Source organism: Nanoarchaeota archaeon (assembly GCA_018897155.1).
In the GTDB taxonomy this organism is placed as follows: domain Archaea; phylum EX4484-52; class EX4484-52; order EX4484-52; family LFW-46; genus LFW-46.
Map to the genome: position 1 here is coordinate 1 of JAHILE010000029.1, position 57,671 is coordinate 57,671.

Annotated in this window: 59 protein-coding genes and 2 tRNA genes (1 of these 61 running past the window's edge); 34 read left to right on the plus strand and 27 right to left on the minus strand. The window is 40.6% G+C overall.

Features of this window, described 5'->3' with window-relative positions; all coding sequences use genetic code 11:
• Positions 1-172 precede the first annotated feature (172 nt).
• The 3 genes from KKB09_03420 to KKB09_03430 all read right to left on the minus strand — a co-directional run bounded on the left by KKB09_03420 (position 173) and on the right by KKB09_03430 (position 5,215).
• Positions 173-1,513, minus strand: a complete 1,341-nt coding sequence (locus KKB09_03420; protein MBU4300248.1) for an NAD(P)/FAD-dependent oxidoreductase — start codon at positions 1,511-1,513, stop codon at positions 173-175.
• A gap of 409 nt (positions 1,514-1,922) precedes the next feature.
• Positions 1,923-4,799, minus strand: coding sequence for an alanine--tRNA ligase (gene alaS, locus KKB09_03425; protein ID MBU4300249.1), 2,877 nt, complete (start codon positions 4,797-4,799; stop codon positions 1,923-1,925).
• A 44-nt stretch (positions 4,800-4,843) separates the two neighbouring features.
• Positions 4,844-5,215: a hypothetical protein gene (locus KKB09_03430; protein MBU4300250.1), complete on the minus strand. Its 372-nt coding sequence runs from the start codon at positions 5,213-5,215 to the stop codon at positions 4,844-4,846.
• A gap of 249 nt (positions 5,216-5,464) precedes the next feature.
• Between KKB09_03430 and KKB09_03435 the strand changes: the two genes are divergently transcribed.
• Positions 5,465-6,778 (plus strand): RNase J family beta-CASP ribonuclease, encoded by a 1,314-nt coding sequence (locus KKB09_03435; protein MBU4300251.1) that lies wholly within the window; start codon positions 5,465-5,467, stop codon positions 6,776-6,778.
• Between the two features lies 1 nt (position 6,779).
• Here the strand turns inward: KKB09_03435 and KKB09_03440 are convergent, their stop codons facing one another.
• Positions 6,780-7,199 carry a hypothetical protein gene (locus KKB09_03440; protein MBU4300252.1) on the minus strand — a complete coding sequence of 140 codons (420 nt, stop codon included), beginning with the start codon at positions 7,197-7,199 and terminating at the stop codon, positions 6,780-6,782.
• A 155-nt stretch (positions 7,200-7,354) separates the two neighbouring features.
• On the opposite strand from KKB09_03440, the gene KKB09_03445 reads away from it, so the two are divergent.
• On the plus strand, positions 7,355-8,275 hold the full coding sequence (locus KKB09_03445) for a magnesium transporter CorA family protein (protein ID MBU4300253.1): 921 nt from the start codon (positions 7,355-7,357) through the stop codon (positions 8,273-8,275).
• Positions 8,276-8,297: 22 nt separating this feature from the next.
• Here the strand turns inward: KKB09_03445 and KKB09_03450 are convergent, their stop codons facing one another.
• From KKB09_03450 to KKB09_03460, 3 genes are all read right to left on the minus strand, one after another.
• Positions 8,298-8,858, minus strand: a complete 561-nt coding sequence (locus KKB09_03450; protein ID MBU4300254.1) for an HD domain-containing protein — start codon at positions 8,856-8,858, stop codon at positions 8,298-8,300.
• Positions 8,859-8,948: 90 nt separating this feature from the next.
• Positions 8,949-10,034, minus strand: coding sequence for a magnesium/cobalt transporter CorA (gene corA / locus KKB09_03455; protein MBU4300255.1), 1,086 nt, complete (start codon positions 10,032-10,034; stop codon positions 8,949-8,951).
• 75 nt (positions 10,035-10,109) lie between these two features.
• Complete coding sequence (locus tag KKB09_03460; GenBank protein ID MBU4300256.1) at positions 10,110-11,312, minus strand: redox-regulated ATPase YchF; 1,203 nt, start codon at positions 11,310-11,312, stop codon at positions 10,110-10,112.
• Between the two features lie 95 nt (positions 11,313-11,407).
• Between KKB09_03460 and KKB09_03465 the strand changes: the two genes are divergently transcribed.
• The 8 genes from KKB09_03465 to KKB09_03500 all read left to right on the plus strand — a co-directional run bounded on the left by KKB09_03465 (position 11,408) and on the right by KKB09_03500 (position 22,425).
• On the plus strand, positions 11,408-12,220 hold the full coding sequence (locus KKB09_03465) for a tetratricopeptide repeat protein (protein MBU4300257.1): 813 nt from the start codon (positions 11,408-11,410) through the stop codon (positions 12,218-12,220).
• 72 nt (positions 12,221-12,292) lie between these two features.
• A complete protein-coding gene (locus KKB09_03470; GenBank protein MBU4300258.1) occupies positions 12,293-14,653 on the plus strand; it encodes a DEAD/DEAH box helicase in 2,361 nt (786 codons plus the stop codon).
• Between the two features lie 185 nt (positions 14,654-14,838).
• Positions 14,839-15,075, plus strand: coding sequence for a DUF5320 domain-containing protein (locus KKB09_03475; GenBank protein ID MBU4300259.1), 237 nt, complete (start codon positions 14,839-14,841; stop codon positions 15,073-15,075).
• Between the two features lie 62 nt (positions 15,076-15,137).
• On the plus strand, positions 15,138-15,599 hold the full coding sequence (locus tag KKB09_03480; protein ID MBU4300260.1) for a DUF134 domain-containing protein: 462 nt from the start codon (positions 15,138-15,140) through the stop codon (positions 15,597-15,599).
• Positions 15,600-15,879: 280 nt separating this feature from the next.
• Entirely contained in the window at positions 15,880-16,284 is a 405-nt protein-coding gene (locus KKB09_03485) for a translation initiation factor IF-5A (GenBank protein MBU4300261.1), read from the plus strand.
• A 107-nt stretch (positions 16,285-16,391) separates the two neighbouring features.
• Positions 16,392-16,943 (plus strand): GNAT family N-acetyltransferase, encoded by a 552-nt coding sequence (locus tag KKB09_03490; GenBank protein MBU4300262.1) that lies wholly within the window; start codon positions 16,392-16,394, stop codon positions 16,941-16,943.
• A gap of 8 nt (positions 16,944-16,951) precedes the next feature.
• Positions 16,952-19,837: a leucine--tRNA ligase gene (leuS, locus tag KKB09_03495; GenBank protein MBU4300263.1), complete on the plus strand. Its 2,886-nt coding sequence runs from the start codon at positions 16,952-16,954 to the stop codon at positions 19,835-19,837.
• Positions 19,838-19,917: 80 nt separating this feature from the next.
• Entirely contained in the window at positions 19,918-22,425 is a 2,508-nt protein-coding gene (locus tag KKB09_03500) for a hypothetical protein (protein MBU4300264.1), read from the plus strand.
• Positions 22,426-22,444: 19 nt separating this feature from the next.
• On the opposite strand, the gene KKB09_03505 is transcribed toward KKB09_03500, so the two are convergent.
• Positions 22,445-22,714, minus strand: coding sequence for a DNA-directed RNA polymerase subunit L (locus tag KKB09_03505; GenBank protein MBU4300265.1), 270 nt, complete (start codon positions 22,712-22,714; stop codon positions 22,445-22,447).
• Between the two features lie 328 nt (positions 22,715-23,042).
• Here KKB09_03505 and KKB09_03510 point away from each other — a divergent pair, with 328 nt between their 5' ends.
• The 4 genes from KKB09_03510 to KKB09_03525 are packed head-to-tail and all read left to right on the plus strand — an operon-like array spanning position 23,043 to position 26,206.
• On the plus strand, positions 23,043-23,867 hold the full coding sequence (locus tag KKB09_03510; protein ID MBU4300266.1) for a restriction endonuclease: 825 nt from the start codon (positions 23,043-23,045) through the stop codon (positions 23,865-23,867).
• A gap of 31 nt (positions 23,868-23,898) precedes the next feature.
• Positions 23,899-24,579 carry a hypothetical protein gene (locus KKB09_03515; protein MBU4300267.1) on the plus strand — a complete coding sequence of 227 codons (681 nt, stop codon included), beginning with the start codon at positions 23,899-23,901 and terminating at the stop codon, positions 24,577-24,579.
• A gap of 58 nt (positions 24,580-24,637) precedes the next feature.
• Positions 24,638-25,165 (plus strand): tetratricopeptide repeat protein, encoded by a 528-nt coding sequence (locus KKB09_03520; GenBank protein ID MBU4300268.1) that lies wholly within the window; start codon positions 24,638-24,640, stop codon positions 25,163-25,165.
• Between the two features lie 39 nt (positions 25,166-25,204).
• Complete coding sequence (locus tag KKB09_03525; protein ID MBU4300269.1) at positions 25,205-26,206, plus strand: succinylglutamate desuccinylase/aspartoacylase family protein; 1,002 nt, start codon at positions 25,205-25,207, stop codon at positions 26,204-26,206.
• A gap of 31 nt (positions 26,207-26,237) precedes the next feature.
• On the opposite strand, the gene KKB09_03530 is transcribed toward KKB09_03525, so the two are convergent.
• The 3 genes from KKB09_03530 to KKB09_03540 form a co-directional block, all read right to left on the minus strand.
• Positions 26,238-26,870: a hypothetical protein gene (locus tag KKB09_03530; protein MBU4300270.1), complete on the minus strand. Its 633-nt coding sequence runs from the start codon at positions 26,868-26,870 to the stop codon at positions 26,238-26,240.
• Positions 26,871-27,020: 150 nt separating this feature from the next.
• Positions 27,021-27,968, minus strand: coding sequence for a replication factor C small subunit (locus tag KKB09_03535; protein MBU4300271.1), 948 nt, complete (start codon positions 27,966-27,968; stop codon positions 27,021-27,023).
• 20 nt (positions 27,969-27,988) lie between these two features.
• On the minus strand, positions 27,989-28,402 hold the full coding sequence (locus tag KKB09_03540) for a hypothetical protein (GenBank protein MBU4300272.1): 414 nt from the start codon (positions 28,400-28,402) through the stop codon (positions 27,989-27,991).
• Between the two features lie 176 nt (positions 28,403-28,578).
• Between KKB09_03540 and KKB09_03545 the strand changes: the two genes are divergently transcribed.
• Positions 28,579-30,342 carry a type II/IV secretion system ATPase subunit gene (locus KKB09_03545; protein MBU4300273.1) on the plus strand — a complete coding sequence of 588 codons (1,764 nt, stop codon included), beginning with the start codon at positions 28,579-28,581 and terminating at the stop codon, positions 30,340-30,342.
• Between the two features lie 215 nt (positions 30,343-30,557).
• Here KKB09_03545 and KKB09_03550 read toward each other — a convergent pair whose 3' ends face one another.
• The gene (locus tag KKB09_03550; protein ID MBU4300274.1) at positions 30,558-30,830 is read right to left on the minus strand and encodes a non-histone chromosomal MC1 family protein; all 273 of its coding nucleotides are present in this window, start codon (positions 30,828-30,830) and stop codon (positions 30,558-30,560) included.
• A 211-nt stretch (positions 30,831-31,041) separates the two neighbouring features.
• Positions 31,042-31,226, minus strand: a tRNA-Ser gene (locus KKB09_03555).
• Between the two features lie 54 nt (positions 31,227-31,280).
• Here KKB09_03555 and KKB09_03560 point away from each other — a divergent pair.
• Together KKB09_03560 and dph5 are read left to right on the plus strand one after the other, a co-directional pair.
• Positions 31,281-32,843: a tRNA uridine(34) 5-carboxymethylaminomethyl modification radical SAM/GNAT enzyme Elp3 gene (locus KKB09_03560; GenBank protein ID MBU4300275.1), complete on the plus strand. Its 1,563-nt coding sequence runs from the start codon at positions 31,281-31,283 to the stop codon at positions 32,841-32,843.
• Positions 32,844-32,874: 31 nt separating this feature from the next.
• Positions 32,875-33,609: a diphthine synthase gene (dph5, locus tag KKB09_03565; GenBank protein ID MBU4300276.1), complete on the plus strand. Its 735-nt coding sequence runs from the start codon at positions 32,875-32,877 to the stop codon at positions 33,607-33,609.
• A 7-nt stretch (positions 33,610-33,616) separates the two neighbouring features.
• On the opposite strand, the gene psd is transcribed toward dph5, so the two are convergent.
• Positions 33,617-34,465: a phosphatidylserine decarboxylase gene (gene psd, locus KKB09_03570; GenBank protein MBU4300277.1), complete on the minus strand. Its 849-nt coding sequence runs from the start codon at positions 34,463-34,465 to the stop codon at positions 33,617-33,619.
• 333 nt (positions 34,466-34,798) lie between these two features.
• On the opposite strand from psd, the gene KKB09_03575 reads away from it, so the two are divergent.
• From KKB09_03575 to pheT, 14 genes are all read left to right on the plus strand, one after another.
• Positions 34,799-35,074 carry a YkgJ family cysteine cluster protein gene (locus tag KKB09_03575; GenBank protein MBU4300278.1) on the plus strand — a complete coding sequence of 92 codons (276 nt, stop codon included), beginning with the start codon at positions 34,799-34,801 and terminating at the stop codon, positions 35,072-35,074.
• Positions 35,075-35,806: 732 nt separating this feature from the next.
• Positions 35,807-36,031, plus strand: a complete 225-nt coding sequence (locus KKB09_03580; GenBank protein ID MBU4300279.1) for a hypothetical protein — start codon at positions 35,807-35,809, stop codon at positions 36,029-36,031.
• 35 nt (positions 36,032-36,066) lie between these two features.
• On the plus strand, positions 36,067-37,014 hold the full coding sequence (locus tag KKB09_03585) for a hypothetical protein (GenBank protein ID MBU4300280.1): 948 nt from the start codon (positions 36,067-36,069) through the stop codon (positions 37,012-37,014).
• A gap of 5 nt (positions 37,015-37,019) precedes the next feature.
• Complete coding sequence (locus KKB09_03590; GenBank protein ID MBU4300281.1) at positions 37,020-37,658, plus strand: alanyl-tRNA editing protein; 639 nt, start codon at positions 37,020-37,022, stop codon at positions 37,656-37,658.
• 19 nt (positions 37,659-37,677) lie between these two features.
• Positions 37,678-37,902 (plus strand): hypothetical protein, encoded by a 225-nt coding sequence (locus tag KKB09_03595; protein MBU4300282.1) that lies wholly within the window; start codon positions 37,678-37,680, stop codon positions 37,900-37,902.
• Between the two features lie 14 nt (positions 37,903-37,916).
• A complete protein-coding gene (locus KKB09_03600) occupies positions 37,917-38,285 on the plus strand; it encodes an MFS transporter (protein ID MBU4300283.1) in 369 nt (122 codons plus the stop codon).
• 5 nt (positions 38,286-38,290) lie between these two features.
• Positions 38,291-39,496 carry a pyridoxal phosphate-dependent aminotransferase gene (locus KKB09_03605; protein MBU4300284.1) on the plus strand — a complete coding sequence of 402 codons (1,206 nt, stop codon included), beginning with the start codon at positions 38,291-38,293 and terminating at the stop codon, positions 39,494-39,496.
• 128 nt (positions 39,497-39,624) lie between these two features.
• Positions 39,625-41,100 carry a phenylalanine--tRNA ligase subunit alpha gene (locus KKB09_03610; GenBank protein ID MBU4300285.1) on the plus strand — a complete coding sequence of 492 codons (1,476 nt, stop codon included), beginning with the start codon at positions 39,625-39,627 and terminating at the stop codon, positions 41,098-41,100.
• Between the two features lie 61 nt (positions 41,101-41,161).
• Positions 41,162-41,917, plus strand: a complete 756-nt coding sequence (locus tag KKB09_03615) for a 3-oxoacyl-ACP reductase FabG (protein ID MBU4300286.1) — start codon at positions 41,162-41,164, stop codon at positions 41,915-41,917.
• Between the two features lie 27 nt (positions 41,918-41,944).
• Complete coding sequence (locus tag KKB09_03620; GenBank protein ID MBU4300287.1) at positions 41,945-42,499, plus strand: nucleotidyltransferase domain-containing protein; 555 nt, start codon at positions 41,945-41,947, stop codon at positions 42,497-42,499.
• 136 nt (positions 42,500-42,635) lie between these two features.
• A complete protein-coding gene (locus KKB09_03625) occupies positions 42,636-43,208 on the plus strand; it encodes a UPF0175 family protein (protein ID MBU4300288.1) in 573 nt (190 codons plus the stop codon).
• Positions 43,205-43,774 carry a hypothetical protein gene (locus KKB09_03630; protein ID MBU4300289.1) on the plus strand — a complete coding sequence of 190 codons (570 nt, stop codon included), beginning with the start codon at positions 43,205-43,207 and terminating at the stop codon, positions 43,772-43,774. The genes KKB09_03625 and KKB09_03630 overlap by 4 nt, the downstream gene beginning before the upstream one ends.
• Positions 43,771-44,856 carry a hypothetical protein gene (locus KKB09_03635; protein MBU4300290.1) on the plus strand — a complete coding sequence of 362 codons (1,086 nt, stop codon included), beginning with the start codon at positions 43,771-43,773 and terminating at the stop codon, positions 44,854-44,856. The genes KKB09_03630 and KKB09_03635 overlap by 4 nt, the downstream gene beginning before the upstream one ends.
• Before the next feature lie 16 nt (positions 44,857-44,872).
• Complete coding sequence (pheT, locus tag KKB09_03640; GenBank protein ID MBU4300291.1) at positions 44,873-46,513, plus strand: phenylalanine--tRNA ligase subunit beta; 1,641 nt, start codon at positions 44,873-44,875, stop codon at positions 46,511-46,513.
• Positions 46,514-46,524: 11 nt separating this feature from the next.
• Here the strand turns inward: pheT and KKB09_03645 are convergent, their stop codons facing one another.
• Positions 46,525-46,902 (minus strand): hypothetical protein, encoded by a 378-nt coding sequence (locus KKB09_03645; GenBank protein ID MBU4300292.1) that lies wholly within the window; start codon positions 46,900-46,902, stop codon positions 46,525-46,527.
• Positions 46,903-47,080: 178 nt separating this feature from the next.
• Between KKB09_03645 and KKB09_03650 the strand changes: the two genes are divergently transcribed.
• The 3 genes from KKB09_03650 to KKB09_03660 all read left to right on the plus strand — a co-directional run bounded on the left by KKB09_03650 (position 47,081) and on the right by KKB09_03660 (position 48,900).
• Complete coding sequence (locus KKB09_03650) at positions 47,081-47,233, plus strand: hypothetical protein (GenBank protein ID MBU4300293.1); 153 nt, start codon at positions 47,081-47,083, stop codon at positions 47,231-47,233.
• A gap of 41 nt (positions 47,234-47,274) precedes the next feature.
• Positions 47,275-47,601, plus strand: coding sequence for a hypothetical protein (locus KKB09_03655; GenBank protein ID MBU4300294.1), 327 nt, complete (start codon positions 47,275-47,277; stop codon positions 47,599-47,601).
• 396 nt (positions 47,602-47,997) lie between these two features.
• Positions 47,998-48,900: a Fic family protein gene (locus KKB09_03660; GenBank protein MBU4300295.1), complete on the plus strand. Its 903-nt coding sequence runs from the start codon at positions 47,998-48,000 to the stop codon at positions 48,898-48,900.
• Between the two features lie 2 nt (positions 48,901-48,902).
• On the opposite strand, the gene KKB09_03665 is transcribed toward KKB09_03660, so the two are convergent.
• From KKB09_03665 to KKB09_03720, 12 genes are all read right to left on the minus strand, one after another.
• Complete coding sequence (locus KKB09_03665; GenBank protein ID MBU4300296.1) at positions 48,903-50,753, minus strand: hypothetical protein; 1,851 nt, start codon at positions 50,751-50,753, stop codon at positions 48,903-48,905.
• A gap of 11 nt (positions 50,754-50,764) precedes the next feature.
• The gene (locus KKB09_03670; GenBank protein MBU4300297.1) at positions 50,765-51,721 is read right to left on the minus strand and encodes a VWA domain-containing protein; all 957 of its coding nucleotides are present in this window, start codon (positions 51,719-51,721) and stop codon (positions 50,765-50,767) included.
• 31 nt (positions 51,722-51,752) lie between these two features.
• The gene (locus KKB09_03675) at positions 51,753-52,826 is read right to left on the minus strand and encodes a DUF58 domain-containing protein (GenBank protein MBU4300298.1); all 1,074 of its coding nucleotides are present in this window, start codon (positions 52,824-52,826) and stop codon (positions 51,753-51,755) included.
• Between the two features lie 39 nt (positions 52,827-52,865).
• Positions 52,866-53,855: a MoxR family ATPase gene (locus tag KKB09_03680; GenBank protein ID MBU4300299.1), complete on the minus strand. Its 990-nt coding sequence runs from the start codon at positions 53,853-53,855 to the stop codon at positions 52,866-52,868.
• Positions 53,856-53,950: 95 nt separating this feature from the next.
• Positions 53,951-54,145, minus strand: coding sequence for a 50S ribosomal protein L24e (locus KKB09_03685; protein ID MBU4300300.1), 195 nt, complete (start codon positions 54,143-54,145; stop codon positions 53,951-53,953).
• 245 nt (positions 54,146-54,390) lie between these two features.
• Positions 54,391-54,585 (minus strand): 30S ribosomal protein S28e, encoded by a 195-nt coding sequence (locus KKB09_03690; GenBank protein ID MBU4300301.1) that lies wholly within the window; start codon positions 54,583-54,585, stop codon positions 54,391-54,393.
• Between the two features lie 21 nt (positions 54,586-54,606).
• The gene (gene rpl7ae, locus KKB09_03695) at positions 54,607-54,981 is read right to left on the minus strand and encodes a 50S ribosomal protein L7Ae (protein ID MBU4300302.1); all 375 of its coding nucleotides are present in this window, start codon (positions 54,979-54,981) and stop codon (positions 54,607-54,609) included.
• A 76-nt stretch (positions 54,982-55,057) separates the two neighbouring features.
• On the minus strand, positions 55,058-55,360 hold the full coding sequence (locus KKB09_03700; GenBank protein ID MBU4300303.1) for a hypothetical protein: 303 nt from the start codon (positions 55,358-55,360) through the stop codon (positions 55,058-55,060).
• Positions 55,361-55,591: 231 nt separating this feature from the next.
• A complete protein-coding gene (locus KKB09_03705; protein MBU4300304.1) occupies positions 55,592-55,906 on the minus strand; it encodes a 50S ribosomal protein L44e in 315 nt (104 codons plus the stop codon).
• A 77-nt stretch (positions 55,907-55,983) separates the two neighbouring features.
• Positions 55,984-56,577: a hypothetical protein gene (locus KKB09_03710; GenBank protein MBU4300305.1), complete on the minus strand. Its 594-nt coding sequence runs from the start codon at positions 56,575-56,577 to the stop codon at positions 55,984-55,986.
• A gap of 76 nt (positions 56,578-56,653) precedes the next feature.
• Positions 56,654-56,737 (minus strand) — tRNA-Leu (locus KKB09_03715).
• 56 nt (positions 56,738-56,793) lie between these two features.
• Positions 56,794-57,671: the 3' portion of a prephenate dehydrogenase gene (locus KKB09_03720; protein MBU4300306.1), read on the minus strand. 382 nt of this gene lie beyond the right edge of the window; the window shows 878 of its 1,260 coding nt (coding positions 383-1,260); its start codon lies beyond the right edge, outside the window; its stop codon occupies positions 56,794-56,796.

A 57,671-nucleotide genomic window follows, 5' to 3' on the forward strand; every position in this document is an offset into this window, starting at 1 on the left:
CTGAATCCTATTGAACGGGATTTTGGATTGATACAACGATTTGTTTTGAACAACAGCGATTTTCAAACTGTAAGAGAAGGCATGAATGCTATCGGCGCATACATAGAAAAAGAGCTATCATTTAGTTGAAAGTGTACTTAAGGTGGTGGAGATTTTTGATATGTGTGAGCAGTTATTGGGGGAGATACCTCATCGCTTTCAGCATTTCAATAACAGAGTAAGAGGCGCGTGTCACACCCATGCTCCTCATATCTGTGTCAGTTCCAACCACATACATATTTTTTATCGGCGTTCTTACTTCAGGGAATTTTATATTCGTGGATATCGCCGCTTTTTCAGGGATTAGTATTTGAGTATGCCTCATTTCTACATGATCTTCTATTCCTGGAATTGCAGAATATATTGTTTCAAGAAGGTGTTTCTCATGTTTTATCGGATCCTCATCAGGGTGTAGAAATGCGCTGAATCCTATCAGCTGTTTTCCGGCCGGTGCAAGATGCGGGTCATATCCTGTTGTTGGCATTGCCCAATAGGGCGCTCCGCTGGAAAACCACAATTCTGAGCCGCGATAATTCATCGTATTAATCGGATTTTTGAGGCCCAGCCATATTGTCATTGCTTTTGATTGCTTCAGTTTTTTTGCAGATGCCGCCCATTCGTTTGGCATGTCTGTAAGCTTCGGCAGGTTTTTTACCTCTCCGGAATAGATTATTGTATCGCATGAATATTCTTCTTTTTTTGTTTCAACTCTAAAACCGTTATTTTTCTCAGTTAGTTTTACAACTTCTTCATTTGTTTTCACACCAACATTTTTCGTAAATGATTGAAGCACACAATTAGTTATTGTCTGTATTCCACCAAGGGGATAGCCTTGTTCATGGTAGCTTTTGTTTACCGCAAGCTTGAAAAAATCAGATATTTTTTCAGTTATCTTTCTGTCGCCGTCATTAACAAGCCCGCCGGCGCTTAATATGCGCCATGCTGGAGTTTCTTTCATTGAAATGCCGCTTGAGAAATACGAAAGTGCATCAATGAGCCGCAGGCTTGCATCGCTTAATCCTTCGTCTTTGACGAAATCGTAAGCAGATATGTCGCTTTTTTCAACTACGCTTAGGTGTGTTATTGCCTTAAGAACTGTTTTTGTAAGCTTTGCTCGATCTGATTTTGAAATGGCTTTGAAGTTCATGAATCCTTTTATGGTGTTTGGGAAACGCACGAAACCTTCAGGATAACGCACATAATAATCACCATGAGGCACAAATTTTGGGGCGGAATTAAAGTATGCATCCATTAGTTTTACGAGCGGGCCGCCATCCAGCCCGGTTATCGCATGCACGCCGGTGTCGACAAAAAAACCCGTGTCCTGGACTTCATAAGTCCTGCAGTTTCCGCCAACAACACCGGATTTTTCAAGCAGAAGAACTTTTTTTCCTTCTTTTCCGAGAGCAAGCGCTGACAGAAGGCCGGAAATTCCCGCGCCGACAACAATTATATCATATGATTTTTCTGACATGTGTTTGCACCATTAATCACTGATTTTATTTAAAGATTTTGCGAGTGAAAAAAAATACTGGGCGAGGTCCGTTTCCGAGCACAATCGTTCTGATTCCTCAGTTAGTATGGTCTCTATTTTCTGTTCTTCGGGCGTTATTTGCTGCGTAGGCGTTTGATTGATGTATATTTTTGAATGAATGTGCATAGTTCATGTAATGCAATGATCTGTTTCATTTCCGGGCATTTTGAGTTTATGTACATACTAAATAGTTCTGTATGTCCATTTATGGGAACCAAGCGCCCAAGAGCATTCATGTGGCACTGATAAATATTATTTATATTTTCCCGAAGTATGCGTTCTACGTCATTCTTTTCCATCGGATTATTTCGTAAATACTCATTCAGAGTCTCCGGCGTGTGCACCGTATTCACCTATGAAATAGTTCTTTTAAATTATCAAACAGTTTTACGTCAAACTTTCCTTGCTTCACTTCGGCGCCACCGCCTTTTGCGCCAAGGCTTTTCAGCTTTTCGAATTCTGCATCGTTTCCCTTAAAAACAAAAATTCCTGATTTGTTCACAAGCAGGACCTTGTCAAGCCGTTCTGCAATATTGCGCATTGTTTGGGCGTCAAAATCAACAAGCTTCACATCGCCTGATTTTATCAGCTTTGCTTTTACTTCCGCAATTTTTTGCGCCAGATATTCAATGTCTTTGCGTTCTTCTTTCCAGCGCGCAAATAACTCGCGCGAGAAGTCTTCAGGATTTTTGCGTTTGATGCCTTTTGCAAATTCCTGGAGATCCACATATTTTTTTCCCGCTTCATATTTTATGTTTTCTTTTGAAAGATTTTCGCGAAGCTCATTTATTTTTGATTTTTGGATTGCGTATTCTTCCGCAAAGCGCATAAGCGTTTCAAGGACTTTCTCCCTTGGCACAGAAAATATTTGCGCGATTTTCTCAATATCTTTTTCATTCACTTTAATCTGCGGGGAGAGGCTTTCAAAGAATGCATTTAATTCCTGCAATTCTTTTTGCGCGCCTATTTCGTATTTTTTTGCGGCATTTCCTGCCGCGAATTCGATGCGCACAACGCCGTCCTGTATCTTGCTTGAGCCGATTATTTTTATGATTTCGGCTTCTTTTGTGTTTTTCAGATGCGTTCCTCCGCAGGCTTCGACATCAACGCCTTCGATTATTATCGCGCGCAGGCGCTTTCCCGGAACTGCGCCGCCCTGATACAATCTAAAACCGTATTTCTTTTCCGCATCGGTTCTTGGAAGCAGCATGCTTTGGACCGGAATCGCGTCTTTTACAATCTTGTTTGCAATCGCCTCAATTTTTTTGATTTCATTGCTGTCAAGAGAATCATAATGAGTTATGTCCAGCCTTCCTTTATCAAGAGTTTTTTCCGCACCCGCCTGCCAGATGTGGCTGCCAAGTATAATTCTAGCCGCGCCGTTTATGATGTGTGCGGATGTGTGGTGCTGAGCAAGCTGCAGTCTTCTTGATTTTTCAATATCGCACTTTACTGTTTCGCCTTCTTTAAACGAACTTGCCGGAGCTTTTAGTTCATGGATTATGACATTTCCTTGCTTAAAAACATCTGCGATTTCAATTCCATTTATTTTCCCCATGTCGTGCATCTGCCCGCCAGATGTCGGATAGAACGCGGTTTTGTCAAGGACAATATATTTGCCTTCAATTATTTTCAGTACTTTTGCATCGAAATTCAGCAGCGCGTAATTGTCAAAGTACAGAATATTTGTTTCAGGAATGCTGCTTAGGTTAAATGTTTTTGCCTTTTTTGTTTCCGCCTTTGCTGCAACCTTCTCATGCCTTTCCGCGACTTTTTTGTAGAAATCGTCAGGAATAGTTATTTTCAGGCCTGCAGATTTCAGCATTTCCGGGCTGATGCCGTTTGAGTCGTAAAGCTCGATCAGCTTGCTTTCGGTTGCGTCTTTTTCAGAAAGCCCTGAAACTATTTTTCGCGATTTTTCCTTTGTCTCGGCGTATTTTCTTTTTTCGACTTCAATTATCTTTTTTACTTCTTCAAGGTTTTCCAGAAGCTCGGGATATTGCGCTTTCAGGTATTTTGCATGCCATTCGCAGACATCGTTTAAGTCTACATTCCAGCCATACTTGTTTGAGATGTCAAGCGATCTTCTAAGAAGCACGCGCAGATTGTATCCGCCTCCGACATTAGATGGCAGAACTCCATCAGAAAGCGCGACAAGCAGCGATCTTGTATGGTCGCCGATTGAATAAATTCCTGCAAGAGGCATGATGTGCTCTTTTAATTGCTTTGCGTCAATGCCGATTTTCTTTGCGATTTGCGCCCATGTTTTTTCAATGTCTGCGACCTCATCGATATTCAGAAGGCCTGATAGCGGAAGGAATTTTTTGAATATCTCTTTATTCGGCGCGATTCCTGTCAGTTTGTAAAGCTTTTCTGAAACTGTCGGAAAAACAGTTTCATAGCTTGTGCTTGCGCCGTTTGTGAACCATGAGTATCTTTCCTGCCCGGTGCCCATGTCAAGTACTTTGATATTAAGGTCTTTCACAGCGCCGGATTTTACATCGTACTGCATATATACTTGATTTCCGAGTTCAAGCCCTCCTGAAAAAAATTCAATTGAAGGCCCCATATTCCCTCCGCCGGCCCAAGCATCCTCATGGAATTGCAAATGCTCTTTCGGAATTTTAACGCCTTCAGTCAGCCACGTGTATATGTGGCGCAGATAATCATGCGGCGCGTAATCCTTTGGCTTCATGAACGCATGTTGCCCAATCATGACAAATCCGGAATAATGCCTTCCGGTAATGCCTACATTATCAATATCGTTAAATCGCAGGCAGAATTGCGGCACAACAAGCGGGTTTGCAGGAGGGTCTACTTCGCCTGACACTACATACGGCTGAAAATCATAAATCGATGCCTGAACAAAATCCGTGTCGTCCCGCCATCTTGCGGCAACCGGATATCGCGCAATCGGGGTGTAGCCGAACTTTTTGAATGTTGATGCGAATTTCTGCCATGTTTCGACATAGTCCATTTTGGCTTTTGCAGGCGTGTTTCCGATAAATGTGTAGCCGCCGGAGCAATCAGGCTCGCCGCACACTGTTCTTTCGGAGTCTGTCGACCAGAAGAATGTTCCGCATTTCGCGCATTTTTTTCTCCGGAAGCCTTCTGCTTTGAGCACAGCTACGGGATAGTATTTTTCAGGCTCTGCCTGGGCTTTTAGCTTGAAGGCGCGCTTCATTTCTAATTCCAGCGCTTTCTGCGGCGCGATTGGGACCGGCATGCGATATGATTGGCGGGAAATTTTAATAAGCGTTGGTTTAATCACTACCGCCAATCTTCAATCCAGAAATCAAGATATTCTTCACCTACGCCGTTTTTGGCACCATATTCTTTAACTTCTTGAAATTCCTTTGATGACCATTTTTTCTCTTGCGGAATTTTGAATACTTTATTTACGAAAGAAACATAAACGAATTTACCATTCCAAAAATGAGCATACCGCCCATATTTTAGTTCTTTAGAGATTTTTTTAGCTACTTCTTCAATGTTTTTATCATCTGTTTCGATTTTAAATAAGTGCCAAAAGCGAGCGTTTTTTGATTCCGGACGGTCTTCAACTTTAACGTAAATTTTTCTAAATTCATTAAGTAGGGTTGGAGTATTCAATGACTCTGATAAGATAAATCCCTTAAACATACTGAAGAATTGTGGCTTGGAACTTAAAAACGTTCATTAGTTACTGAGTTATCTTTTTCAAGTATTTAGCAATATATAAACTTTCCCGCGAAAATCAAGATATGCAGAAAAATCAATCTGTACGAAAGAATAAATATAGTTCTTGTTCGAATATTATTGATGCTCTTTGGTGAATTTATGAAATCATGGAAATTTTTTAACGGAAATGCAATTTCCAAGCTTTCATTTCCAAAGTAAAAGGTGAATGAAATGAAATTTTACTCAGTAAGCGGCTATAATGAAGTCGGAAAAAACATGTCTGCTATTGAAGTGGGCGATGAAGTGATAATTCTTGACATGGGAATACACCTTGACAAGATTGTGACACTGACAGAGGAGGAGCGCAAAGTTCCGACAAAAGAGCTGATTGATATTGGCGCACTTCCAAATGATGAATGCCTCAAAGGAAAAAATGTCGTTGCGATAGTGCTTTCCCACGGGCATTTGGATCACTGCGCAGCTGTTCCGAGGATGGCTGAGCGCTACGGGTGCCCGATTGTTGGAACGCCGTTTACTCTTGCGATTATAAAAGGCCTTCTTGCAGATGATGGAAAAAGCGGCCTTGTGAAGAATTTGTGCCAGATAAACCACGGCGAAACAATGCGGATTTCAAAGAATTTTGCTGTTGAGATGGTACACATAACGCACAGCATCCCGCAGGCGTCAATGATAGCACTGCATACAAAAGAAGGAATAATAACATATGCCTGCGACTATAAGCTTGACAACAACCCCACATTTGGGCCCAAGCCGGATTATAAGCGCATAAAACAACTTGGCGCAGAAGGCGTGAAACTGCACATAAGCGAATGCCTGCGCGTGGCAGAAGAAGCTCGCACCCCTCCGGAATATGTTGCCAAAATAATGGTTAATGATGCAATAGATCGTGCTTATGAGGACAATACCGCGGTTATCATAACGAGTTTTGCATCACACATAACACGGCTGCGCAATATAATCGAAGCAAATAACGGGCGTAGGGAAGTAATTATGCTTGGACGTTCGCTCGATTCGTACGTCAATGCCGCGAAAGAATGCAAGCTTATTGAGGCAGACGACATCAAGATTTATGGACGAAGAAAAACTATTGCAGCGGCGCTTGAAAAAGTGAAGAGTCATCCGGAAGACTTTCTACTTATTGCGACAGGAAATCAAGGAGAGCCGAATTCCGCGCTTTCAAGGCTTGCGAGAAAAGAGTTTCCATTTGCCTTGCGAAAGCAGGATCAGGTGATATTTTCTTCAGAAGCGATTCCGAATCCGATAAATGAGGCGAACCGTTATATTCTAAAGCGCAATTTGTATGAGCAGGGCGCGCGGATAATGGAGCACGTTCACGTTTCAGGGCATGCGCGCAGGGAAGACCACCGCGATATGTTGAAGATGCTTCAACCTCAGTATGTCATTCCGAACCACGGAGAAACAGAGCGGCTTGCGTCATTCGCATCCCTTGCAATGGAGGAGGGCTGGAAACTCGGCGACACTGTAAAGATAATGTCGAACGGGCAGAGCGTCGGGATAAAGTAGCCTAGAGATTGCCAAATTTCCAATTTTCAGGCAATTCGAAAGCCTCGTTTCCTGCGCCATAGAATTCAACAGCTTGTTTTATGTGGGGGACTAACGCATTTATAAAGCATTCTGACTTGATTGAAATGTATTTTTTATACAGCTCTTCCGGAATTTCTAGAAGTTTATAGGGAGTTTTTTGCGATGGGAATACGTTTAGCAAAACCGGTTTTTTCATATCAACTTTTAGAAATAACTCACTTTGATTATTGACTGCTACAATGCCGTTTGGATTAATGCCGTTTTGATATGCATAATTTGGCATGAAATCAAGTATACTGAGGTATGCCTTTTTATCGCGTGTTATTGGCACTGCTAAAAGCTCAAAAGGACGGCTTTTTCCGATAGTGAAGCGGGAAGTTATGTTGGAATATCCTGTCATATATTCACAATTCCTACTAAGTGATGAAAGTTTATATATGGAGTTTATTGAATGATTGGAAGGTTAATTTTTCAAATCATTATTTGCGCAGTTGTGCAATATTTTCAAATTTGGTTCTCATTAAATATATAATGTATGGACACTCATAGTATTTCATGATTTCAGTTTTCAAAAAAACCATTCGTGATAAAGAGCTCCAGCAGATTGATGAGCCGAAAGTGGGCTCGTGGATTTCTCTTGTTGATCCTACTGAAGAAGAAATAAACAAGATTGTTGATGAGCTGGAGCTTGACCGCAAGAATCTTACTGATGCGCTTGACGAATACGAGCTTCCAAGAATAGAAAAAGAAGAAGGCGTAATGTATGTTCTTATAAAAACACCGATTGAAGAGCAAGATGCAATATACACAATTCCAATAGGCATTGTCGTGACCAAAGATTACATCATAACAATAACAAAGAAAACGAATAGCGTTATAGAAAGCGTATTGTCAAAAAATAAGAACATCTGCACAACACAAAAAATCAATTTTATGATACATTTATTTCTTCTTGTGAGTGATAAGTACGATCAATATCTGAAAAAAATATCCAAGGATATCAAGCGCAGAAAAACAAAGATGGCGGATCTTTCAAATGAAGACATAATTAATATTATTAAGCAAGAGGAAGTGCTTAACGATTTCATTTCATCTTTTTTGCCAACTGTAAATATTTTCGAAAAGCTTTTGGGCGGAAAATATATTCCGCTTTATCAGAATGACAAAGACATTATAGAAGACGTCCTCATAAATTCCAGGCAGACGCTTGACCTTTGCAGGAGCAACATAAAGACAGCAACAAACATACGTGAGGCGTATTCTACAGTGCTTTCAAACAACCTGAACAAGACAATAAAGCTCCTCACTGTTTTTACAATAATCCTTGCCATTCCGACAACAATCGCGAGCCTGTTCGGCATGAATGTATTGCTGCCGATGAAGGATAATCCGCACATGTTTTTGTACATCCTGTCTTTTGTGTTTGGAATAACGTTGCTATTGGTATATATTTTTTTCAGGAAAAAGTGGATATGATTGGCGGATATGTTTTTCGGATTCAGAAAGCATTTTCAAGATGCTTCATCGCGCTTTCAAGAAACTTATTTGCGATTTTTATTCCTTCATCGGTCTTGATTTTACCCATCATCGCGCGCGTCTTTTCAATGCTTCTTGCCTTTGCTTCTGTTGGCGCAAGATTCTTTTTCTGCTCGTCAAAATATGATTTGTAGGTATCCTCAATGAAAATTATCCCGTCGGCATCCTGCAATATTCTCTGCTCCATTCCTTCAACAGGAGTGCCAAGAGGATGCGCTTTTATGGCTCCGAATATTTTGTCGCGCGTCCTTTTATCAAGCTTGAACTCTTCAAGAAATTGCTTAGCTATTTTCACGCTTTCTTTTGCGTGTTTTTCATCGCCTGCATCGGCGCCGATATCGTGCAGAAGCGCAGCCATGATAACCGTGAAAATATCCGCATGATATATTTCCGCAAGGTGGCGCGCGTAATTCCTTGCGCCGAATACGTGCCTGAGGTATGCTTCTTCGGGCTGCCTTGTTTTCGGCACGCTGCACCTAACAAAAGCTTCAGTTTCTCTGACTATTTTCTCCCTGTTTTCCATAGACATTAATGCGCGCGAAGTATGATAAAGGTATCTGCGTGTGTGTTGCATATGTGATTTTTTGTACTCAATCCGAAACAAAACCAGAGCTTATAGCCATTTTCTCTTTCGAAAGTATGCCAGCATGGAAATTGTTATTGCAATCATTACAACCCAAACCGCAGCATAGCCCCAATACCAGTTGAGTTCAGGCATATTGAATGGCGATGCGCCTGTGTTGAAATTCATCCCATAAACGCCTACAATGAATGTCAGCGGGATGAATATCGTCGCAATTATTGTGAGGATTTTCATAACTTCGTTCATCTTGTTGCTCATGGTTGAAAGGTATAGATCTATCATGCCGGAAAGCATGTCGCGGTAAGTTTCCACAGTATCGATTATGCGCACAGTATGATCGTAAAGGTCTCTCAAATAAATTCTTGTGGACGCGCTTATCAAGCGCGATTCACCTCTCAGAAGAATGCCGACCATATCCCTCAGCGGCCAGACTGACTTGCGCATAAAAAGCATTTCCCTTTTCAGCCGATGAATGTTATATAATGTTTCATGCTTTGGCTCTTTCATGAGCCGTTCTTCAAACACCTCGGTTTCATCACCCATCTTTTCCAATACTATAAAATAGTTATCAATAACGGCATCCATAAGGCTGTATGCCAGATAATCCGCCCCTGCTTTTCTTATATGCCCCGTTCCCGCACGAATCCGTTCGCGAAGCGAATCAAAAACATCCCCTTCCAGACCTTCCTGAAATGATATGACAAAATTCTTTCCCAATATGATGCTGACCTGCTCAGAAGTTATCTTTTTTTCAGAATCGGTATACGACAGCATATTAAGCACAATGAAAATATGGCTGTCAAAGATCTCTGCTTTTGGCCGCTGCATTGCGCTCATTATATCTTCAAGAATTGTTGGGTGTATCTTGTAATGCTTGCCTATGGACTCGACGATATCCGGCCGGTGAATGCCGTCTATATTTATCCAGGTGATTGTGGTCTTCTCTTTGTACTTGAAGCAATCTTCTACATTTCTTACTTCCCTTTCCTGGAACTTTTTTTCATTGTAATAGAATACGGTGATTTTTACAGGAGCGTTGCTTTTGTCTCCAAGATATATGAGACTTCCCGGCATAAGGCCTGCTTTTTTTGACATTTTTTTTAGGATGCGCGACAAACAAACACCATAAATACTTGCTGATAGTTATTTTGTGTTCTGAGTATATATAATTCGAACGTTCCGCGGATGATTTTATTTCGATGCGTGTATAATTTCAACAACATCTCGGTGCTTAAGTTCTGCATCCCCTGCTATGCGCTTTTTTGTCCTGACATCGATTGCGTAAAGAAAGTGCTTTCCAAAATCAGTATGAAGCGCGTATGCGAAGTCGCGCGCATTCGCTCCCGGCGGAAGAAGAAAGCAGTCCGGCAAAACATTGCCTTTACTATCTGTTAGCTTGTTTACACCCCCCGGAAAAATCGCGATGTATTTCAGGAAATCAAACACTGCGGCGTCAAGAACATTCTGCACACCGGTCGTTCCCCATTTTTTTAGGAACTTCGACATCATCTCAAGCCCTACTTTCTGCTTGTCGTTCAGCGCATCCGGCGTAAGAATCTTAAAGTCATCATTTCCGGGCACATAATCTATCATGCCTTTGCGCGCAGCTTCCCTTAGCGCAAGCTCCATCTCTGACGAGCACGGAACAAAAAGAATGTCCGGGAACTCTTTTTTAAGCGACTCAATGTTTTTTTCTGCTGTTGAAATATCCATTTTGTTTGCGGCAACAAGTATTTTTTTTGTGTCGCGCCGAATATGTCTTGCAAGAGCCTTTCGATGTTCCGGAGTCCAAGCCTCCGGGTTTGCCGGAAGAGCGAGAGCTACAATGCCTTCGGTTATTGTTTTGTCAGTTACTTTGAAGCTTGAAAGCAATTCTGATAACTGCCCCTCAATATTTTTTTTCTGCATGTTTGCCGCGCGCGATATCTTAAACCAGTGGCGTTCAATGATTGAGGCATACCACAAGTCTATTTCATCCTCAAGGAATTTTACATCTATTGCAGGATTGTGTGTTCCAGCAACTACATTTTCGCCTTTTTCATTTGTCGAGCCGGAGGCATCGATTACATGTATCAGGACATCAGCATTTGAGAGGTCGCTCAAGAACTGGTTGCCGAGGCCTTTTCCCTCATGCGCGCCAGGAACAAGCCCTGCCACATCAATCATTTCAACAGGCACAAATCGCATGTGGTCTTTGCACATACCGAATCGCGGGTTGCATTGCACGCCAAAATCTTTGTCCGCGCATGCGACTCTCACATAGCCGGTGCCAAAATTCGGCTTTATTGTTGTAAATGGATATGCCGCTATTGCAATATCCGCAAGCGTTGCCGCTTTAAAGAATGTCGATTTTCCTGCCGATGGTTTTCCTACAAGGCCTATGGTAAAACTCATGATTATCTGTAATTAAGTGTCTGGGAAATTATAAAAAGCAATATAGGAAAATTTGCATCCGTCAAATTAATTAATCTGCGTTGTTAATTGCTTTTATGGCTGACGAAAATTCCAAAGCTGCTGCAGAAGATGCTGCTAATGCGGTCGGCAGAAAACCGGAAAGTCCGCGAGTCAGGCCGGTTTATTTTGTAATTGCTGTCGTTGTTTTTGGATTAGTAATTGGTATGATTTCTATCGGGGAAAAATCCGATATGCCCACAGGTAAAGTTCTTGAGCCTGTTGCGCCGAGCATTTTCCCTGAACAGATTGCTGAATTTAATACTGTCGTCGCAGAATGCAACCAATATATTGCAGAAAGGGACAACAATAATACAATAGATTGTTTGAGGAAGGCAGATGCGATTAAAACCGACCTGAAAGTTGTTTCTGCGCTTGCAGATCTTTATTATTTTACAGGGAATGATGGCGAGGCAATAGCATATTATTCGCGCGCAATAGAAATTGAGCCCAGTGATACGCGACTGAGGTATAATTACGCGCTTTCTCTTGAGCGAATGAACCGGACTGAAGATGCTCTTGCGCAATACGCAAAAGCCGCTGGCTTGGAGTCTAATTACACTGCTGCGATTAACAACCGGGGCATTCTTTTGCAGAAGCTCAAAAGATTCAATGAATCAAAGCAGGAATTTGAGAACGCGCTTGCGATTGAGCCTAACAACACCATAATTCTTGTTAACTATGCGAACGTGCTTGCTGAAATGAATTTTAAAACAGAGGCTGAGCAGAAGTACCGAAAGGCCATTCAGCTAAGCCCTAATAATACGGGAATTTATAAAAATTTCGGGCAGTTTCTTTTCATGAACGGCAGATATGCCGAGGCAAAGGATATGTTTGATAAATCGGTTTGATGAATCATTTGTTGGTTAAAAAGCATTTAGTCGGGTGTAAACGTATTATAACTTGCACTGCAAATTCAATGCATGAATGTTTCTGAACTTACACAACTTCCGGAAAATGCGCGCAACACTCTAATCTCCGAAGGCATCACAATACTCAATCCGCCGCAGGAGCTTGCGGTGAATGCAGGCCTGCTAGATGGCAAAAACATGATTGTTTTCGCGCCCACGGCATCAGGAAAAACATTTGTGGCAGAGCTTGCAATGCTTAACATAATTCTTAATCTGCGCAAAAAAGCAGTTTACATAGTTCCATTAAAGGCACTTGGCTCCGAGAAATACGAGGAGTTTAAGGCGCGATACGCTCCTCTTGGCATAAAAGTCGGGGTCTCAATGGGCGACTATGATTCAGAGGATTTGTGGCTTTCGTCGCAGGATCTTATAATTGTCACAAGCGAAAAATTGGATTCTCTTATGCGCCACTACATTCCATGGATTCATGACGTGGGGCTTGTTGTTGTTGACGAAATACATCTGCTGAATGACATTTCGCGCGGCCCGACTCTTGAAATTACAATCACCCGCATGCGCGATACAATCAGTCGGAAAGCAAATGCGCGTGAAAACGCGGCAATCGGCCAAAAAACAAATGCGCTTCAAACGGCAATAAGCGGCCAAAAAACATTATTTCAGATGCTCGGATTATCTGCAACAATTTCGAATGCAGAAGAGCTTGCAGGATGGCTTGGCGCTGAACTAGTTCAATCAGATTATCGTCCGATACCGCTTAAGAAAGGCGTTTATTTCGGCGGATGCATAAGTTATGGCAGCGAAAACGAACAAGTAAACCAAAAGCATGACGACGACGTTTCTGATATGATTGAACACGCGCTTGCTAAAGACAGACAGGTGCTTGTTTTTGTGAACTCCAGAAAATCAGCAGAGGCGCAGGCTGAAAAACTGGGTGATGTTGCAAAAAAATATGCTGATATCAGCATTTCAAAAACAATGGCGCGTGACGCAATTGGTGCGCTTTCAACGCCAACAAAGCAATGCAAGCGACTCGGTTTATGCCTTGCTCAAGGAACTGCGTTTCATCATGCGGGCCTTGTGCCTAAGCAGAGAAAGCTGATTGAGGATTCGTTTAAATCAAAAAGCCTCAAGGTCATTTGCGCAACACCCACGCTTGCAATGGGCGTGAATCTTCCGTCATCGGTTGTCATAATAAAAGACATGCTGCGCTATGCCGAAGGCTACGGCATGCGGCCGATTCCGGTTCTTGAATACCAGCAGATGGCGGGCCGCGCAGGAAGGCCGAAATACGACAAAGAAGGCTTTGCAATTGCAGTCGCGCGAACAGAAAACGACATAGAGCATATTTTTGACAATTACATAAACGCCGACACTGAAAAGATTTTTTCAAAACTCGCGCTTGAGCCGGTTCTGCGCATGCATCTGCTTTCCCTCATTGCAACAGGCCATATCCATACAGAGGGCCAGCTTACAAGGTTTATGGAAAAAACATTTTACGCGCATCAGTACAGCGATTTGACAGAGCTTAAGGCAAAAATGAAGCGCATGCTCCAGCTGCTTTCTGATTACGGGCTGATTGAAATTGATGGTGCTGGCGGGCTGAATAATGGCGCTAATGGGTCGCAAAATCAGAAGCCTAATCAAAAAAATACTCTAAATGCTCTTTTTATGACTGCCGATAATTTTGTAAAGAGTTCAACTTTAAATTCAATTTCAAGTTCAAATTCGGGTGATAAGCCAAAAGAGCTAAAAGCAACGCCTCTTGGAATACGGGTTGCAGAGATGTATATTGACCCGGAAACCGCAAACCTGATAGTTGAGTCGCTGAAAAACGCGCACTCAAAAAAACTTAACGAGCTTTCGTTTCTGCATTTGATTTCAAACGCGCTTGAGCTTTATCCGCAGCTGCGCGTCCTTAAAAAAGACGAAGATTTAATAGACGGCGCGCTTACCGATTTTCAAGATTGCTTTATTGTTCCTGAAAAGCTTTTTGATTATGAATCGCAGGCATCAACAGTCAAAACCGCGCTTATGTTTAATGCATGGATGAACGAGAAAGGGGAAGATGCTTTGCTTGAAGAGTACAATATTGCGCCGGGAGAACTGCACGTAAAGCGCGACACAGCCGACTGGCTTTTGTACGCGGTTGACGAAATCGCGCGAATCGTCGGCATAGCAGGCATGCACAAAGAGATATCTGATTTGCGCATCCGCCTGAAGCACGGAGTAAAGCGCGAGCTTCTGCCGCTGGTTGCGCTGAAAGGGATTGGAAGGATGCGCGCGAGAAAATTATTCAACGCAGGGCTCAAAAGCGCAAAGGATGTCAGGGAATGTGAAGCAGGCGCGCTTGAAAAAATTGTGGGAAAGAAAACTGCGGAATCGTTGAAAGCAAATTTGTGTGAAAGTCTGTAATTGCATCCTTATTTTATCCGCTGTTATGCGTTCCTGATAGGGAAAAAAACAAAGTCGCGAAGGCGCCCGAAAATTCGTTGCCACCGCAGTTCTTAAGGGGTTGCCGTCTATTTTTGAATTTTGACCGAAAGCTTTATATAGTATTATGAATATATATTCATAATTAAACTATGGAGGTAGAAAAAATGTCAGGACAAGATGGAACAGGGCCTTTAGGGTTAGGACCTCTTACAGGAAGAGGGCTTGGACCTTGTGGTTGCGGAATGCGAAGAGGATTTGGCGGATGTTACGGAAGAGGTTTTTGGTCTAGAAGACAGGTAACTCTAACAAAAGAAGAAGAAAAGAAAATCCTTGAAGCAGAACTTAAAGAAATTGATTTGGAAAAGCAAGAGATAGAGAAAAGACTAAAAGAAATGAAGTAAATCCTTTCTCTTGCTTTTTTCTTTTCGTAAAATTTAAATAAGAATCTGAATAAGTATTCAGTATGGCACGCCCAAGATTGTGCAGAAGAGTCGAATTTAACCCAGATGTTACTTATTTCAAACCGCAAGGAATTCCTTTAAGAGAATTAGAAGAAGTTATTTTGCATGTTGACGAATACGAAGCAGTCAGGCTTAAAGAATTAGAAGGATTAGAGCAGGAAGAATGCGCTAAAAAAATGAATATCTCACAGCCGACTTTTCATAGATTAATTTTATCTGCAAGAAAGAAAATAGCCGATGCTATTGTTAATGGTAAAGCAATCAAAATAGAAGGAGGTGTTTATAAAATGGCCGGAATGCCAAAAAGAAAATTCAGGTGCTATGATTGTGGGTTTGAGTGGGAACTTGATTACGGAACTGGAAGACCGGCAGAATGCCCAAAATGTAAATCAAAAAATATTCATAGGCATCCTGAAGACAGGGGACCTCAACGAGGAAGGGGTTTAAGAGTAGGAAGAATATAGTGACGGCAACCTTCTTAAAAAGAAAGTCACGTTTGGTGACTCTTACTATGAGCTGCTTACATCAAACAGATTTATGCGTGACTATCCCAGTTCGCAAATATCCGGGTTTTATAGTTTATGTGCCCCGAAAAATCCGAGGAAATCAAGCGCCTTATTGCGATATTTCTTAAAACTAAAAGTATGTTTTGATGATTGGTGCGGAGAGAAATTTCGAAAATGCATCCAAAACATTAAAAAGCTTGTGAATTAACTTATGCGTATAAGTTTATGAGATGATCTTATGGGTGACGAACCAATAGAAGGACAGCAAATTGAAGCAAAAGACTGCAAAAAAGGCGTTTTCATAATGGTTGAAGGCATACCGTGCAGAGTTACGAATCTGCAGATTGCAAAAACCGGAAAGCACGGTCACTCAAAGGCGCGTGTCGATTGCGAGGGCCTTTTTGACGGCAAAAAGCGCGTGTTTATTCAGCCAGGCGGCGCAAAGGTCCTTTCTCCAAATGTCGACAAGCGCGTAGGACAGATTCTTTCTATAGAAGGTGAAAACGCGCAGATAATGGATTCCAAGACATACGAAACATTTTACGCAAAAATTCTGGACGAAATAAAAAGCACAGTAAAAGACGGCCAGGAATGCGACTACTGGGTTGTTGCCGGTCAGAATGTTGTAATGGCTGTGCGTTAGATGATTTTGGTATTTGGGTGTTTTGTGCGCTTAGAGATTCTATCGTAGCCGATGCGTTTTAAAAACTACTTATTCAATAGGGTGCAATAGTAGTATGCGGTGTTTTATTGATAATAAAGCAGTTTACAGCAAAAAACGGAACTATATTTGTTTTGCGCACATTTGAACGAAAGGATTTATCACGCGTAAACGAATTTATGAATTTTGTAAATGATATTGTCGAAGAAGACGATTATATACACACCAATAAAAAACAAACGTTGAAAGAAACCAAAAAAGATCTTACCGATATGTTAAAAGCGAGTTTGAAAAAAGAATCATTTGCGGTTGTTGCTGAAATTGACCAAAAAATAGCCGGATTTGCAGACATTACATCAAAAAAATTTAGAGAGAATCATGTTGCAGTTATTGGAATAATTATTGGGCGAACATATCGCGGAATTGGTTTGGGCTCTCAAATTTTGTCAGCTTTGATGGCTGAAGGCAATTTAAAACTTAAGGAAAAACCAAAAATTATCGAATTAGAAGTCTTTGAAACAAATAAAAATGCTCGAATAGTTTATCAAAAACTGGGTTTTAAGAAAATTGCGGAATTGCCAAATAGAGTGCAAAGACGCGGAAACTTAGTATTTAAAATAATGATGGAAAAATATGTTTGATGGTTCTTATGTTTGAAAAAAAAGAAAGTTTGGTTAGTGAATCCAAACCGCGCGACGATATCGTTTATTTTCATTCTATCGAAAAGAAGTGGCAGAAGAAATGGGCTGAGGCAAAAATCTTTGAATCAGAAGCCGCGCCGGGAAAGCCGAAATTTTTTGCTAATTTTCCTTATCCGTATATGAATGGCAAGCTTCACATAGGGCATCTTTATACTTTTTTGCGCGCGGAAATTTTCTCCCGCTACAAGCGCATGCGCGGATATAATGTTCTTTTTCCTTTCGCATTCCACTGCACAGGCACGCCTATTGTGGCTGCTGCAAGGCGAATAAAAGACAAGGAAGAAAAGCAGGTTAAGATTCTAAAGGACATGAATATTCCTGATTCTGAACTCAAAAAGTTTGAGAATCCGCTTTATTGGATTGAATATTTTCCAAAAGCCGCCAAATCAGATCTTCAATCTCTTGGCGCAGCAATAGATTGGCGCAGGTCTTTTCGAACCACTGAAGTAAATCCGCCGTATTCGAAGTTTATCGAATGGCAATTCAACAAACTTAAGGAAAAAAATTATGTTGTACGCGGCGAGCATCCGGTTGCATGGTGCCCAAAGGATAAAATGGCAACAGGCGACCATGATCGGATTCAGGGTGAAGGCGTTGTTCCGGAAGAAATGACGCTTGTGAAATTTGAAATCGACGGGAAAATACTTCCTGCTGCAACATACCGGCCTGAGACAACTTTTGGCGTAACCAATATGTGGCTGAATCCGGATGCAGTTTATGTCGAGGTAAGGGTGGATAAAGAGACATGGATTGTCACAAAAGAGACTTTGGAAAAACTCAAAGACCAGAATCACGCGGTTTCAGTAATCAAAGAAATAAAAGGAAAGGAATTTGTCGGAAAATTTTGTATAAATATCGCAACCTGCGTCAGCGTGCCGATTCTTCCTGCTGTTTTTGTCGATCCGAAAATTGGTACGGGTGTTGTGATGTCAGTGCCAGGGCATGCGCCTTATGATTATATTGCGCTTCGCGATATTCAACGCGCGCCTGAAAAATACGGAATGAAAGTGGAGCAGGTTTCACAGATAAAGCCGATATCACTCATAAAGGTTGAAGGATTTGGGGATTTTCCAGCTGTTGAAATTGCGGGAAGCATGAAAATCGAGGGCCAAAGCGATGAAAAGCTTGAAGAGGCGACAAAAACAATTTACAAGAAAGAGTTTCATGGCGGTATACTTAAGGATATCACCGGCAAGTACAAGGGAATGACTGTTGCAAAAGCAAAGGATATTATCATATCTGATTTCAAAAAAGTTGGTGCAGCCGTCTCATTTTATGAGCTCCCGGAAGCCGTGGTCTGCAGGTGCCTCTCGCCATGCCATGTGAAAATAATTGATGATCAGTGGTTCATGAAATATTCTGATGCCGGATGGAAGGCAAAAACGCACAAGGCACTCGACAACATGAATCTTTGTCCGGATGAATCACGCGCCCAGTTCAACTATGTCATTGATTGGCTTAATGATTGGGCTTGCTCGCGAGAATTCGGGCTTGGCACGCGCATTCCTTGGGACAAAAAATGGCTGATAGAATCGCTGTCGGATTCAACAATTTATATGGCGTATTATACAATCGCGCATATAATACAAAGCGAGAAAATCGACGCTTCAAAAAGCTACGATATTTTATTTGATTATGTTTTCCTTGGAAAAGGAACCGCAGCATCGGCTGAAAAAGATTCCGGCATAAATGTGGAAAAAATCGAGAAGATGCGATGTGAATTCCTTTACTGGTATCCATTTGATTTCAGGAATTCCGCAAAAGACCTTGTTGGAAATCATCTTACATTTTCACTTTTCAACCATACCGCAATATTTGATGAAAAATTCTGGCCAAAAGGCTTCGGCGTCAACGGCTATGTGACTGTTGAAGGAGAAAAAATGAGCAAGAGCAAAGGCAATTTTTACACTATGGAAGAAATACTTGTAAAATACGGCGCAGATGTTTCAAGAATCACAGATATGATGGGTGGCGAGGGGCTGGATGACGCAAACTGGGATTCCCGCCTTGCAGATACTTTTTCAAAAAAGCTTTTTTCAATCAAGGAAATGGCTTTGAGCATTGCAGATAGAAAGAAAAAGAAAGGCAAAGGGGCGGAAAACTCCGGCCATATCGACAGATGGCTTGTTTCACAAGTTCATCGCCAGATAAAGCTTGCAACAGTTGTAATGGATGAAACAAAATTCAGAAGCGCGCTTATGGCGTCATATTATGACATGCAGGCGGCGCTTAAGTGGTATGAACGAAGGGCAGAGAATACAAATACTGATGCGGCTGCATTTTTTATCGATGCGCAATTGAAGATGCTTGCGCCGTTCACTCCGCACATATGCGAGGAGCTGTGGAGCGAACTCGGAAAAAAAGGCTTTATTTCGGCTGCCGAGTGGCCTGAATTTGATGCAAAGAAAATTGATGAGAACGCCGAGAAAATGGAGGCCTTGATAAAACAGACACTTGAAGATGTGAACGCGATAAAGAAAATCGTCAAAAAAGATGCGAAGCAAATAAATATATATGTTCCAGAGATATGGAAATACGATATGTACGCGCTTGCACTGACAAAGCCGAAAAATCTGATTGCAGAGGCAATGAAAAACACAGAGATAAAAAAACAGAGCGAGGCTGCGGTAAAATTCGCGCAGCAGCTCGCGAAAAATATGAATGTTCTTGAAAAAACGCTGTCTAAAGAAGATGAGATTATCGCGCTAAAGAGCGCGGAAAAGTTCTTTGCAAAAGAATTTGGATGCGCGGTTTCTGTAATTGATGCAGACGGCGCAAAGTCAGACAAGGCGCAAAAAGCCGTGCCCGGAAAGCCGGGAATTGAGATTGTTTGACGTAGAACTTCTCGTACCTACTTATGAAAAGTGAATATTTACGTATTTTTAAATATTCGCGATAAAATAATTTTGATAGTATGACCGTTTCTAATGGTTTGGACAAAAATGCAGAGCCTCCATCGCCTCAAAAATATCGGCTCGGCATATTGCTGTGCGTAAAAAACGGCATTTTTGAACCAGGGGTTATAGCAAACGTTTTACAGCTGGGGCCGCATTATACGGCAAATCTGATGCTTAGATATCAGGGATTACTTTCTAAAGACGGGGGATTAAAAACAGACGGCATAAGTGTGCTTGAAACTCTAGAAAAAGAGTATGCTGAGCAAACTCATTTTTACAGAAAAAGAATGGCGGGGTTGTCTGAAAATGGCGAAATAAGCAAGAATGTGCTTGCGACAAAAGAACCATATAATTCAACAGGGCGCGATACGTTTACACCATCAAATCCTAAAGCTAATGATCCGAATATGGCTGCAACTATTGACAAACAGGCAATTCAAGAAGAATTATTCGGAAGCCAATACATGAAAGATGAAAAAGAAAAAACGATGAGATGTTTTGATCGTAAGGATTACCATAAAGCCCGTTTATTATATCAGGTGAACCAAGGAAATAATAACAATGCCGAGATAGCAAAAATTTTGGGAATTTCTACACCTTATGTTTATCTTCTTTTGGCAGAACTTGAAAGAGATTCATTGTTTGTTGGCACTCGAAAATCGAAAAAGCTTAATGAAAAAGGCGCTGCAACACTTTCGCGCCTGACAGAAAAATATGGCGCCTTAGACGATTCTCAAAAAGACGCACCACATACGGAATATAAACAAATAAAAGAATTGATAAAAAAACCATCAGAACCCGATACACGTCTTTCTCAAAACCTCGTGCAGAATCAAGTAAAAGAAGAAATTAAGCCGGCGAAAGTTGATACTAAAATCAGCGATATTATCGGCGTTAATGATGGGCTGCCTGCAAATGAACTTTCCGATGAGCCCGAATATGTTAGAAATGATCTGCTTGTTCTTAAGCTTTTGATGGGGGTCGAAAGCGGGCTTAAAGCAGATGAATTATTGGATTTATTATCCGATGATGGCGGTTTGTATACTCTTGAGTCGCGGCTTAGGAAAGAGAAGCTATTTTCAAAAAAACTTGATGTTTATAGGCTAGAGGGTTCCGGCCGCAAAAAGTTGGATTCTTTGAAACAGGAATGCAGCACAGTAGTTCCTGAATATGCGGATATTATCGATTATCTGCGCGTAAACAAAATGATGCCGCCACAAAAAAAGAATGCATATATCACTGCTCCGGCCGGAAACGCCCCAATAGCAAAAGACGAAAAATTACAGGAGATTTCTAAATCAGAGCATGAAAAGCCGAAGTATGAAAAGGAAGAAACGCCTTATGTTTCAAAGGAAACTGTTGTTGAAGCTTCAATCGAAAAAAATCCTATTGAAGTAATACTTGCTGAAAGCACGCCGCCGGAAAAAGCCCCACAAAAAGAACAAAGACCTCATTTACTTTATCCGGATAAAGAACTATTCGATAAATTACATACTGAAGAAACTGCGCAATTAAACGTTGATAGCGTTCCTTCAGATAAAAAGATTGCAGAAATAATTGAATCTCATAAATTTATTGATGTTGAAGAATCTTCGGCTGAAATAACATATAGTTTAAACCAGGGTTATGTAAGGATTACTGACGGTATGGCTGGCTTTAATCTGCTGAAAATCAATAATTCATATAATTCAAACCCAAATCCCTCTGATTACGGAATGAGGGTCAAACTTAGCCCGGAACTCGTGCTTCTTGAACTTGTGAAGCGCACTAAATCGACAAAAAAAGATTTGATGCATTATGCCGACACATACAATAAAAGAGATTGGGTAAATAGTACCCGTGTTTTGAAGAATGGGGTATTAATAAAAGAATCCGAAGGTATGTTAACGCTTACCGAAAATGCTATGAAATTGCTTGATGATGCAGAATACTGGCTATCGATATACTTACGCGGAGAAGACGAGCATTGCACACGCCGTTTTGATGAAGACGAGTCGTGTCTTCCAGCATTTATTAGAGGTGTGGGGAAGGTGTCATTGCATTCGCCATCTTCGACAGTTCTTAACAAGATTAAAGAGTATTGTGCAATTCCAAAAATAGGAGAGAAAGAAGAGCAGCCTGAACGAACGGCTTTTGTTAAGCCTGAGCCAGTTGTTGTTTACGAGGAGCTGCCAAAAATAAAACCTGTAGTTGCCGAATCAACAATTTCAACAATTAAAAAGAACGGAGATTCTTTAAAAGATACCGGAATATATGTAAAAGGTCATAGGTATGTCGTTTTTCTTGGCGGCAGAGGGCAAAGAACAATTGTTGCGCGTAATCGTTTTCAAGATATCGGAAAAAAGTATCTAAACGCACTTAAGACAGAGGGATTAATTGACAATAATCTTGATGAAACATATTTGGATTTAAAAGATTTGGGCTGGATTACAGATAATAACGTAGACAAAGTAAAAACGGATAAGGGACAGGCAGCAGAAAGAATATTGGAACAGCTTATGAGTTCATCCAATGTTGTGGCATAATCTGTATTGTGGATATTCTTTATTTTACAGCCTTTTCAAACTCATCCATGAAGTCTTTTGTCTCGGATTCACAGCGCTTTATTGCAGAAACAAGGGCATTTCTTGGGTCCTTTGCCTTGACAATGATTTTCGGGCTTCCAAGCGAAGGGTGCTTCTTTTCATAGGCTGCAAGCGTTACGCTGTTGTCTTCCCATAGCGATTCTCTGATAAGATTAGGGATTGTATGCCTTTCGCCCTCGATTTCCACCACAAGGGAGTCTTTTTTCTCTTCAAGAACATTGATTTTCATTTTTAATCACTTTCTTCACCGAAAAATGAAATCCTTTCACAAGCTTCGCTTGTTTTGGGATTTAATGTTCCCAAAAGCTTGAAAAGCCATAGGCTTTTCAGGACTCTAGGCTTTTCGGCATTCCCGAAAAAGCTTCAAGTTCGCAGCAGCGAACGAGATGATTTTCATAATTATCAGTTTTCTATCATTGTGAGTATAGATTTAAATAGATTAAAAACCGCACAATTCTGTATTTTCGGCATGCGTCGAAAAATACATGCCCTAATCACAAAGATTCATAAATGCATTGCAGCACTTTTTATATATCTTCGCGCAACTAAGTTAACATATGGTCTTTATCACAAAGCATGATGGAAGGCGCGAGGAATTCAATCCCGATAAGGTGCGCCAGAGCTGCATCCGTTCGGGCGCGTCGGAGGCGCTTACTAAAGAAGTCCTCGAATATATCACAAAACGAATCTACAACGGCATGTCGACAAAAATCCTTATGAAGCTGGTCTATGACCGGCTGAACCGCGAGGAAGTGCATATCGCGCGCAGATACCGCTTAAAAGAAGCCATAGCAGATCTTGGTCCGGAAGGATATGAGTTTGAGTGGTATATCACACATTTGCTTAAGTGTTCCGGATACAAGACAATTCACAGCCCGGAGCCGAAGATTCAGGGCAAGCTTGTCGATCATGAGATTGATGTTTTTGCAGAAAAGGAAGGCGAACGGGCGATAATTGAATGTAAGCACCACTTCCAGTCGCACACCTATACAGGCCTTGAAGTGCCGTTGATTCAGTGGGCGCGCTTTGATGATATAAATAATAACGGCCTGAAAATGACATCTGCATGGATTATAACAAACACGAAATTTTCGGAGTATGCTATAAGATATTCAAAAGGAAAGGGCATAAAGCTCATCGGATGGAATTATCCTTTTGGGAGTGGCCTTGAGCGGCTTATTGAAGATTATCGGGCATATCCTTTGACACTGCTAAAGCTTCCGAGATTTTTGCGCATCAATCTTACAGAAAGAGGCATAACAAATATACCTGACTTTTTGAAGGCCGACACAAGGGCGCTCGGGGATGCAGGGCTAACAAACGAAAAAATCGCAGAATTAAAAGAGCTTTCAAACAAACTGGTAAATCATGGAAATCAATGAATCGAACGATTAAAAACAGATGGGGATTGAAATGAACAATACTTCACAGAAGAACCGCAATAAAAATAAAATTTTTGTAATTTTTGTAGCGCTCATCTTTTTGGGCTCAATGGCTGGAGCAATGCTGTATTCAACAGGAGATACAAAAAAGGCCGCTGATCTTCCTGCTTCAAAGATAGTTTCGGGATTGTCTGATGATCAAAAGCAGAGGATATTATTCGGTTCGCAAGAGAATCCTGCAGACCGTTATGTGTTAATTACGCTTAATGTTCCAAAGATATGCGATCCAGAATGCAATGGCATAAAACAACTGATGGGACAGGTGCTTTCCGCATATGATCCTGCGATTTATCTTTCAGAAGTTCAATCAGAATCTGCTTCTAATTTAGGTGTTAGCGTACGGATGGAATCGTATCTGGATAAAAAAGAGCTTTCGGAATTTAATCTGACTGGTGTGGAAGACTTTATTTGCAGCAATACAATATATCGGATAGATGAGTGTGTGTTAAGAAAAATGGATTTTGGTGCTTCTAATGAAAACAAAACAGAAATCAAGGAAATCAAAGGAACTGCAGGAGGAGAAAATTCAAGCGCAATCAATATCACAGCCTCAAATGCATCAAACAGTACCGGACAAGGAAATGTTTCGGACAGCGCAGTTTCAAACATCACCGAGCAGCGAAATATATCAAACAGCACAGGAACTCAATAAGCCTGTTGAATCAAGCGAACGCGCGAAATCAGTAAAACCCGAAGCATTACCGCTAGTTATGAGCTCATATGGCCTTATTAGTACAGGCGATTTCAAAAAGGCTTTACTTGTTCTCGAACAGGCGCTTGAAATTGCACCGAATGACTTGAGGGCGCTTTTGCTTAAAGTCCAAATTCTTCTGTTATTAAGAAAACTGCGCGATGCAGACAAAACCACGAGCCTCATAATGGAATTATATCCTGGCGATCACCACGTATATCTTGCAAAGGCAATATCAACGCTTTTTTATACGACTAATATGGCTGAATCCCTAAAATACATCAACAAAGGGCTTGAGATAAGATCAGATTGCATTGAGCTCGTTTTGGCAAAGGCACAAATACTTTACCTGATGAAGGACCCCACATACAATGCATGGGTGCTGCAGGCTTCAGAGATAGACGCATCAAGGACAGATACATTTCTTAAAAAATACTGGATTGAGCACTTTCCGGAACCGCCATCGCATACCGGAGCAGAGATTCATGGCCTCTTGCAGACGTTGATGTTTCTTGCAAGCCAGCAGAGTTTTGGCGGATGGAAATGATGCATGTGAGTTATATATTTTTATTCACAATTAATTAATATGACACTTATTAACGATCGCTTTCTTAAAATTGAGAATCCGCCATTTCAGGATATTAAAATCAAATACTCCGAGGTTATAGGTACTGCAAAAGGACCGTCGCTTTTTGTGATTTCAGGAATTCACGGCAACGAACTGACAGGAGTTGAGCTTATACGCCGCCTGCGCCAGTACCTTGAGAAAAAATCAATATACGGAAAGATAGTGCTTCTTCCTGTTGCAAATCCCCTTGCTTTTTACTCGCGCCAGAGAAAGACGCTTTATGACGGAAAGGACCTGAATCGATGTTTTCCAGGAGACAGAAGCGGCTCGATTACCGAGAAAATAGCATTTGCGATAACTGAGGAAATCATAAAAACCTGCGACTACGGGATTGACATACACACAGGTCCCGAGGGACGAATCCTCATGTCGCATTCAAAGATTATGTTTGATGAGGAAAAGGAAATACTTGAGCTTGCGCGCGCTTTTGGAACCCTTGTTGCAATACCTAGGAAAGGAACTCCGACAATGCTTTCAGTTTATGCAACATCGCAGAAAATACCCTCCCTTGGCGTTGAGCTCGGCGAGGCGAACAAGCTTGACGAGGCATATATTAAAACCGGATTTTTCGGAGTGATAAATGTCGCAAGATATCTTGGCATATTGAAAGGCACAGTAAATGTCTTGAATAAGCAGTTCATAATCACAAATCGGCTGAATATAAAGCCGCGAATTTCTGGAATATTCTTTCCTAAAGTGGCACTTGGATCAGTTGTGGGAAAGGGAACGCTTCTTGCAGAAATACACAACCTTGAGACTGACGAAAAAGAGGAAATACGGGCAGAAAAGCGCGGTATTATTATGTCGGTTCAGACTTATAGTGTCGCGCTTGCAGGAACAACTGTTGTGAGCATTCTTGCGCTTGACAGCGTTGCGACAAATGATGTCGCATTAAAGAAGAAAGTGACGTATTATCACTCAAATGACCCGGAGATTCTTTGGAAGGAGATGGTGTTTTGAAAATAAGCTCGGATTTGAAAGATTGTAATTTTCAAGGAATCGGAACCCAAACAGGTTGTATTGAAGGATTTTCTTCAAGATGCGTTTCTTGTGCAAATTTGTAAATATCTTTTATTGGAAAGTTGGTATATTCTTCAATTAATAAATCCATTTCCTCAAGACCTATTTTTCCTAAGTATTTTTCTTTTAATTCTTTTTCTGCGCGAGCATATTCTTCAGGCAGATTCTTTCTTCCATTAATTTTGTTTGATAAGAATTTTCTAGTTTGCCATAATGCATTAGCAGGTATATAAAAAAGGTCAATAACGGGTATTGAAGGCCCTACCGGCATTATTCTATAATGCTCTTCGCGGGCGTAAATCACTCTTTTAATTCCAAGTTTATCGTTCGTCCTATCCATTGCAATAGGACTATAACAACCCATTATTGAAAGTTCTTCAATCGTTTCTTCAAGTTCTTTTGATTTTGGACCCCAAATACACGGTTGATTAAACGGTATGTACACATTTTCTTTTTTAGGTATTTCTTTATCAATTAAAAATGCTATTTGTTGGTAATCCGGAGGATAAAACTCGATAGGTTTTTTTGATTTTCCAACAAGATGCAATACGAAGTCTCTTAAATATTTCTCATTATCGGTTGTACGTCTCATAATAATCCTCAAAAATAAATTGTTTTTTGGAATTATTAAATATCCAACGCACTTACTTGCGCCAAAAATCCTTTCGCTTCGCTCTAGGCTTTTTAGCACAAATTTATTCCGGCGCGGCAATTTGTGATAAAAATCCTTTCGCTTCGCTCTAGGCTTTTTAGCTCAATTGTCCAAAGCTGAGACTTGAGCTAAAAATGCTTCAATCTGCAAATCTTCAGTCCCGCCCTCAACAATTCGGAATTCATATTCTCCAAGCTTGTCAATCAGGGCTGCTTTTGATTTATCCGGAATGTCGATATGCAGAATTTCGCGATGAAACGCCTTTATTACATCGAGCCCTGAAAGCCCGCGCATAATCATTAAATCCGCCAGTTTCTTTCGCGCGTCCAAAAACTTCTTGTCAAGAGCCATTTTAAGAATTTCTTTTACTTCTTCGGGGCGCAAGGATGCTGCAACGGAATAAACGTCGTCTGCATCCACAGTTTTCTTGATTATAGACACTGACTGGAGAAGGTTTATTGCGCGCCTCATGTCGCCTTCAGCGACTCTCAGAAGCGAGTCCATTCCCGCCTTTGTGATTTCGAGCCCTTCAGTTTTCTCAATGCGGCGTATCTCGTTTTCAACATCTGCATCAGTCAATGGCTTGAAGCGGAAAATCGCGCATCTGGACTGTATCGGAGGAATCAGCTTTGATGAGTAATTGCACGAAAGAATAAATCTGGTGGTGTTTGTGTATTTTTCCATTGTCCTGCGCATTGCCTGCTGTGCTTCCTGGGTAAGCGCATCAGATTCGTCAAGAAATATTATTTTGAAATCCGAATTGAACGGCTTTATTCTTGCAAAATCCTTTATTTTGCTTCTGACAACATTTATTCCTCTTTCGTCAGATGCATTCGTTTCCATGAAATTGCGCTTCCAATCCTCGCCGTAAATCTCCTTTGCAAGCGCTATTGCTGCAGTTGTTTTTCCGACTCCTGCAGGTCCTGTGAATAGCATGTTCGGAAGCGACTTTTCTTTTACAAAGGCCTTCAGCCTCCCGATTATTTCCGAGTGCCCTACTATGTCGTTAAGGCGTTCCGGCCTGTATTTTTCTGTCCAGATTTCAAACATGATCTTTTTCACCTACGCACTTAATTCGCCAGCCGTATGTCAATGATTGTGCTTGTTCCGTTTCCTGTATCCACTTTGCACCTGCACATAGGGTCTGATTTTTGATCAACATAGTCTCCGCGGTTTGAATCGGCATCCAGAGGAACGCATACAGTGGGATATTTAAGGTCTGGTGATTTTGATAGCTCGCTGCATCCCCGTTCAAGCATTTTTTTGCTTAATACGTTATTATATCCGTATGAAAGCGCAAGAATCACCATCACTCCGAAAACAATTGCCATTAGCCATACTTTGCGGCTGCTTTTGGATGTGTCTGGCTCTACCTTTTCGGAGCAATACTCTTTCTTAGAATCTTTGGAAACGGCAGTTTCTTCAGGCTTTGTGTTTTTTACAGTGTTTTCAAGTTTATTTTTTTCATCTTTTGTTTTTGCCATAATTATCACACAAGATGATACTTTTGCAGAAATAAAAAGATATTGTGGATTTAAATCCCGGCTATAACTCAGAATGTTTTATCATGCGACTTATCTGACAAACATATTTATGATGCAAACACCATATATATACACATAACCTAATAATGGTGTGTCTATTAATTTATGTGGTGTCTATGGTTCTTCGCGGATGGCTGAGAAGGAATTTTGAAAAAGTAAAAGAAGAAGAGCGGCTTTTCGAGGAAGAGGTAAATCGTTTTTCTATAGGTGCGCCCAGTAAGATTTTGGTTCTGCCGGAACTGGACCAGATACTTCCAAAAAAAGGGGAAGAAAAAAATGTAAAGCAGTCTACGGATGTGCGATATGAATTGATACCTCCGTTTGCTTATGCGCGCATTTATTGGAGTGAGATTCAGGAAGGTCTAGTGTATGAGGTGTTGCAGCCTTCATTGAATTCCAAGGAAGAGGAGATTTTTGAAAAAATACGTTCGGGCCTTGCGAAAAGTATCGGGGTTGATATAGAGCAGTTTTCAAACAGCAAAAAAATGCTCGAGTATATTCAGGGCGAGGTACGTTCGGTAATTGATGAGCTAGGCATCATTCTTGAACCTGGGCAGTATACACGCCTACTTTACTATATTTATATAAATTTTGTCGGCCTTAATGAAATAGAGCCTTTAATGCATGATTCATACATAGAAGACATTGGCTGCGACGGTGTTGGAGTGCCCATATATATCACCCATAAAAAGTATGGGAATCTGCGAACGAATATTAGCTATAATGATGTAAAACGACTTCAAGAGTTCGTTGTAAAGCTTGCAGAACGTACTGGGAGATATATTTCATATGCGGAGCCCCTTCTTGACGGTTCACTTCCTGACGGCTCCCGTATACAGGCTACGCTTACATCTGATGTAACTACAAAAGGACCTACGTTTTCTATCAGAAAGTTCAAGGAAATCCCATATAGCGCACCTGATTTGATACGCATGAAAACCGCATCTTCAGAGGTTATGGCATTCCTTTGGTTTGCAATAGAGCACAAACGAAACATACTTATTTGCGGAGGCACTGGTGCAGGAAAAACATCCTTCCTTAATTCACTTGTTTCATTTATTCCGCCTGATGATAAGATAGTCTCAATAGAAGATACGCGAGAATTGAATTTACCTCACGAAAACTGGATTCCGGCAGTATCACGAGCAGGGTTTGGTACTGTTACAAAGGATGGCACCCGGTATGGCGAAATCTCGATGTTTGATCTTCTTAAGGAATCATTCAGGCAAAGACCTGACTATGTGGTCGTAGGAGAAGTCCGAGGCACTGAAGCATCTGTTCTTTTTCAGGGAATGGCTTCCGGGCATCCTTCTTTAGGCACAATTCACGGAGGTTCTGTGGATGATATCATAAAGAGAATGGAAACACCTCCCATAAGCCTTCCGCCAAGCCTGCTCGAATCTCTTGATATTGTGGTGGTGATTACGCATTCGGACCAGTTCGGAAAATCCGCCCGCAGAATCAAGGAAATCGCCGAGATGGAAAATATAGATTCGGAAACAGGGCGCGTCAGGGTTATGAAAAGCTTTCAGTGGTCTCCTGTTCTTGATGTTTTTGAGAGGCACCATAGCACAATTCTTGACCGGATAGGAGCGGAATACGGGATTTCAATGAGTAAGATAGAGGAGGAGCTGAAAAACCGCCAGAAAGTTTTGGAATGGCTCGTTAATAAGAAGACATTTGGCTTTATGGACGTATCAAATTATCTTGCTGAATACTATCGAAACAAGCAGAAAATATTGAAAGCTATTGAAGATGAAGAAGCTCCGGTTTTGGATAATCCGGCGTATAAGCCCAAGAAAAAAGGAATTAATATGGCGTTTTCTGCGCCGAAAATCATTGCCTCTGGTGACCCAACTAGAGACGCGCTTGATATGTGATGCTTTTGAATAGGGTTCTAAGAAGTTGTCGCGTTTTATTAGCATGTATACTAAATTACGGAGCATATTCTAATTTACAATTTTTATATAAAAAACAAAAAAAGAACAATCGCGGGCAAGAATCATCTCGTTCGCTTGAGCGAATTCGAAGCCTTTTCGGCAAACCTATCGAGGAATGCCGAAAAGTCACCCGCGAATTTAATATTTTTAGGAATTTACTTTAGCTTTCCTAGCCTATCAATTCCTAGTTTTTTAACATTTGGCTTCCATACTTTTGCGCCCATCCATTCGGGAGCATTTTCCGGAGCAGCAACCTGTTTTCTTGAGCCCTTGAAGATGTGTATCTTCTTGGTTCCGCGCTCTCTTAGCTTGATATCAGTATATCCGCGGTTTGCCGCTTTTAAAGCCGCCTGTCTTGGCTGCGATCCTGTAAATACGCCAACTTCCTTGTTTCCCTGTCTTAGGGAAAAGTACCTTTTTTCTGCCATATTCATCACTCATTTTTTCAAAATATTCTAACTATGTATTGGTTATACTATAACTATGCGCGTATGTAGTATATATACTTTTTCAATAGAAGCCGACCATAGCCGAAAAATCGTTTTCAAGCTTAAAAAGATGAGCGTTAGGCAACCGACTAATCGGCTGGCGCTTGGGGCGCATTGCTTCGCAACGCACATGTTCTTGTAAGATTATGAGCGTCGGGAGAGAGATTTGAACTCTCGAGTCCTTGCGGACACCAGCTCTCGGGAAACTTTCCAGGCTGGCGCCATCTACTCCGCTCATTCAGGGATTATTTCAATAATATTGCGCGAGTGGACGCGAGTCCACTTTAAATGCATTTTGACATTCCTGACGAGCGCACCGAGCTAGGCGACCCCGACACAATGCCTTATTTTTGATTCAATCATTTAAAAGCTATTCGATTATTTATATGTATGAAAGTTTCCGAAAAAACTCTTGCACGCAGCCTTATAGAAAAAATACTATCCGGTGAGGTGAGTAAAGAAGGCCAGTTGAATGCGGAAAAGGCGCGCATTTCATCAAAACTGGGTGCATCAAAAATCCTTCGCAATTCAGATATCCTTAAATATGCAACGCAGAAAGAGCGCGAAAAGCTTGCAATTCTTGTCAAAAAGCCGATAAGAACGCTTTCAGGCGTTGCAATTGTTGCGGTAATGGCAAGGCCCGGCGAATGCCCTGGAAAGTGCATCTACTGCCCGCAGGGCGAGAATGCGCCGAAAAGCTACACCGGAAAGGAGCCGGCAGCCCGCAGGGCGAAGATGTTTGATTACGACCCGTTTGTGCAGGTTACAAAGCGCGTGGAGCAATTAAAAGCAGTTGGCCATAGCATTGATAAAATAGAGCTTATCGTGATGGGCGGAACCTTTTTGTCGTATCCTAAGCAAGAGCAGGCGCTTTTTGTCAAGCGGTGCTTTGACGCGCTTAACAGAATCGATTCTAAGACCTTGATTGAAGCTCAAAAAATCAACGAAACCGCAAAATCAAGATGTGTGGGCTTGACTATCGAGACGCGCCCGGATTTCTGCAAAAAAGAGCACATAGATACCATGCTTCTGCTCGGGGCTACGCGCGTGGAACTCGGCGTTCAGACACTGTCAGACGCAATTTATAAAAAAATAAGGCGCGGGCATATGATTAAAGACGTAGTCGAAGCAACGCGGCTTATGAAAGATTCCGGCTTGAAGGTTGTTTATCATATGATGCCCGGGCTTCTCCAGAGTAGAAAGCAGGATCTTGCAATGTTCAAAAAACTGTTTAATGATCCTGATTTTCGGCCGGACATGCTGAAAATTTATCCAACGCTTGTTGTTTGCGGCACAGGGCTTTATGATCTTTGGAAGAGCGGAAAATACAAGCCGCTTGAAAATGAAGAAGCTGCAGAGCTTGTTGCCGAAATAAAAAAGAACATTCCACATTACTGCAGGATAATGAGGGTGCAGCGTGACATTCCTCGAGACCAGATTGCGGCCGGCGTTACTGCGGGGAATCTTCGAGAATTAGCCCGGCAAAAACTGAAAGCAATAGGTGAAAAATGCAAATGCATCAGGTGCAGGGAGGTTGGGCATACGGATTTTAAGCAAAATACATTTGATGGTGTTGTGCAGTTTTGCGAAAAATATCGGGCCTCAGAAGGAACGGAATATTTCATATCTTTAGAGGATAAAAATCGCGAAGTTCTCTACGGTTATTTGCGCCTGCGCATACTGGCAAGGCCATTTCGAAAAGAGCTTTCCGGAAAAACATCCGTTGTTCGCGAGCTGAAAATATTCGGCACATCAGTTCCTATTGGCGAAAAACAAACAGGCGCAATACAGCACAAAGGGCTTGGGAAGCGGCTGATGAAATTTGCCGAGGAGTTGTCAAAAAAAGAAGGCGCGCATAAAATTGTTGTGATTGCAGCGGTCGGGACGCGCGATTATTACCGCGCTCTAGAGTATTTTGATGATGGCGCGTATGTCTCGAAAAAACTGATATAAAACTTTGTTGAGTAATTATATGTGGTGGATTATGTTGTATGTTGTAAGTCTCGGGCTTCATGACGAGAATGATATTTCGCTGCGCGGAATCGATGCGTTGAAAAAATGCAAGAGCATTTTTATTGAAACATATACCTCTTCAATCAAGATAGATTTTGAATCCCTTGAGAAAATCGCAGGCAACAAAATAGAGCTTCTTGACAGACGCGGCGTTGAAGAATCCGGCGTGATTCTGGAATCTGCAAAATCGCGCGATACCGCATTTATTGTACCTGGAGACGCGCTTTCTGCGACAACTCATCATCAGGTTGTTTTTGATGCTCGAAAGGCAGGCATAGATGTCGAAATAATTCATGGTTCATCAATATTCAGTGCAATTGCTGAGACAGGTCTTTCGCTTTATAAGTTCGGAATGACTGTATCACTTCCAAAGCCGCAAGAAAATTATTTTCCGGAATCGCCGTATATGAACATACTTGCGAACAAAAAAAGAGGGCTGCATACGCTGATTCTTCTTGACATCGGAATGACTGCAAAAGAAGGCATTGAAATTCTTTTGGAACTTGAAAAGAAAGTCGGGAAAAAACTATTCACAGAAAAAACAAAGCTTGTTGCAGTCGCGCATCTTGGAGTTAAAAGCACAATAAAATACGGACCGATTTCCGAGCTGAAAAAAGCAGACTTTGGAGCAATGCCGCATACGCTGATCCTGCCTGGTGATATGCATTTCTTAGAAGAGGATTTTGTTTCGCAGTTTGCGATTTGATACAAATTCATGCAAGCGTGCCTATTTTCTGCCCCATTTTTATTTCTGCCCCGCGCACCAAGTCGCCAAAAGTTATTACGCCGCTTTCAAATAAAAGCACAACTGTCGAGCCTATTTCAAATCTGCCGATTTCTTCTCCTTTCTCTATCGGAATTTTTTTAGAATATGTTTTCTTTAACGCCATATTGCACGAAGTATCAAATGCAGCATTTTCGTAAGTCGCGCATATCTTTCCGACAACACACGCGCCCACTTTTACAATTGCAATCGTGTTTTTCCGGCATTCCAAATACGTTATCAAGCGCTCGTTTTTTGAGAATAGGTTTTCTATTGTTTCTGAAGATATCTTATTCACACAAAAAAGGCTGCCTGGAATGTATTGATATCCCGCGATTTTTCCGGAAATCGGTGCGTGTATTCTGTGGTAGTTTTTCGGCGCAAGATATATTGTTAGGAAACTGCCGTTCTCGAATTTTGAGGCAAGCGCACCATCTTCAAGAAGACTCTCAAGCATGTAAATTTTTCCCTTTGCCTGAATGAGCATATTTTTTTCTATTGCGCCGAATTCCATCATTTTACCATCTACAGGAGAAATTACCGAATTTTTTGAAACATCAATTTTCCGAATTCCGGATTTTAGTTCGCGTGTAAAGAATTCGTCGAATGTCTGAAAATCGTAAGCGTCTTTTTTGGATTCCGACATATTGACTCCAAACAGCACGCAGTAGCTGCTTATCCAGGGGATGAGAATTATTTTTGGAAGTTTTTTTTTCGCTAGTTTCCCAAGCGCGCGGCTAATGAATTCTTTTGGAAAAACTTTGAATGCAAAAACAATGATTTTACTAAATAGATTCATAAACATTATTGCCTGCGCGTTATTATATTCTTTGCACATCTGGGCGCGAGTCAAGTCTTTTAAAGATTATTCATTAAGGTTTTTGCATAGGTCCGTGGTCTAGTCATGCGATTGCATAGCAATTTTCCTTATGCTCCGTATGAGAAATTGGTATGACGCCGCACTCACACTGCGGAGATCCTGAGTTCAATCCTCAGCGGACCTATTTTCATTTTTGAATTACCCTATGCATCGAAAAAATGAAAAGCCGCGAGTTGCGCGTTAACGCAACGAACGGATTTTTCGCCATCACACTATGTTTTGGGCGAAAACCATTTCATGAGGTGAATTTAATTGTTAAATGAGAATAATTGGGCCGCCAAATTAAAGCGGACTGCAACCGCATTTTTACCGATCGACAAAAGCCGCAAAGGCAATTGCATTCAATGCGGAAAATGCTGCGAACTTCCTGTTAAGTGCCCTTTCCTTTACAAAAAAGACGGAAGGAATTATTGCCGGATTTATAATGTGCGCCCGCTAAATTGCAGGAAATATCCGCGAACTGAAAGCGAGTGGCTGACAAAAGAGACTTGCGGTTATTGTTTTGATGCTGTAAAAAAGCAAAATTAGGCAAAACACGTCTTTATAAATTTTAGTGGATTAGTATATGATGCACAAATCGAACACTTAGACAACTATACGAAACTATTAATTGATTTTGAGGCAATGCCTCAAAAGCTTCGAATGAAGTGAGATGAGTTTTATGCCTTTTGGCAATCAAAAATAAGCGTCACACAACCAATATCGAAAATAGCAAATTGCTTAACTTTTTAAGCGCATGAGAACTGGATTGTGGAATGTTTGTGCATTTTTAATCATTTCCAATATTCATTGGATTAAAATCCAATCGCTTCGCTCTTGGCTTTTCGGTTATGCCGAAAAAGCATCGAACGCGAGTGAGAGGAATATTTTTTATTTAAATTTTTTTTATCGGTGATTGTGATGCCGGTGGACTTTATTTGTTAATCGCGGAAAATGAATCAATTTCTTCAGTTGCGCCCACAAGTTCTTTGAACCTTTCTGATAATTATTCGGATTTAGTTCCAAATGCGCGCGTTTCATTCGCGCAGAAGTTTTTCGGTTTTAGTTTTGGCTTTAACTTCGATTTTGGAGTTTTGAGCTTTGCTCAAAAGCTTGGTGCTCTTAGCACCATGATTTTTGGATTTGGCTTTATTGTTTAGTTAAGAGCCATGCTTCAAGTTTTTTCTGAAGAAAGGCGTTTACTGTTACGGTTAATTATGATTATGATTTATATTGATGCTGACGAATGTCGGAAAATGAATTAGGGAAATAGTGATTTTCATGCATACAAGCGAAACTTTGTGTTACATAAAATTAAATGGGAAACGAGACGATTTAGAAATCTATTTAGAGCAAAGAAAGGGATGCGAAGACAGCTGCATTAGATGGTATGGTATCAACGATAACACGCACAAAGCGGAGATATGCATCGAAGGATATCGAAACGACCTTGTAAGGGAACTCGAAAAAATCGGAATTTCGCGTGAAGAGATAGAATTATGCTGATTTTTGTCAAAAAAAAATGAATTGAGGAGAAAGATATGAAAAATAAGACAACTGGAAATGAAGACATTTATATAGGGCATTTAGACCCGAAGTATTCTTGGAGCCATAGGGCGGCAGAATTATTGTCTGAAAAACTGGATTTTGAAGCCATGCTTAAAGGAAGGCCCAAAGTTGATGATGTGGTATCTAATGCAGGATATGCAGACACATTAGGTGTTGTGCCCATCTACAACAGCATGAACGGAGATATCGAAAAACACATGCGCTTACTATTATCGCATTTGGGCGATGGTGTCTATGTTGGTGACGTTATTGATGTTCCAATCGAACAGTGTTTGGGTCTTAAGGGCGATGTGAGTGAAATCCTTCGCATATATTCGCATCCTGAAGCGATTAAACAAGTACGCCCATACATAGAAGAACTCAAAAAAGAATGTGGTCATGATATAACCGTTATTGATTGCGCATCCACTGCATTGGCTGCCGAAATAGTGAAAGATACGCCAGGAACGGATATTGCCGCGATATGTTCGCCAGCCGCAGCAAAAGCAAACGGATTAGAATACAAAAAACTAACTGATGGAGAACTTAATAAAACATCATTCGGCGTATTGGGTAAATCAACTTACTGGGCGGAATATTACGAAAAGCATCCGCATAAAAAGTCCGATGAACGTGTAACTGCTGTTCTTGTTCAGCCAGCAATTAAAAATTATTCCGGGCTTCTTGAGGATATTATTCATCCGCTTAGGGAAGAATGCGACATGTCCGTATTGACTTCACTTAGTAATGAAGGAACCCCCATATTCTATATTGAAATTGATGGTGGGCACGCACCAAAGATTTACCAAGCATTAAGCAAGATAGCGGTTGATATCCCCGCACGTGTTAAGCCGATTGGCAGTTATCTAAAAATAGCGAGACCGAAAAATATGGATGATGCGGTTGAGCCGGGAATAAACATCCCTTCAAAATTGTGGTGAGTTTAATGACCGAATTGATTTACTATCAAGACCAATACAAAAAAGAGCTTGAGGCAAAGGTTGTATCTGTTGAAGGGAATTACGCGCTTTTAGACAAAACAATATTCATCCCGCAAACAAACACAGAGCCCGGCGATTTCGGAAAAATAAACGGAATGAAAATCGCAGGTTCCAAAAAAGACGGAAATAATATTTGGCACATATTTTCAAAGCCGGTTTCGTTTAAAGCAGGCGGCACAGTAAAATTAGAGCTTGACTGGAGCAAGCGGCTTTTGGCCATACGCATGCATTCCGCACTTCATCTGCTTGCCGGCGCAATTGAGAAAAATTTTGGAAAGCGCGCGGTTGCCGGGGCAGTAAAAGGAAATCAGGCAGAGCTGGTTTTAAAAGAGCAGCTGCCTGACGAAACAATAACGCGGGCAATTGAGGCGTCAAACAAAGATATCGAAAGCAGCCTTGAAATAAAAAGCTATTGGGACGAAAAACGCGAGGGTTTTAGATGGACGCAAATCGGAGAGTATCCGCCAATTCCTGACGGAGGGATTCATGTTAAAAACACAAAAGAAATTGGAAACCTTATATTGGTTGGTAAAGAATTAAATGATGGGAAGCAAAAGATAATTATTGGCATAAATCAAGAATAAGTTATTTGTGGCGCTTTTTATGGCATTATCAAAATTGAGAGCGTATGATGTATTTTTGCTTTCAAATTCATTGCTAAATTTTTCAACAGGATTGTTTTATCCTTTCTGGATAGTATTTTTGCAGAATTTCGGCGGCAGTATTGAGCAGTTTGGTTTTTCTATAGGGTTGATGGCTTTTTCAGCAGCTATTGCATCTTATTATGCGGGAAAACAGTCAGATACGCTTGGAAGAAACCGCTATTGATAATCGGCGGAGTTATGTTGGGATGTATGATGATTGCATACACACTCATCACATCTTTAATACAGTTGTATGTCTTGCAGATTTTAACTGGAATCACAACCGCTATGCAAATGACAATGGAAGCTGCATTTTTGGGTGACGTGACTAAAAAAGAATCGCGAGGCAGGGATATTGGAAAATATCACGCGCTCGTAGGCATCATGGCAGCAGTCGCAATAATGGGCGGCGGATTTGTGGTCGGAAACTTGGGTTTTAAAGTAATTTTTTATATTACTGCGTCACTTGTTTTTATCTCAACCGCAATGTTGTTTTATATTGAGGAAAAACGTATTATCTCAAAGAAAATTCAAGGAAATAAGCATAAAAGTCACAAGTTCCAATAATACTTATGCAACTCTCACCGCGCATTACTGCACTTGAAGAAAGCATCCGCAAAATCTCGGAAGCTGCGGCAAAAATTTCAGGATGCGTGCGCTTTGACATAGGCCAGCCGGATTTTAAGACCCCGCAGCACATTCAAGATGCTGCAATACGCGCGATTCGGGAAAAGCCGATGGGCTATGCGCCGATGGTAGGCATTCCGGAACTGAGGCGCGCAATAGCGGATTATGAGAACAAAAAAGGCCTTAATCTCGCGCCGGAAAACATAATGGTTACAAACGGCGGCAACGGATCTTTGTTTTGCACGTTTTTGGCGATCATCGAAAAAGACGATGAAGTGCTTATTGCAGATCCTGCGTGGCCGCCTTATGAGATGATAGTGCGTTCTGTCGGGGGGGTTCCCGTTTACACGAAATTCTTTGAGGGTGGGGAGTCCTCAAAGGCTTCGAGTGGAGCGACAGCGAAACGAGATGATTTTGACGGCAAAAAACTGCTCGCGGATTCAATCGAATCTGCGATAACTTCAAAATCAAAAGCAATTATTGTTAACAGCCCTGAAAACCCTACAGGCCGCGTTGCAAGTGAAAGCGATTTGAAAACAATTGCTGAAATTGCGATTGAACACGGCATAATGATTATTTCGGATGAAGTGTATGATAAACTGCTTTTTGGCGGCGCAAAGCATTATTCGATTGCTAAATTCGCGCCCGAAAACACAATACTCATAAACTCCACTTCAAAAACATATTCAATGACGGGTTGGAGGCTTGGTTGGCTTGCAGCACCAAAGGATATTATAAAAGAGCTTGCTAAATGCAACCGCGTAACAACCGCATCGGTTAGCGCAGTAGTGCAATATGCCGCACTTGCGGCGCTTACTGAAAGCCAAGAGTGCGTCCAGGATATGTGCCACGAATACGAAAAGCGGTGCGACACGACAGTAAAGCGCATGAAGCAGCTTAACTGGGATTTTATAAATCCGGAAGGTGCGTTTTATGCATTTCCGAAAATTCCCGGTTGCATTGATTCGTGGAAACTTGCGATGGAGCTTCTGGAAAAAGCAAAAGTCGCACTTGTTCCTGGCGTATCGTTCGGCCCCTCAGGCGAAGGTCATGTGCGCATATGTTATGGCTCGGTGAATTCGGAATGCATAAACGAGGGCTTTGACAGGATTGAAAAGTATATGAATATAGTCAATAAATGCAAATATTAGTCAGTATTTACAAAAGCAGTTATTGCCTAAATAGATAAATCACGCAATTTCCGAAATAGCCAATTTGGCGTGATTTACTATGGCTATAAATAATTTTTTTTCAAATAATTAATTAATCGATGGTTCTGATGTCGCAAAAATACAATCTCCAGCCGCACGAAATCAAAGTGCTCAAATTTCTTGAGGATGAGAAAAAGCGCTTTGCAACTGAGCTTGAAGCCGTGCTCGGGATGGATCAGGTTGCTGTTGCCCGCGCAATTTACGGCCTCCAGCAGTCAGGTCTTGTAAAATCAAAGGAAGAAGAAAAGCTTGTTTTGAGAATAACTTCCGAAGGCGAGTCGGTCCTTAAGCAGGGGCTTATAGAAAAACAGCTTGTTTCAGAAGTAGGGGAAAAAGGAAAATCGCTTTCTGAAATAAAGCTTTCTGAGAAAAATATTGCTCTTGGTTTTGCAAAAAAGAAAGGTTATGTTGAATTTGACAAAAGCAGCTTAAAGGCTACAAAAGCAGGCATTGACGCGCTTGGAAAACAGGATGCTGAAGAAGTTCTTCTTAAAAGAGCTGCGCATGGCGAGGCTTTAAAAAAAGATGAACTCGACACACTTAAGTCAAGAAAGCTTGCAGATTATTCTCTTAAGACAATCCGCGAAGTCAGCATAACTGCTGAAGGAAAAAAAGCGGCTCAAGGGCTTGAGGTAAGGGATGAAGTTTCGAGTCTGGCTCCGGAAATGATAAAATCCAGGGGTTGGAAAGAAGTTAGCTTGAGGAAATATAATGTGACTGCTCCGGTAACTGCAGTTTATGGCGGCAGAAGGCATTTCGTGAATCAGGCGATTGATTATGTCCGAAGTGTTTGGCTTGACATGGGTTTCAAAGAAATGACCGGCCCTCTTGTCAATACAGGATTCTGGAACTTTGATGCGCTTTTTGTTCCGCAGGATCATCCTGCGCGCGAGATGCAGGACACATTCTTTTTTAACGGAAAGGGAATGCTGCCTGATAAAAAAACTATCTCTGCAGTAAAGAAGGCGCATGAATCCGGAGTCAACGGTTCAAGAGGGTGGCAGTACAAATGGAGTGAAGAGGAAGCGGCACGACTGCTTTTACGCACGCACACCACAGTTCTTTCCGCAAAGACCCTCGCGCAAATTAAGAAGGATAGCCTTCCTGCGAAGTATTTTGCAATAGGCCGGGTGTTCAGAAATGAGGCTCTTGACTGGAAGCATCTTTTTGAGTTCAATCAGGTTGAAGGAATTGTTGTGGATCCTAACGCCAATTTCAAGAATCTGCTCGGCTACCTTAAAGAATTCTTTGGAAAGCTGGGCTTTGAAAAAGCAAGATTCCGGCCGGGATATTTTCCATATACTGAGATGTCGATTGAAATCGATGTTTTCCACCCTGAAAGAAAGCAGTGGGTGGAGCTTGGCGGCGCCGGCATTTTCAGGCCGGAAGTTGTCGAGCCGCTATTGGGCGAGCCAATACCGGTTCTTGCATGGGGGCCGGGGTTTGACCGAATCATCATGGATTACTACAAGATAAAATACATCCGCGATTTGTACGGGAATGACATAAAGCAGTTGCGCGAGATGAAAGTTTGGATGAGATAATTTTGAAACATTCAAAACATCTATTGGGTTCAAAAGTTTCGAACAAATTGAGATGATGCTTATGAAAAAACTTGAAGGAAGAGTTGCAGTTATTACCGGTTCAAGCAGGGGCATCGGCAGGGCAATTGCTCTTGAGTTTGCGAAAGAAGGCGCGAAAATAATTATCAATTATATCCAATCAAAAAAAGAGGCAGAAGAAGTCGTTGCAGAGATAAAGAAACTCGGTTCAGATGCATTGGCTATGGAATGTGATGTATCCGACGAAAAACAAGTGAATGAACTAATAAGTACAGCAGTCAAAAAATTCGGTAAAATAGACATTCTTATAAACAATGCAGGAATTGTTGCGCCGAAACCATTTCAAGAATTGATGGCGCAAGATTGGGAAAATATACTGAGAGTTAACCTAATCGGAACATTTTTGTGTTCAAAGGCAGCCGCTCCGCACATGCTCCATCAGAAATACGGCAAAATTGTTAATGTTTCTTCAATACGCGGGCTCGAATGCTGCGGCAGAGCTGGAATACTTGATTACAGCGCTTCAAAGGCTGGTGTAATTAATTTCACAAAAACATTGGCGAAGGAATTAGCACCGCATGTTAATGTTAATAGCGTGGCTCCAGGCCTCACTGAAACGGACCAGTGGAAAAATAAAGACGCTTCATTTGTGAAAGCCGAAACAGAAAAAACGCTTTTTAAAAGATTCGCCAGACCCGAAGAAATCGCAAAAGCGGCTTTGTTCTTGGCATCTGACGATTCAAGTTACATAACCGGCGATGTATTAATAGTTGACGGAGGATATCATTTGCGCGAGTAGAAAAGCTTATAAACTCATGTAACAAATATGTTACATATGGAACAAAAAATATCTTTTGAAATTATTGCCGCGATTATGCGGGAGCCAATGCATGCGCGGGCAATTGCCAAAAAGCTCGGCACAAACCATATGGCTGTAGTGCGCGGGCTAAAGGCTCTTGTAGTGGAAAATGCAGTGGATTTTCAGGCAGAAGGCAGGAATAAAGTGTATTTTCCCAAAAAAAGCCTTGAGGCAAGGAATTTTGCAGTTATGGCAGAGCTTTACCGGCTTAACAAAACAATTGAAAAATATCCTGAATTAAGGGCGATTATTGAATCCATTCAGAAAAATCCGAAAATAGGGCTTGCGATGCTTTTTGGAAGCTATGCAAAAGGGATTGCCAGAACCGACAGCGACATTGATATTTTCATAGAATCAGAAGACAGAAAAATAAAGCAAGAAATCGAGCTTCTGAATTCGAAACTAATCGTAAAAATCGGAAGCTACGACCGCGATAATTTATTGATAAAAGAAATAGAAAAAAATCATGTAATGATTAAAGGAGCTGAAACCTACTATGAAAGAAACCGATTTTTTTATTAAGCTGCAAAAGGAAGGCAAGCGGATGATTTGTTCTATCGGCAACCTCAAGCCAACACAGATAAAAATGAGTAAAATAAAATATGCCTCAAGTCTGTAAGGTATTCGTGGTAGATTGATTTAGTATTGAAGTGGTTTTATGTTTAGTAAATCGTTTAATGATTTGGAAGATGAAGAAAAAATTATCTTGTATTCTTTAGGTGCTTTAAGTAACACCCCCCTTAGAAGTAAAATAAAACTGCAAAAGCTATTATTTTTGGTATCGAATGTTTTTAAAGAGTATAAAGATCTTTTGGAATTTGAACCCCATCTTTTTGGACCTTATAGTGAAACTGTAAATTACGTATTAGAAGATTTGATGAAATTGGGATTGGTTTATCAGGAAGGAAGTAAATATACCCTAACTGAAAATGGTTTCGAATTATTTAATCATCTTAAACCAAAAAAGGAACTTTTGAAAGTTATCGAAGATTTCAAAGAATTTTTAAATGATCTTTCAGATGACGAGGTGCTAGCATTTATTTACGCATCTTATCCGAACTACATTTCAGAGTCAGCTAAATGGGATGAACTAAAGGTTAATAGAGCAAGATTTGCTGTTTCTCTCTTAAAGAAGCAGAAAATTAGTTTTGGGAAAGCTGCTGAACTCGCTGGATTAAAAACCGCGGAATTTGAAGATCTATTGATGAAAGCCAAGGTTCGATGGAAATGACGACGACGAAGGTAATGGATAATACGATAATTAGTACGAGTCTTAAAGAAATAAAATGCGTGAATCTCATTAAGAAATGTTCTGAACGATATACAATTGCGACATCATACGAAGTATATTTGGAATCGTGTAAAGGATTTAGTGAGACCGTTTTAAAAGAATTATATAAAACTGTTGTTGTTCGTAATTTGACTGATGATAAAAAATATATTTTGCTTATTGATTATCTTCAAACAAGATACCCCTATCTACATAGCGGCGAATTATCATCATTCCTTCTTGCACTTTTAGATTATGAACTAAACAGAAAAGAATATTATTACGTTACTGACGACAACAAAATGAAAAAAGTTATTTCAAAAATGGGTGGAGATGATTTATTTTCTGAAAAAATAGGTAGCCCGATTAAAACATTTAATGTAACTGGTACTATCGGCTTGATAAGAAAACTGTATGAAAATGACAGTTTATCAACAGAAGATATCAAAAGGATAATAGAAGACTTGAAAAATAGTACTTTTTATATTACCCCCGACCTAATAAGTTATCTGAAGGTGGCTAAATGAAGTTAAATGTTAAATTAGAAAAAGTTGATGATGAATTAATGTTTAAACGTACGAGCATTTGCTTAGGGAGTAAATCAATAATGACTCCCATAAAAGCAAGCTACTGTGAAAATCCCATAAGTGATATAAATGAAATATATAAGAAATTTTCATTGGAAAAATTAAACAACTGCCTTTCCGATGAACAACATGAAAGAAGAACTAATTCGGAAATAAAACGTGAGATGACAAACGGGCTCAACATGTGCATTGTTGATTATTCGAGTTCTACAATCCCTGAAAGAAAGCATATCGAAATGCTTGCAGATATACAGTACGAACATAGCGATATAGTTGTTACTCCAATTTTCTCAAACCTGTTGAGGAAAAAAGATTTGGTGGGTGAGTCATTGACAAAGACATTCATAGAATTAACGAATCAATATATTGAAATTGTTGAAACTCTAAATCATAAAAGTATTGTTGGAGTCATACCGTCAAAAATGCCGCGAGAGCTTTTGAGACCGATAGTAGAAAACTATTGCGATAAGAACATAACATCATTTGTTCTTGATTTTGACGGTAGATCTATTGATAATACAACTTGGATAAGACACTTAACAAGATTAATGAATGACTTTGATTTAACGGAAAAATCATTTTTATATTCAGTTAACGCGAACGAAGGTAAATTTATGAAAAATGCCGTCGAAATACCCGCAAAAGATTTCATAAATAGTGGATTTGGAATTGATATTTTGGGTTTAAATCATTTGCAACCGCGAATGAATTCCGAAGCGTGGGCTAAAATAAAGGCAAAGAGAGAAGAAAACACCTACAGAATATTCAATAGAGGTACTTATGGATATGTGAAAAAGACAGAAGGTGAATTATTAAGACTTTTTGATATGTCCGATAAAAATAAATTAAGGGGGCAACGAAAAAAGTTTAATGTTTCTGAACAACATAATGAGACAATAACATTACAAACAAAATTAAAGGAAGAACGCACTATCGAGCCATATATTAAATCTAAGTCTCAAATTAATGAGGATCTTATAAAGAAGATTAAGAAGTTAAGATCTGAAACATTTAGAAGATAATTTATTAGTGATTTTTATGCCGACAGTTACGCTTAACAAAAAAAGAGTCCTTGAGCTTCTTGGAAAGAAGTACGATGATAAATTCCTCGCTGACAGAATTGCAATGCTTGGGACTGATTTAGAGTCCATTACAGATACAGAAATTATTGTCGAGGTTTTTCCGAACAGGCCGGATATGCTTTCTGAAGAGGGACTTGCGCGCGGCCTTCGCAGCTTTCTTGGCATTGAGACAGGGTTCAAAAAATACGAAGTGAAAAAATCCGGATTCTCTACAACAAATGCAAATCCGCTTCCATATTGGCCTTATGTGGTTACAGCAATTGTGAAAGGGCTCGAACTGGATGATGCAAAAATAAGGCAGATTATCCAGATTCAGGAAAAGCTCGGAATCACGTTGCTGCGCAAAAGAAAAAAAGGCGGCATCGGATTATATCCGCTTGACAGGATAAAGATGCCGATAAAATTCGTATCTGATGCCCCGGAAAAAATACGCTATCGTCCTCTTGAATATCCTGAAGTAATTTCAGGAAAAGAAATACTTGAAAAGCACCCGACAGGAAAGACATATGCGCACATATGCAATGACTGGAAAAAAATCACTTATTTTGTCGATGCGTCGGGCACAATAATGTCCATGCCGCCTATTGTGAACTCGTATGATGTCGGGAAAATCGACGAGAAAACAAAAGATGTCTTTATCGAGGCGACAGGCACGGATTTGAACACTTTGAAAATCGCGCTCAATATTGTCGTAACTGCTCTTGCAGATATGGGCGGGAAAATATATTCAATGGAAATCATTCAGGGGAACGAGAAATTCACCACACCTGATTTAACTCCGTCAAAAAGGAAGATTGACAGAAAATACGTCAATAAGCTTCTTGGTCTTGAACTAACCGACGCTGAGATGAAGCAGCTTCTTGCAAAAATGGGCATTGGATTCGAGGCAGGCTCTGCATTGATTCCGGCGTATCGCGCGGACATTTTGCATCCGATGGACCTTGTCGAGGATATTGCAATCGCATACGGCTATGAAAATTTTGATGCCCAGATTCCGAAAGTTGCGACAATCGGTGAAGAGTCTCGCGGAGCAATACTTAAGCGAAAAATTGCAGAAGTCCTTTCAGGGCTTGGATTTTTGGAATGCAACACATATCATCTTTCGAATGGAAAAGACCTTATTGAAAAGATGAATGCAAAAAAGACAAGCCTGGTAAAGCTTTCAAATTCCGTGAATATCGATTACGATGCGATGCGAAACGCAATACTTCCGATTTTGATGAAAGTGCTTTCAGAGAACAGGCATAACGAATATCCGCAGAGAATTTTCGAATCGGGAATTGTTTTTGCAGAGGATTCCAAAGAAGAGACCGGCGTTTCCGAGCGCGCATCTTTATCCGCAGTATCCGTGCATCCGAATGTCGATTTCTCCGAAATAAAGGCAACACTAGATGCTCTAATGCGCGCCTTTGACATAAAATACGAAATGAAAGAAAAGGAATATTCTTCATATATTTCAGGAAGGTGCGCGGAAATAGTCGTTGCAGGAAAATCCGTCGGCATGATTGGAGAACTGCATCCGCAGGTCCTGAACAACTGGGAAATCGAGATGCCTGTTGCAGGATTTGAAATTGATGTCGAGATGGTATTTGAGTGATTTTTATATAATTAAAACTCAGGAATTTTTCTTACTGTTTGTAATGCGCTATTAAGGTTGTTTCGCTTTTCTTCATATGAATTAATGAATTCATCCAAATCAAATTGGCCTTCATCAGTACCTCTAAAACAAAGAGTTCCTGATTCATGAGTTCCTTTAACATTTTTTTCAATATTCCAGCTTTGCTCTGGAAATAGTTCGTTTAAATTAAGATACGCTCTTAATGTATAGAGATTATCAGGTTTGAATAGTATAAGTTCAATATTTACTCCCGAGAAAAAACGTTTATAAAATTCTTGGCGATTGGTCTCCTCAAGCGGGAGTGCAAGTTCCTCGAAACCCATAGATTTCAGATGGTCTGTGAGTGCATCTCTTGTGACATATTTCATAGTATACTCATTGAGTAATAACATTTATAAAAGACTGTAAAACGTGAGCTGTTAAGTCTTCTGGATATAATCCCGATTCTATTTCTAAAAAATCAATACAAGGGAGTGGTATTCGATGAATAACACCTCTTAAAGCGCGCCTACAAACGATATAAAGGAGAATGAACAAAAATATATTATGAGGATGAAAAACTTAGAACGAGCTTTTTTTGGATTTATGGGTGGCGTGCTTACAATATCTGGCATAATCTTAGGGCTTTCTGGAAATATCCCTTTGAGCGTTTTTTCAATAGTTATCGGATTGTTTAGTTTTTATGTCGCTGCAAAATAAAGATAAACGTAAAACAATAAAAACACACTGAGATTATTTTTATGTCAGAACAACAACAGACTGATAAAAGTTCTTTAGGACAGAAAATTGAATGTTGTTTAAAGTATCCATTTACAAAACTAATTAATGCAATTACTCATTTGCTTAAAGAATTTAAAGATGCAGAGAAGCTACCTGCTTTATTTGTAATAAGTATTGTCATACTTAGTCTTGCAGTTATGACCTACTTTAAAAACAGTTCGGAATTAGTAACAATAGTTGTATATAGCATTGCTATTGGTTGTATTGCATTAGTTTGCATCCTTTATTTTTTTACTCGGATTGCTGAATCTAAAAATAAAGCTAACTTGAATAACATATTTTATTAAAAAAGTGAAGCAAGCCTAATTATCCCCCGCCACCTATTAATCCCAGCTTCTAGTTTCAGCCCTGCAAGCTCGCAGGGTATCTTACCGGTCGTTGTATGCGCTTCTATGAAGTTGTGCTGTAATATGATGCCTGCCATGAGTATTGGCGCAGACCATAAGGCTTTGAAACCTCTAAAATCATATACCCTATCCTTTATTTTGCTAAAGACAGTTTCTATTCTTACGTTGTGTTTTCCAGTCTTGCTGACGTTATTTATTCGGTGTTCTACCCGAAGCCTGTATTTTGAATAAAATACTGGGCTGTTAAGTCTGATGGTGAGGAACGGTGAAATTCCTTACCCCTACATTTACTAAAAATAGCAAACATTTATATATTTGTGGGGATAATATATGCGCATGGCAGCAATAAGGAAAAAGAAAGTTGGCGCAGAGGAATATTATTATCTAGCGCATAGCTTTCGGGAAGGCGGCAAAATCGTGAAAAAGGAGAAGTATTTAGGAAAAGTCTTGCCAAAAAACATTGATGAAATCAAGCGCATATTTCTATCAGAAATTTACAAAGAAAAATGGTTCTCACAATTTGATAAAATAAAGCAGAGCTTCTCGAAAGACAGAAAAGCAACTCCGCCGTCGGCTCTTGAAAAGGAAATAAAGACCTTCGCAATCAGGTTTACCTATGACACAAACAAGATCGAAGGTTCGACTTTGACACTGCGGGAAACCGCGGACTTGCTTGGCAGAGGCATAACTCCATCTGAAAAACCTCTTCGCGACGTAAAGGAAGCAGAAGCCCATATGAAAGCATTCTACGAAATGCGGGAATATAAAAAAGATATTTCTTTGCAGATGGTGCTTTATTTTCACAAAAAGCTATTCGAAGGAACAAAGCCCGACATCGCAGGAAAAATCAGACAGCATCAAGTGGCTATAGCCGGAAGCAAATTCATGCCGCCGTTTCCTGCGGAAGTGTATCCATTGCTTTCCGATTTTTTCAGGGGGTATAACAAGAATAAATCGTCTTTGCATCCTGTAGAACTTGCCGCAGGGGTTCATATAAAGCTTGTGACAATCCATCCCTTTGCCGACGGAAACGGAAGAATAAGCCGTTTGATGATGAATTTCGTATTGAACAAAAATGGATTTCCCATGCTGAACATACCATACGAAAAAAGAGGTGGGTATTATACTGCTTTAGAGCGCGCGCAGGTAAAAAAAGACGAGAGCATTTTTTTGCATTGGTTCTTCAAAAAATATCTTAATGAGTGCAAAAGATATGTGCGAAATAAAGAAATTGCTTAAAACTAACTTATTTTTACAATCTCTTTCGCCAATTCCGTAACTTTCCTAAAATCGCGCGCATTGGGCTCGTATTTTGCGAAGTTCACAAGGTCACAGGTTGAGAAGCACTCGCGCACGTTCTTTATATAGTCTGCGTCTTCGGAACTGATTGCGCGTAGAATATCAGAACTCGTCATTTCAGTTTTGTCGAATCGGTGCTTGAAGTAGAAGCGAACCGCGCGCGACACAGTGACATACGCCTCTTTCTGCAAACTATTCGCAAAAAGCTTCTCAGCTTCTTCAATCATCTGGCGCGCCTTTTTTCTGTAGTCCAGCGGCCTTTTCTTATGCGCTTTGGCAATTACGGGTACGACGGGCGCCATTCGAGTTTTCTTATAATATAAATAAGCGACTGCGGCAGCAATTAAAAGCGCAATAAGCCAATACCAAAAATTGTTTTTATTCTCGCCATTTTTTTCAATATTTATTTTAGTCACATTTATAGTGTTTCCAATAATCGTTGCGTTTCCATTTATTGATGCAGTTGCGTTTGTCGCAGGATTTGCGTAGTTGTATTGGAATGATGCCGCGGTTTTTTGTGTTGCATTTTCGGTTTGATTTGCACTCTGATTTTGCGTTTGAGCATTTTGATTGTTTGATTGCTGCGCATTGGTGCCTTGGTTTGCGCTTTGCTGCGCGTTTGCACCATGATTCTGGTTTTGTCCGGCGCTTTTTGCATCAGGCGTTATTGATTTATTCTGCAACTCGAATCCCTGTTTTTTTAATTCTTCTTCAAGCTTCTGGAACTGCGAGCTGTTTTTAATTCCTTTTGCAGCATTTTTTTCATCCTCGCTTGACCATTTCTGCATATTCTGAATTGTGCCGTTTTGCATATTCCCTTTTATCGAAGCGGTTTCTCCGCTCTCTTTTTTATACTGATAATTAAACGAGCCTTCATTCGGGTTGCTTTCTCCGCTTTGATTCTGCTCAGGAGATGCAATTTTCTCGCTTTGCCGATACCCCTGCTTTTGCAGTTCTTGATCCTGCTTTTGGAAATCAGGATTTGACTCAATATTTTTCATCATTTCCTGCTTTACAGCTTCTTCTTCTTGCGCCTGCTTCTGCAGTTCCTGCTTTATTTGCTCCATGTTCTGGTTTTGCTGTTGCATGCTGTTGACTTTATCCTGCATCTGGTTTTGAGCCTGCTGATTCTGCTGCTGATTTTGATTGTTCTGATTTTGGTTCTGTTGATTTTGCGAGCTGCTTGAGCTTGAGTATGACGTTGATTGCATTGAAACGCCGTTGCACTGGTAAACTGTTGTTATTCCTTGTTGTTGGACGTTTTGTGCAGACGCGGATTTTTTTATTAAAACTTCAATTTCGCCCGAAGTGACATTTTCCTCTTTTCCAGTTTCTGGATTTGTGTAGGTTATTAATGCTTGCTCAAGCGTAAAATCGCCACTATCAAATGCCTGTATTGCAGGGTATGAAACATCAACAGTTTTCTGTTCGGGGATTATGTATTCCATGCACTGTATGTCAACACCGTTTCCGCCAAGAATATTTTTGTCTTGTATTTTTAGGGGGATTGCCTTTCCGAAAGGATTTTCAAACTTCAGAATTATTTCGACATTGTCGCCTACGGAAATGTCACTTGTCTTCAGCGCCTTTTGAACTGAAAGCTGCTCTATTGAAAACGCGAAAGGCGCGGCTATAACAAACGCGCAAAAAAATACGAAGAGACATATTGTTTTTTTTATTTCGAATATTGAAGCTTCACAATGTATTGCAGAGCGGAAATTTCGAAAGCTTGAAAATCTGGACAAGCTCTGACATTTATGTCGGAGTACGCACAAGATTTTCATGACAATCATCTCAAACACCTCTAATGGATTACTGAGTATTTTCCATAATTCAGGTAAATTCCTCCTATTGCAAGAATAATGGCACATGCTATAAACCAGTCCTTTATGGACGTATCCTTTTTTTCGCGGTCTATTTTTTCAGATAGTTGCGAGTAAATGTTTTCAAGAGTTTTTGCGTCAACTGATTTGTGGTATTCGCCGCCAGTGTCACGCGCGATTCCTTTGAGAGCTTCTTCGTCAAGCTGTGCATATTGCGGATTTCCGAACGGGTCATATCCCATTATTGCGGGCTGGTTTGAGCCGACGCCTATTGTGTAGACTTGTATCTTGTTGTCTTTTGCGAATTTTGCTGCTTCCTCTGGCGATATAACCCCTGCATTATTTACTCCGTCGCTAAGAAGTATGACTACTTTTTTCTTGTTAGGTATGCTTGTTGCCATATCCACTGCAAGCGCAAGGCCATCACCGATCGCAGTCTGGCTCTGAGGAGAAATTGCTGCGAGCTTTTCTTTCGCGCGATCTTTCATAGGTGAGAGGTATGCTGTTGTTGTTGCTCCGGAAGAGAATGTGACAATGCCGACATAATCGTTTGTGTTGAGGCTGTCTATCAATATCTGCGCAGATTTTTTTGCGGCTTCAAGGCGTGTCGGTTGGTAATCGTTTGCCTGCATGCTGCCTGAAACATCGATTGCAAGAACCACATTTACTCCCTTTTTCTCCTGCTTAAGCGGAATATGAGGGTCTGCAAGGGCTAATATAAGCAAAAGTATCACCATACTATTTATAATAAATAATATTTTTTCGATATTTTTCGGCTTGTGATTGCTTAATTTCATTGCCTGCCTGACAAGATGCAGGTTGTTGAATTGCATTGCGCGCTTTTTCTTTTTCTTAAGCGAGCGGCTGTAGAAGTAATAGATTATCGGAATCGCGGCTAGTAAAATCAAGTATTCCGGATTGAAAAAATTAAACGGCATAGTATACCCACTTGAAAATGTTTTTATCTTTTTATCTTATCCGTCTTCTTTTCTGGCGCATCTTAAAAAAAGACGCAACAGAAAAAAACCATTCTTTTGATGTCGAAGTTTCGATGAAATCGACTTTGCTTTCAGTCATTATTTTCTTTATTTCGTTTTTTCTTTTTTTTGAAATCTCGCTGAAATTCTTTCTGAACAGTTCGTTTGATGTGTCAACAAGTACTTGTTCCCCGGTCTCGCCATCCTCAAGCTCTATAAAACCGACATTAGGAATAAGATATTCTCGTTCATCGGCCAGATTTATTGCAATGACGTCGTGTTTTTTCCCAAGTATACTCAATTCTTTTCGGAAGTTTGCGGGACTATCGAAAAAGTCAGAGACTATAAAAATTATGCTTTTCTGCTTCAAAACTTTTGACAAAAAATGCAGCGGCTTTTTTAGGTTTGTTGCCTTGCTTTTCGGCTCAAAAAAAAGTATGTCTGAAAGCAGGCGCATTGCGTGTTTTTTTCCTTTTTTTGGCGGCACATATTTTTCAATGAAATCTGTCGCAAGCAACAATCCTGCGCGGTCATTATTCCTTGTTGCTGAAAATATGATGCTTGAAGCAATTTCTGCGCCGATTTCTTTTTTCAGCGCGTTTTCAGTTCCGAAATTTCCGCTTCCCGAGATATCAAGTAGGACAATTGCCGCGAGGTCGCGCTCCTCGATAAATTCCTTGACAAACGGCTTGTTCATCTTTGCCGAGACATTCCAGTTTATTGTCCGTATGTCGTCGCCTGCTTCGTATTCGCGCATGTCTGAAAATTCTATTCCACGGCCTTTGAAAACCGAATGATACGCGCCCTGCATAAGGCCGTTCACAAGCCTGCGCGTCTTTATTTCCAAGAGCTTTATGCGCTTTATAGCTTTCTGCTTTTCGGCAACGTTTTTTATTTTTTTTGGGATTTCCTGTTTTTTGATGGTTTTATCAGCATCATTGGCTTCTGTTTTTTTGAACTTTTGAAATATTTTCGAGCCTATTGGATGCGCCATTTTAAAAACGCGCGAAGCATAATGGTGCAGTTTTTTTCCTTTTTGTCCGAGTGTATTCAAATAATTTTTCATGAGTATTATGAAGAATTGCCAATTATTCGCGGCACTTATCTATGGAACTCTGACTTCTTTTAATATTCCGTCAATAACGCTGTCTGTTGTTACATTTTCAGCTTCAGCTTCGTATGTCAATATCAGCCTGTGGCGCAGAACGTCATGAGCAACAGCCTTTATGTCCTCTGGAATCACATAGCCGCGGCCTGCAAGAAGGGCGTGCGCTTTGCCGCCAAGAACCATCCAGATTGACGCGCGCGGGGATGCGCCGTACTCTACAATTCCGTCATTCCTGTTTCTTGTAGCGTGCACTATGTCAGTTGCGTAGCACATGATTTTTTCATCGGCGTAGATTTTGCGCACAAAAGACTGTATTTCAAGTATTTTATCGGGCGAGATTATTTTTTTGACATTCGGGATTTCAGAACCCGTCATTCTTTGCACAATTTGCAGTTCCTCTTCTTTCGAGGGGTATCCGACAAACACTTTGAACATGAACCGGTCTACCTGCGCTTCAGGAAGGCTGTACGTACCTTCTGTTTCAATAGGATTTTGCGTCGCAAGGACGAGAAATGGCTTCTGAAGCATGAAAGTTTCATCGGATATTGTAACCTGCTTTTCCTGCATTGCTTCAAGAAGTGCGGATTGGACTTTTGGAGGCGCGCGGTTTATTTCGTCCGCCAGAATGAAATTTGCAAATATCGGGCCTTTTTTTGTCGAGAAAGAACTGCTTTTATGGTTGTATATTTTTGTACCGAGAATATCTGCCGGAAGAAGGTCGGGCGTGAACTGGATTCTTTTAAATGTCGTATTGATGGAATCGGAAAGCGTTTTTATCATTATTGTCTTTGCAAGCCCGGGCATGCCTTCAAGAAGTATGTGGCCGTCAGAAACAAGGGAAATAATCAGGCGCTGAATGACTTTTTCCTGGCCGACAATGACTTTTTTCATTTCATTTGATATCTTGTCAAGTTCTGCGGCATACGCCACCGCCTTTTTGTTCAGCTCAAGAATTTCTTTGTTCTCTTTAATTTCTTTATCCGGCATATTTCCCTCCCCATTGCGCAAGGCGCGATAGCTAATAATGGGAGATTAAAAATATAAGCATTACACTAATTGAAACAGAGCGAATGCTTTTAGAATTATTTTTTCACAGCGGATTTTTCCTTAATCTTTTCATTTCTATATGTGTCAGTCCACTTTACATGCCTCGGGTTCCTGATTTCTTTGTTGCTCTGGCACTTAGAATTACAGAAAAAATATGCTGTTCCGTCAATTTTTACGAACATCTTTCCAGTGCCTACAAGTATTTCTTTTCCGCAAAATGTGCATTTCATACTATTCACCTATTTTATCGCATCGTGTGAATTATGCGTTTTTATTCAAACCTATTATATAATTACGATCTATTTCTCTTTTAGGACAAATTGTATCATTACAGATGGGTTTATCATCTGTAGTATTATTCCTTTTTCTTTCAAGACAAAAAATATCGTTACAGGTACTTGTATCGATATCATTTATTGTTTTCTCCCCATATTGTTGTTCTAAATGTCTATATTGGGATATGTCCATTATGATATTACTCAATCAACGTTGCAGTCTCCATTTCTGCTTCAGGCACCATTAATATGTCGCCTATGCGGACCGGACCAAGAACATTTCTAACAAGGACTTTGTCGCGCCCTGAATCCGAGGTGACTTTGCACCTGACGCGCGATATTCCTTTTACGCCTGCTCGACCCATAATTAAAATAACTTTTGTTGGTACTGCCATAAAAAATCACGGATATTGGTTCTACTTTCTTTGAAGTTCCTTTATTCTCTCGATAACTTCATCAACATTCTTTTTTCCTCTGCCTTCTTCGACAACTGCAACAGAAGCTGTTGAAACTTCGAGGCCCACCGCTTTTCCAAGCTCTTCTTTGCTTTCAACAAAGATATATGGAGCTTTTTTCTCTTTGCAGAGTGCTGGAATATGCATTACTATTTCTTCCGGCTGGACATCCATAGCAACAACAACAAGCTTTGCGATTCCTCGCTCTATTGCTTTTGTTGTTTCATTCACGCCTTTGCGTATGTTGCCTGATTCCTTAACTGCTTCAAGAGCGTCAAGAACTTTTTCAGAATCTTCCTTTGAAACTTCGTATTCTACAAAAATTTTTCCTGCCATAAAAAACACCTTTTAGCCCAAGAGGGCATCATCAAGTTCTATTATCCTTTTTTTCAAAGATTTAAATAACTTCGATTTATCCATTCTTTTTGACAAATCTCTTCTTTGTCACTTTGAATCCGGTTTCATCGCGCTTCTGTACAATTCCTCGGTGCCTTGCGCATGAAGGGCATACATAAATTTTATGTGATCCTAAGCTGACGTTTCTCGGGTCTATTTCACGCCGAAGCAACGGGTCGTTTAGCCGAAATCCGCGGTATGTGGTGAATGTCTTGTGGCGCGGAACAATTCTTCCGCAAAATCCACAGAGCGTTGTTCCCTGATGGCCTCTGCCGCCCGTGTGTTTGTATCCGCGTTTGTATGTAACGATTTCTGGCATTTTCAATCATCTCAACATGCATTGGATTGAAATCCTTTCGCAAGCTTTGCTTGCTCTAGGCTTTTTCAATATCCTCGAAAAAAGCTTGAAAGCGCTATCAAGCTTTCAAGATTTTTAGCCATTTTGAACTATTCACAAAGTTCATTGGGTTCGAAAGCATGAAAATTCACAAGAATCTTCAAGATTTATCAATTTATTTGGGCTAAAATCAACTTCCTGATAATGAATAATTTACTGGCCGGTTGCCTGCGCAATCTCGAATTTTTTCATTCGTATTGCATTCATTGACTGAGTCTTTTTTCCGCAGGTTTTACATCCGTATCGTATCATGACTTTTTGCGATGTTTTTGCTCCTGCACGCCTGTTGTTTTCAAGTTTCGGATAAGGCGAGCCTCCGTAGCCATAGTCCAGCTTGACTGTTTTTCTTCGGCCTTTTTTCAATGAAGAGCCTGAGCGCCTTCCTGATGTTTTCACGCGCTCAAGCTTCTGATCAGTATGCTTATTACACTTTGGACAATAACGTTTTGCTTCTCTTGGGTACTTCATAAGGGGCACCTTTTTTCTTCAAATGCACTAATAATCTGCAACTTAACTTTATAAACCTTCAGCCTTACGCACACCATTCATTCGGTTTTTTCAGCCATTTTTGCAGTTATCAGCAATTCTGCGGCTTTTTTTGGAAATTCTGCTGTTTGTCCTGCGTTCAAAGGACCATAAGAATTCATATCTTGCGCAACAAACGTAGGTATGTCACAAAGCGCCTTTATTTTCAGGATTTCTTTTATTGCTTTTACACCAATTGGTGCGTTTTTTTCAGCGGCTTTTTCCATTATTGCGACAGTCTCTGATTTATTGGGCGCAGAAATATTTTGCGCTGCAACAAAATCAATGTATTTTCCGGAAAGCACATCATTTATTATCACGCGGTTTATTTTCAATAGTTCTACTATCTTTGAAAAAAGCGTTTCTTCCTCTGAAAGCAAATTTTCCGGCTTTATATCGGCGCGCGCGGATTGCAGCGCAGCGGTCACTATTTTTCGCTCACGCGTGTCAAGTATGCTTTTGACAAGTGGCCGTATGCTTTCGGCCTCTGTTGAATCGCTGTCAAGGCATTTTGAGCATGCGGCATAGAAACTGGATTCGATTTTCTGGAGCGTCGAGGCATCTCTTTCGCTTTTCTGAAGCTCTCTGAGATATTTGAATGTAAGGACAGTCATATGTTTTTCTTTGCATTCAAATCTTAAAAATCAATCGGGAGCTTTTTAGTTTTTCTTGATATGTGTATTTAAATTATGCAGGGGAAGGGATTTGAACCCTCGAACTCACTAAGAGACTGGGTCCTAAGCCCAGCACCGTTGGCCGCTTGGTTACCCCTGCATAGAAAGAATATTGTGGTGGAAGAAGTTTAAAAACATGTATTAAGAACAATGTGTTCAGCTTTTCTTATTTAGCTTTTTTATTAAATCTCCGCTTTTTTTCATGCCTTCTTCGAGCCGATTTTTGAAAAATGCTTTTGTCGTATCAAATTGATTTTGATAACCTTTTGTATCGCCGTTTCCAATGATTGTCGCCCATTCTCTGACAGCAGTGTGGAATTCCAAATCATCGCCCCTGATTTCTTTATTATACAAAGCAGCATCCAATGACTCTTTAAGCAAATCTGGATTTTTAAACAAGTGTTCGACAATGCCGAGTCTTAATCTGAACGGTGGTGTTTGGCAAATCATATTTTCGTAAGGATTTGTTTTTAGTTGATACCATGCATCGACCATAGATAAAAGGCTTAAGTGAGAGTTTGGCATTTTGTTTTCGGAAGATAATCCCAAACCAAACTCGCGCATAATAGCCTCATCCAAAAGAATAGGTGTATTATCGTGCCCGAACACATATTCACCGGCTTTTTTGATTCTATCAGTAAACTCTTGCGCATTTTCTTTTATCATAAGCTTGAATAATTCTGATTCAGATACTGCATATTGCTTAACCTGTTCCCGCGCATATGGGTTAAGGATAGCTAATCCTGAATATACGTGTGGCTTTCCTGAGTATATCCGTAGGCACATTAGAACTTTGACATTGTCAATCCCTCCAACATAAGAAGGATTTTCCCAAGGATAGACGCCAACATTTTTCCATGCAGTTCCCATGGCTTCAAAACCTACATGTGTAACAACTTGTGTGTCAGCTGTTATCTTATCATGCTCTTGACACGATAACTCTATAAGATTGGTCCCTATCGATTCAAAAGCTTTTTTTGCTTCTTCGTATGCCTCATCTGAACTCCGATAATTTACTAAAACCGTGGGCTGTC

Bases quoted from the DNA above. Each gene is read 5' to 3' on its own strand.
- KKB09_03420 (MBU4300248.1), bottom strand. From the start codon at position 1,513: ATGTCAGAAAAATCATATGATATAATTGTTGTCGGCGCGGGAATTTCC.
- alaS (MBU4300249.1), bottom strand. From the start codon at position 4,799: ATGCCGGTCCCAATCGCGCCGCAGAAAGCGCTGGAATTAGAAATGAAG.
- KKB09_03430 (MBU4300250.1), bottom strand. From the start codon at position 5,215: ATGTTTAAGGGATTTATCTTATCAGAGTCATTGAATACTCCAACCCTA.
- KKB09_03435 (MBU4300251.1), top strand. From the start codon at position 5,465: ATGAAATTTTACTCAGTAAGCGGCTATAATGAAGTCGGAAAAAACATG.
- KKB09_03440 (MBU4300252.1), bottom strand. From the start codon at position 7,199: ATGACAGGATATTCCAACATAACTTCCCGCTTCACTATCGGAAAAAGC.
- KKB09_03445 (MBU4300253.1), top strand. From the start codon at position 7,355: ATGATTTCAGTTTTCAAAAAAACCATTCGTGATAAAGAGCTCCAGCAG.
- KKB09_03450 (MBU4300254.1), bottom strand. From the start codon at position 8,858: ATGGAAAACAGGGAGAAAATAGTCAGAGAAACTGAAGCTTTTGTTAGG.
- KKB09_03460 (MBU4300256.1), bottom strand. From the start codon at position 11,312: ATGAGTTTTACCATAGGCCTTGTAGGAAAACCATCGGCAGGAAAATCG.
- KKB09_03465 (MBU4300257.1), top strand. From the start codon at position 11,408: ATGGCTGACGAAAATTCCAAAGCTGCTGCAGAAGATGCTGCTAATGCG.
- KKB09_03470 (MBU4300258.1), top strand. From the start codon at position 12,293: ATGAATGTTTCTGAACTTACACAACTTCCGGAAAATGCGCGCAACACT.
- KKB09_03475 (MBU4300259.1), top strand. From the start codon at position 14,839: ATGTCAGGACAAGATGGAACAGGGCCTTTAGGGTTAGGACCTCTTACA.
- KKB09_03480 (MBU4300260.1), top strand. From the start codon at position 15,138: ATGGCACGCCCAAGATTGTGCAGAAGAGTCGAATTTAACCCAGATGTT.
- KKB09_03485 (MBU4300261.1), top strand. From the start codon at position 15,880: ATGGGTGACGAACCAATAGAAGGACAGCAAATTGAAGCAAAAGACTGC.
- leuS (MBU4300263.1), top strand. From the start codon at position 16,952: ATGTTTGAAAAAAAAGAAAGTTTGGTTAGTGAATCCAAACCGCGCGAC.
- KKB09_03500 (MBU4300264.1), top strand. From the start codon at position 19,918: ATGACCGTTTCTAATGGTTTGGACAAAAATGCAGAGCCTCCATCGCCT.
- KKB09_03505 (MBU4300265.1), bottom strand. From the start codon at position 22,714: ATGAAAATCAATGTTCTTGAAGAGAAAAAAGACTCCCTTGTGGTGGAA.
- KKB09_03510 (MBU4300266.1), top strand. From the start codon at position 23,043: ATGGTCTTTATCACAAAGCATGATGGAAGGCGCGAGGAATTCAATCCC.
- KKB09_03515 (MBU4300267.1), top strand. From the start codon at position 23,899: ATGAACAATACTTCACAGAAGAACCGCAATAAAAATAAAATTTTTGTA.
- KKB09_03520 (MBU4300268.1), top strand. From the start codon at position 24,638: ATGAGCTCATATGGCCTTATTAGTACAGGCGATTTCAAAAAGGCTTTA.
- KKB09_03525 (MBU4300269.1), top strand. From the start codon at position 25,205: ATGACACTTATTAACGATCGCTTTCTTAAAATTGAGAATCCGCCATTT.
- KKB09_03535 (MBU4300271.1), bottom strand. From the start codon at position 27,968: ATGTTTGAAATCTGGACAGAAAAATACAGGCCGGAACGCCTTAACGAC.
- KKB09_03540 (MBU4300272.1), bottom strand. From the start codon at position 28,402: ATGGCAAAAACAAAAGATGAAAAAAATAAACTTGAAAACACTGTAAAA.
- KKB09_03545 (MBU4300273.1), top strand. From the start codon at position 28,579: ATGGTTCTTCGCGGATGGCTGAGAAGGAATTTTGAAAAAGTAAAAGAA.
- KKB09_03550 (MBU4300274.1), bottom strand. From the start codon at position 30,830: ATGGCAGAAAAAAGGTACTTTTCCCTAAGACAGGGAAACAAGGAAGTT.
- KKB09_03560 (MBU4300275.1), top strand. From the start codon at position 31,281: ATGAAAGTTTCCGAAAAAACTCTTGCACGCAGCCTTATAGAAAAAATA.
- dph5 (MBU4300276.1), top strand. From the start codon at position 32,875: ATGTTGTATGTTGTAAGTCTCGGGCTTCATGACGAGAATGATATTTCG.
- psd (MBU4300277.1), bottom strand. From the start codon at position 34,465: ATGAATCTATTTAGTAAAATCATTGTTTTTGCATTCAAAGTTTTTCCA.
- KKB09_03580 (MBU4300279.1), top strand. From the start codon at position 35,807: ATGCATACAAGCGAAACTTTGTGTTACATAAAATTAAATGGGAAACGA.
- KKB09_03585 (MBU4300280.1), top strand. From the start codon at position 36,067: ATGAAAAATAAGACAACTGGAAATGAAGACATTTATATAGGGCATTTA.
- KKB09_03590 (MBU4300281.1), top strand. From the start codon at position 37,020: ATGACCGAATTGATTTACTATCAAGACCAATACAAAAAAGAGCTTGAG.
- KKB09_03595 (MBU4300282.1), top strand. From the start codon at position 37,678: ATGGCATTATCAAAATTGAGAGCGTATGATGTATTTTTGCTTTCAAAT.
- KKB09_03600 (MBU4300283.1), top strand. From the start codon at position 37,917: ATGTTGGGATGTATGATGATTGCATACACACTCATCACATCTTTAATA.
- KKB09_03605 (MBU4300284.1), top strand. From the start codon at position 38,291: ATGCAACTCTCACCGCGCATTACTGCACTTGAAGAAAGCATCCGCAAA.
- KKB09_03610 (MBU4300285.1), top strand. From the start codon at position 39,625: ATGTCGCAAAAATACAATCTCCAGCCGCACGAAATCAAAGTGCTCAAA.
- KKB09_03615 (MBU4300286.1), top strand. From the start codon at position 41,162: ATGAAAAAACTTGAAGGAAGAGTTGCAGTTATTACCGGTTCAAGCAGG.
- KKB09_03620 (MBU4300287.1), top strand. From the start codon at position 41,945: ATGTTACATATGGAACAAAAAATATCTTTTGAAATTATTGCCGCGATT.
- KKB09_03625 (MBU4300288.1), top strand. From the start codon at position 42,636: ATGTTTAGTAAATCGTTTAATGATTTGGAAGATGAAGAAAAAATTATC.
- KKB09_03630 (MBU4300289.1), top strand. From the start codon at position 43,205: ATGACGACGACGAAGGTAATGGATAATACGATAATTAGTACGAGTCTT.
- KKB09_03635 (MBU4300290.1), top strand. From the start codon at position 43,771: ATGAAGTTAAATGTTAAATTAGAAAAAGTTGATGATGAATTAATGTTT.
- pheT (MBU4300291.1), top strand. From the start codon at position 44,873: ATGCCGACAGTTACGCTTAACAAAAAAAGAGTCCTTGAGCTTCTTGGA.
- KKB09_03645 (MBU4300292.1), bottom strand. From the start codon at position 46,902: ATGAAATATGTCACAAGAGATGCACTCACAGACCATCTGAAATCTATG.
- KKB09_03650 (MBU4300293.1), top strand. From the start codon at position 47,081: ATGAGGATGAAAAACTTAGAACGAGCTTTTTTTGGATTTATGGGTGGC.
- KKB09_03655 (MBU4300294.1), top strand. From the start codon at position 47,275: ATGTCAGAACAACAACAGACTGATAAAAGTTCTTTAGGACAGAAAATT.
- KKB09_03660 (MBU4300295.1), top strand. From the start codon at position 47,998: ATGGCAGCAATAAGGAAAAAGAAAGTTGGCGCAGAGGAATATTATTAT.
- KKB09_03665 (MBU4300296.1), bottom strand. From the start codon at position 50,753: ATGATTGTCATGAAAATCTTGTGCGTACTCCGACATAAATGTCAGAGC.
- KKB09_03670 (MBU4300297.1), bottom strand. From the start codon at position 51,721: ATGCCGTTTAATTTTTTCAATCCGGAATACTTGATTTTACTAGCCGCG.
- KKB09_03675 (MBU4300298.1), bottom strand. From the start codon at position 52,826: ATGAAAAATTATTTGAATACACTCGGACAAAAAGGAAAAAAACTGCAC.
- KKB09_03680 (MBU4300299.1), bottom strand. From the start codon at position 53,855: ATGCCGGATAAAGAAATTAAAGAGAACAAAGAAATTCTTGAGCTGAAC.
- KKB09_03685 (MBU4300300.1), bottom strand. From the start codon at position 54,145: ATGAAATGCACATTTTGCGGAAAAGAAATACTTGTAGGCACTGGAAAG.
- KKB09_03690 (MBU4300301.1), bottom strand. From the start codon at position 54,585: ATGGCAGTACCAACAAAAGTTATTTTAATTATGGGTCGAGCAGGCGTA.
- rpl7ae (MBU4300302.1), bottom strand. From the start codon at position 54,981: ATGGCAGGAAAAATTTTTGTAGAATACGAAGTTTCAAAGGAAGATTCT.
- KKB09_03700 (MBU4300303.1), bottom strand. From the start codon at position 55,360: ATGCCAGAAATCGTTACATACAAACGCGGATACAAACACACGGGCGGC.
- KKB09_03705 (MBU4300304.1), bottom strand. From the start codon at position 55,906: ATGAAGTACCCAAGAGAAGCAAAACGTTATTGTCCAAAGTGTAATAAG.
- KKB09_03710 (MBU4300305.1), bottom strand. From the start codon at position 56,577: ATGACTGTCCTTACATTCAAATATCTCAGAGAGCTTCAGAAAAGCGAA.